At 38.9% G+C, this 57671-nt stretch carries 57 protein-coding genes and 3 other annotated features (1 of these 60 running past the window's edge); of the genes, 17 read left to right on the forward strand and 40 right to left on the reverse strand.

The genetic code is table 11. From position 1 onward, the window contains the following. Positions 1-67: 67 nt before the first annotated feature. The 11 genes from pepV to treP form a co-directional block, all read right to left on the reverse strand. Positions 68-1477, reverse strand: a complete 1410-nt coding sequence (pepV, locus tag RU93_RS01635) for a dipeptidase PepV (RefSeq protein WP_071873879.1) — start codon at positions 1475-1477, stop codon at positions 68-70. A 133-nt stretch (positions 1478-1610) separates the two neighbouring features. Then, a complete protein-coding gene (locus RU93_RS01640) occupies positions 1611-2795 on the reverse strand; it encodes an acetate/propionate family kinase (protein WP_071873880.1) in 1185 nt (394 codons plus the stop codon). Between the two features lie 71 nt (positions 2796-2866). Then, positions 2867-3874: a class I SAM-dependent methyltransferase gene (locus RU93_RS01645; protein ID WP_071873881.1), complete on the reverse strand. Its 1008-nt coding sequence runs from the start codon at positions 3872-3874 to the stop codon at positions 2867-2869. A gap of 173 nt (positions 3875-4047) precedes the next feature. Next, positions 4048-4518, reverse strand: a complete 471-nt coding sequence (comGG, locus tag RU93_RS01650) for a competence type IV pilus minor pilin ComGG (RefSeq protein WP_071873882.1) — start codon at positions 4516-4518, stop codon at positions 4048-4050. Then, the gene (gene comGF, locus RU93_RS01655) at positions 4484-4975 is read right to left on the reverse strand and encodes a competence type IV pilus minor pilin ComGF (protein WP_071873883.1); all 492 of its coding nucleotides are present in this window, start codon (positions 4973-4975) and stop codon (positions 4484-4486) included. The genes comGG and comGF overlap by 35 nt, the downstream gene beginning before the upstream one ends. Continuing rightward, the gene (locus RU93_RS01660) at positions 4923-5255 is read right to left on the reverse strand and encodes a hypothetical protein (protein WP_071873884.1); all 333 of its coding nucleotides are present in this window, start codon (positions 5253-5255) and stop codon (positions 4923-4925) included. Before RU93_RS01660 ends, comGF begins: the two co-directional genes overlap by 53 nt. Beyond that, positions 5227-5697, reverse strand: a complete 471-nt coding sequence (comGD, locus tag RU93_RS01665; RefSeq protein WP_169818075.1) for a competence type IV pilus minor pilin ComGD — start codon at positions 5695-5697, stop codon at positions 5227-5229. The genes RU93_RS01660 and comGD overlap by 29 nt, the downstream gene beginning before the upstream one ends. Next, positions 5675-5956, reverse strand: coding sequence for a competence type IV pilus major pilin ComGC (gene comGC / locus RU93_RS01670; RefSeq protein WP_071873886.1), 282 nt, complete (start codon positions 5954-5956; stop codon positions 5675-5677). Before comGC ends, comGD begins: the two co-directional genes overlap by 23 nt. Then, the gene (gene comGB, locus RU93_RS01675; RefSeq protein WP_071873887.1) at positions 5953-6960 is read right to left on the reverse strand and encodes a competence type IV pilus assembly protein ComGB; all 1008 of its coding nucleotides are present in this window, start codon (positions 6958-6960) and stop codon (positions 5953-5955) included. Before comGB ends, comGC begins: the two co-directional genes overlap by 4 nt. Then, entirely contained in the window at positions 6957-7829 is an 873-nt protein-coding gene (gene comGA, locus RU93_RS01680; RefSeq protein ID WP_071874119.1) for a competence type IV pilus ATPase ComGA, read from the reverse strand. Before comGA ends, comGB begins: the two co-directional genes overlap by 4 nt. A 282-nt stretch (positions 7830-8111) precedes the next feature. Beyond that, a complete protein-coding gene (gene treP, locus RU93_RS01685; RefSeq protein WP_071873888.1) occupies positions 8112-10085 on the reverse strand; it encodes a PTS system trehalose-specific EIIBC component in 1974 nt (657 codons plus the stop codon). Positions 10086-10261: 176 nt separating this feature from the next. On the opposite strand from treP, the gene RU93_RS01690 reads away from it, so the two are divergent. Both RU93_RS01690 and treR read left to right on the forward strand, forming a co-directional pair. Continuing rightward, positions 10262-12892 (forward strand): glycoside hydrolase family 65 protein, encoded by a 2631-nt coding sequence (locus tag RU93_RS01690; RefSeq protein ID WP_071873889.1) that lies wholly within the window; start codon positions 10262-10264, stop codon positions 12890-12892. A 169-nt stretch (positions 12893-13061) separates the two neighbouring features. Continuing rightward, positions 13062-13778 carry a trehalose operon repressor gene (treR, locus tag RU93_RS01695; RefSeq protein ID WP_071873890.1) on the forward strand — a complete coding sequence of 239 codons (717 nt, stop codon included), beginning with the start codon at positions 13062-13064 and terminating at the stop codon, positions 13776-13778. Between the two features lie 45 nt (positions 13779-13823). Here the strand turns inward: treR and RU93_RS01700 are convergent, their stop codons facing one another. The 11 genes from RU93_RS01700 to RU93_RS01750 all read right to left on the reverse strand — a co-directional run bounded on the left by RU93_RS01700 (position 13824) and on the right by RU93_RS01750 (position 26979). After that, positions 13824-14891 (reverse strand): LacI family DNA-binding transcriptional regulator, encoded by a 1068-nt coding sequence (locus tag RU93_RS01700; RefSeq protein ID WP_071873891.1) that lies wholly within the window; start codon positions 14889-14891, stop codon positions 13824-13826. A 152-nt stretch (positions 14892-15043) separates the two neighbouring features. Next, positions 15044-15367 (reverse strand): PTS sugar transporter subunit IIA, encoded by a 324-nt coding sequence (locus RU93_RS01705; RefSeq protein ID WP_071873892.1) that lies wholly within the window; start codon positions 15365-15367, stop codon positions 15044-15046. A 39-nt stretch (positions 15368-15406) separates the two neighbouring features. Next, the gene (locus tag RU93_RS01710) at positions 15407-16732 is read right to left on the reverse strand and encodes a PTS sugar transporter subunit IIC (protein WP_071873893.1); all 1326 of its coding nucleotides are present in this window, start codon (positions 16730-16732) and stop codon (positions 15407-15409) included. 16 nt (positions 16733-16748) lie between these two features. Further along, entirely contained in the window at positions 16749-17051 is a 303-nt protein-coding gene (locus tag RU93_RS01715) for a PTS sugar transporter subunit IIB (protein WP_071873894.1), read from the reverse strand. Positions 17052-17092: 41 nt separating this feature from the next. Next, positions 17093-18532 (reverse strand): glycoside hydrolase family 1 protein, encoded by a 1440-nt coding sequence (locus RU93_RS01720; RefSeq protein ID WP_071873895.1) that lies wholly within the window; start codon positions 18530-18532, stop codon positions 17093-17095. 60 nt (positions 18533-18592) lie between these two features. After that, the gene (locus tag RU93_RS01725; protein ID WP_071873896.1) at positions 18593-19489 is read right to left on the reverse strand and encodes an ROK family protein; all 897 of its coding nucleotides are present in this window, start codon (positions 19487-19489) and stop codon (positions 18593-18595) included. 335 nt (positions 19490-19824) lie between these two features. After that, positions 19825-21702 carry an acyltransferase family protein gene (locus RU93_RS01730; protein WP_071873897.1) on the reverse strand — a complete coding sequence of 626 codons (1878 nt, stop codon included), beginning with the start codon at positions 21700-21702 and terminating at the stop codon, positions 19825-19827. Positions 21703-21829: 127 nt separating this feature from the next. Further along, positions 21830-22705, reverse strand: a complete 876-nt coding sequence (locus tag RU93_RS01735) for a YitT family protein (protein WP_071873898.1) — start codon at positions 22703-22705, stop codon at positions 21830-21832. Between the two features lie 130 nt (positions 22706-22835). Continuing rightward, positions 22836-24608 carry an aspartate--tRNA ligase gene (gene aspS / locus RU93_RS01740; protein ID WP_071873899.1) on the reverse strand — a complete coding sequence of 591 codons (1773 nt, stop codon included), beginning with the start codon at positions 24606-24608 and terminating at the stop codon, positions 22836-22838. A gap of 1 nt (position 24609) precedes the next feature. Continuing rightward, positions 24610-25908, reverse strand: a complete 1299-nt coding sequence (hisS, locus tag RU93_RS01745) for a histidine--tRNA ligase (protein ID WP_071873900.1) — start codon at positions 25906-25908, stop codon at positions 24610-24612. A gap of 48 nt (positions 25909-25956) precedes the next feature. Further along, positions 25957-26180: a binding site (T-box leader), on the reverse strand. 382 nt (positions 26181-26562) lie between these two features. Continuing rightward, on the reverse strand, positions 26563-26979 hold the full coding sequence (locus tag RU93_RS01750) for a cupin domain-containing protein (RefSeq protein WP_245785355.1): 417 nt from the start codon (positions 26977-26979) through the stop codon (positions 26563-26565). A gap of 405 nt (positions 26980-27384) precedes the next feature. On the opposite strand from RU93_RS01750, the gene RU93_RS01755 reads away from it, so the two are divergent. From RU93_RS01755 to RU93_RS01765, 3 genes are read left to right on the forward strand one after another with little or no spacing between them, the layout of a single operon-like run. After that, entirely contained in the window at positions 27385-27828 is a 444-nt protein-coding gene (locus RU93_RS01755; protein ID WP_071873901.1) for an acyl-CoA thioesterase, read from the forward strand. Continuing rightward, entirely contained in the window at positions 27821-28258 is a 438-nt protein-coding gene (gene aac(6') / locus RU93_RS01760; protein ID WP_071873902.1) for an aminoglycoside 6'-N-acetyltransferase, read from the forward strand. The genes RU93_RS01755 and aac(6') overlap by 8 nt, the downstream gene beginning before the upstream one ends. 44 nt (positions 28259-28302) lie before the next feature. Further along, on the forward strand, positions 28303-29046 hold the full coding sequence (locus RU93_RS01765) for an alpha/beta fold hydrolase (RefSeq protein WP_071873903.1): 744 nt from the start codon (positions 28303-28305) through the stop codon (positions 29044-29046). Between the two features lie 76 nt (positions 29047-29122). Here the strand turns inward: RU93_RS01765 and RU93_RS01770 are convergent, their stop codons facing one another. The 3 genes from RU93_RS01770 to RU93_RS01780 all read right to left on the reverse strand — a co-directional run bounded on the left by RU93_RS01770 (position 29123) and on the right by RU93_RS01780 (position 30659). Further along, positions 29123-29320 (reverse strand): hypothetical protein, encoded by a 198-nt coding sequence (locus RU93_RS01770; protein WP_071873904.1) that lies wholly within the window; start codon positions 29318-29320, stop codon positions 29123-29125. Between the two features lie 79 nt (positions 29321-29399). Further along, positions 29400-30044: a FusB/FusC family EF-G-binding protein gene (locus tag RU93_RS01775; RefSeq protein WP_071873905.1), complete on the reverse strand. Its 645-nt coding sequence runs from the start codon at positions 30042-30044 to the stop codon at positions 29400-29402. A 273-nt stretch (positions 30045-30317) separates the two neighbouring features. Continuing rightward, a complete protein-coding gene (locus RU93_RS01780; RefSeq protein WP_342741496.1) occupies positions 30318-30659 on the reverse strand; it encodes a GNAT family N-acetyltransferase in 342 nt (113 codons plus the stop codon). A 405-nt stretch (positions 30660-31064) separates the two neighbouring features. On the opposite strand from RU93_RS01780, the gene RU93_RS01785 reads away from it, so the two are divergent. Then, entirely contained in the window at positions 31065-32243 is a 1179-nt protein-coding gene (locus tag RU93_RS01785; protein ID WP_071873906.1) for an MFS transporter, read from the forward strand. A gap of 34 nt (positions 32244-32277) precedes the next feature. On the opposite strand, the gene RU93_RS01790 is transcribed toward RU93_RS01785, so the two are convergent. The 8 genes from RU93_RS01790 to infC all read right to left on the reverse strand — a co-directional run bounded on the left by RU93_RS01790 (position 32278) and on the right by infC (position 37377). Continuing rightward, positions 32278-32748, reverse strand: coding sequence for a MepB family protein (locus tag RU93_RS01790; protein ID WP_071873907.1), 471 nt, complete (start codon positions 32746-32748; stop codon positions 32278-32280). A gap of 35 nt (positions 32749-32783) precedes the next feature. Continuing rightward, positions 32784-33326 (reverse strand): serine O-acetyltransferase EpsC, encoded by a 543-nt coding sequence (epsC, locus tag RU93_RS01795; protein WP_071873908.1) that lies wholly within the window; start codon positions 33324-33326, stop codon positions 32784-32786. 10 nt (positions 33327-33336) lie between these two features. Next, the gene (cysK, locus tag RU93_RS01800; RefSeq protein ID WP_071873909.1) at positions 33337-34251 is read right to left on the reverse strand and encodes a cysteine synthase A; all 915 of its coding nucleotides are present in this window, start codon (positions 34249-34251) and stop codon (positions 33337-33339) included. 140 nt (positions 34252-34391) lie between these two features. Then, positions 34392-34623: a binding site (T-box leader), on the reverse strand. A 260-nt stretch (positions 34624-34883) separates the two neighbouring features. After that, positions 34884-35888: a VanZ family protein gene (locus RU93_RS01805; RefSeq protein WP_379952715.1), complete on the reverse strand. Its 1005-nt coding sequence runs from the start codon at positions 35886-35888 to the stop codon at positions 34884-34886. 6 nt (positions 35889-35894) lie between these two features. Further along, positions 35895-36032 carry a hypothetical protein gene (locus RU93_RS12395; RefSeq protein WP_379952708.1) on the reverse strand — a complete coding sequence of 46 codons (138 nt, stop codon included), beginning with the start codon at positions 36030-36032 and terminating at the stop codon, positions 35895-35897. Between the two features lie 124 nt (positions 36033-36156). Next, a complete protein-coding gene (gene rplT / locus RU93_RS01810; protein ID WP_071873910.1) occupies positions 36157-36516 on the reverse strand; it encodes a 50S ribosomal protein L20 in 360 nt (119 codons plus the stop codon). A gap of 71 nt (positions 36517-36587) precedes the next feature. Next, complete coding sequence (rpmI, locus tag RU93_RS01815; RefSeq protein ID WP_071873911.1) at positions 36588-36788, reverse strand: 50S ribosomal protein L35; 201 nt, start codon at positions 36786-36788, stop codon at positions 36588-36590. Positions 36789-36855: 67 nt separating this feature from the next. Next, a complete protein-coding gene (gene infC, locus RU93_RS01820; RefSeq protein ID WP_071873912.1) occupies positions 36856-37377 on the reverse strand; it encodes a translation initiation factor IF-3 in 522 nt (173 codons plus the stop codon). 40 nt (positions 37378-37417) lie between these two features. After that, positions 37418-37543: a sequence feature (ribosomal protein L20 leader region), on the reverse strand. Positions 37544-37682: 139 nt separating this feature from the next. Between infC and RU93_RS01825 the strand changes: the two genes are divergently transcribed. After that, a complete protein-coding gene (locus RU93_RS01825) occupies positions 37683-38102 on the forward strand; it encodes a DUF1801 domain-containing protein (protein WP_071873913.1) in 420 nt (139 codons plus the stop codon). Between the two features lie 26 nt (positions 38103-38128). On the opposite strand, the gene nox is transcribed toward RU93_RS01825, so the two are convergent. Together nox and RU93_RS01835 are read right to left on the reverse strand one after the other, a co-directional pair. After that, on the reverse strand, positions 38129-39463 hold the full coding sequence (gene nox, locus RU93_RS01830; RefSeq protein WP_071873914.1) for a H2O-forming NADH oxidase: 1335 nt from the start codon (positions 39461-39463) through the stop codon (positions 38129-38131). A 202-nt stretch (positions 39464-39665) separates the two neighbouring features. Beyond that, the gene (locus RU93_RS01835) at positions 39666-40616 is read right to left on the reverse strand and encodes a glycosyltransferase family 2 protein (RefSeq protein ID WP_071873915.1); all 951 of its coding nucleotides are present in this window, start codon (positions 40614-40616) and stop codon (positions 39666-39668) included. Positions 40617-41170: 554 nt separating this feature from the next. Here RU93_RS01835 and mvk point away from each other — a divergent pair. From mvk to fni, 4 genes are read left to right on the forward strand one after another with little or no spacing between them, the layout of a single operon-like run. Beyond that, on the forward strand, positions 41171-42106 hold the full coding sequence (gene mvk / locus RU93_RS01840) for a mevalonate kinase (protein WP_071873916.1): 936 nt from the start codon (positions 41171-41173) through the stop codon (positions 42104-42106). Continuing rightward, positions 42099-43091: a diphosphomevalonate decarboxylase gene (gene mvaD, locus RU93_RS01845; protein WP_071873917.1), complete on the forward strand. Its 993-nt coding sequence runs from the start codon at positions 42099-42101 to the stop codon at positions 43089-43091. Before mvk ends, mvaD begins: the two co-directional genes overlap by 8 nt. Continuing rightward, positions 43088-44170: a phosphomevalonate kinase gene (locus RU93_RS01850; protein ID WP_071873918.1), complete on the forward strand. Its 1083-nt coding sequence runs from the start codon at positions 43088-43090 to the stop codon at positions 44168-44170. The genes mvaD and RU93_RS01850 overlap by 4 nt, the downstream gene beginning before the upstream one ends. 2 nt (positions 44171-44172) lie before the next feature. Continuing rightward, positions 44173-45213, forward strand: a complete 1041-nt coding sequence (gene fni / locus RU93_RS01855) for a type 2 isopentenyl-diphosphate Delta-isomerase (protein WP_071873919.1) — start codon at positions 44173-44175, stop codon at positions 45211-45213. Positions 45214-45254: 41 nt separating this feature from the next. Here fni and RU93_RS01860 read toward each other — a convergent pair whose 3' ends face one another. From RU93_RS01860 to tgt, 4 genes are all read right to left on the reverse strand, one after another. Next, positions 45255-45758 (reverse strand): hypothetical protein, encoded by a 504-nt coding sequence (locus RU93_RS01860; protein WP_071873920.1) that lies wholly within the window; start codon positions 45756-45758, stop codon positions 45255-45257. A gap of 175 nt (positions 45759-45933) precedes the next feature. Next, positions 45934-48537, reverse strand: coding sequence for a bifunctional acetaldehyde-CoA/alcohol dehydrogenase (gene adhE, locus RU93_RS01865; RefSeq protein ID WP_071873921.1), 2604 nt, complete (start codon positions 48535-48537; stop codon positions 45934-45936). Positions 48538-49064: 527 nt separating this feature from the next. Further along, complete coding sequence (gene yajC / locus RU93_RS01870; protein ID WP_071873922.1) at positions 49065-49388, reverse strand: preprotein translocase subunit YajC; 324 nt, start codon at positions 49386-49388, stop codon at positions 49065-49067. Positions 49389-49464: 76 nt separating this feature from the next. Next, positions 49465-50610, reverse strand: coding sequence for a tRNA guanosine(34) transglycosylase Tgt (tgt, locus tag RU93_RS01875; RefSeq protein WP_071873923.1), 1146 nt, complete (start codon positions 50608-50610; stop codon positions 49465-49467). A gap of 188 nt (positions 50611-50798) precedes the next feature. Between tgt and RU93_RS01880 the strand changes: the two genes are divergently transcribed. Beyond that, positions 50799-51524: a DUF975 family protein gene (locus tag RU93_RS01880; protein WP_071873924.1), complete on the forward strand. Its 726-nt coding sequence runs from the start codon at positions 50799-50801 to the stop codon at positions 51522-51524. A 792-nt stretch (positions 51525-52316) separates the two neighbouring features. Here RU93_RS01880 and queA read toward each other — a convergent pair. Then, on the reverse strand, positions 52317-53348 hold the full coding sequence (gene queA, locus RU93_RS01885) for a tRNA preQ1(34) S-adenosylmethionine ribosyltransferase-isomerase QueA (RefSeq protein ID WP_071874121.1): 1032 nt from the start codon (positions 53346-53348) through the stop codon (positions 52317-52319). A gap of 349 nt (positions 53349-53697) precedes the next feature. On the opposite strand from queA, the gene RU93_RS01890 reads away from it, so the two are divergent. From RU93_RS01890 to RU93_RS01910, 5 genes are all read left to right on the forward strand, one after another. Next, entirely contained in the window at positions 53698-54873 is a 1176-nt protein-coding gene (locus RU93_RS01890) for a betaine/proline/choline family ABC transporter ATP-binding protein (RefSeq protein WP_071873925.1), read from the forward strand. A gap of 3 nt (positions 54874-54876) precedes the next feature. Next, positions 54877-55515: an ABC transporter permease gene (locus tag RU93_RS01895; protein ID WP_071873926.1), complete on the forward strand. Its 639-nt coding sequence runs from the start codon at positions 54877-54879 to the stop codon at positions 55513-55515. Beyond that, positions 55512-56441 carry an osmoprotectant ABC transporter substrate-binding protein gene (locus RU93_RS01900; protein ID WP_071873927.1) on the forward strand — a complete coding sequence of 310 codons (930 nt, stop codon included), beginning with the start codon at positions 55512-55514 and terminating at the stop codon, positions 56439-56441. Before RU93_RS01895 ends, RU93_RS01900 begins: the two co-directional genes overlap by 4 nt. Further along, complete coding sequence (locus RU93_RS01905; RefSeq protein WP_071873928.1) at positions 56434-57093, forward strand: ABC transporter permease; 660 nt, start codon at positions 56434-56436, stop codon at positions 57091-57093. The genes RU93_RS01900 and RU93_RS01905 overlap by 8 nt, the downstream gene beginning before the upstream one ends. Positions 57094-57205: 112 nt before the next feature. Next, positions 57206-57671, forward strand: the 5' portion of a protein-coding gene (locus tag RU93_RS01910) for an ABC transporter ATP-binding protein (RefSeq protein ID WP_071873929.1). The gene runs 317 nt beyond the window's last position; the window shows 466 of its 783 coding nt (coding positions 1-466); the start codon lies at positions 57206-57208; its stop codon lies off the right edge, out of view.

A 57671-nucleotide genomic window follows, 5' to 3' on the forward strand; every position in this document is an offset into this window, starting at 1 on the left:
ATTTTTGGTCTAACTTTTGGGGGTCGCTTCAAAGTGAAGGGCAGTCTTTTTTACGTTTAAGGAAATCTTACTTTGCTAAACGATAAATCGCGTCAGCGTAGATAACTGCTGCACGGAATAAATCATCAAGACTCATAAACTCATTGGCTTGATGCATGGTATCTGTAAAACCTGGGAACATTGCGCCAAAAGCGACACCGCGTTTTAATAAACGGCCATATGTTCCACCACCGATAATTTGTTCGTATCCTTTTTCGCCGGTATGCTCTTCATAAACAGCTAATAACGTTGCAACGAGGGGATCTTCTACTGGCACATAGTGGGGACCTGAATGTTTTTCATCCACTTTTAGGGTTGTCACATATTGACCAATTGAATCCGTGATTCCAGCAGCTAATTGTTCTTTCCCGGTTCCTTGCGGGTAACGGAAGTTAAAGTTGATATAGGCCCCTTCTTCTCCTGCTACAAATTCAAATAATCCCGCATTCATTGTCAGTTTGCCCATTTTTTCATCTTCATAAGCAACCCCTAATTTTTCGCCATAAACATCTAAGTGAATATGAGCAGCTACTGTCAGGTAATTTTTTGCGCCGCCACCAAAATCAAATTCATTTAAGAAAGTAGCTAAATACGTTGCAGCATTGACGCCAGCTTGTGGACTCGCACCATGGGCACTTTTTCCGATTAATTTAAATGAAACGACTGTATCATTTAGTTCCGCTGTACCAGAAACACCTGATTTTTCTAAATAAGCATGATAAGCTTCTTTTAAGGATTCTGCTTTTTCAACAGAAGGAGCCGTTACAACAGCTGTTACATCTTGGGGAACCATATTTGGTCTTAAGCCCGCTTTAAACGTTTTTAACTCGTAAGATCCACCATTTGTACTAGCAAATTGAGGTGCGACAGAGATATTACCTTTTTCGCCATTAATAATTGGGAATTCTGCATCCGGTGCAAAACCAAAGTCTGGCATTTCTTCATGTTCAAAATAATAATCCATGTCTTTCCAAGTGCTCTCTTCATCGGAACCCACGACAAAACGAATTTTTTTCGACACTGGTAAGCCAAGTTCTTTAATAATTTTTAGCCCGTAATAGGCAGCCATACTAGGTCCTTTATCATCTGAAGAACCTCGAGCATAAATTTTATTATCTTTAATCACTGGAACATAGGGATCAGTATCCCAACCATCACCTGCTGGCACAACATCCATGTGACCAAAAATCCCTAAAATCTCTTCGCCTTCACCGTATTCAATATGACCAGCATAATTATCTACGTTTTTTACGACAAACCCATCGCGCTCGCCATAACTTAACATGTGTAATAAAGCATCACGAGGACCCGGACCAAATGGCGCATCTGCCGTTATTTTATCGTCTTCACGTTCGCTTTTCACTTTTAAAAGTTCTACTAAATCATCTAATAACGCTTCTTTGCGTTGATCGACTTCTTGTTGCCAATTCACTGTCATCTTTTTCCCTCCAAATGATCGTTTCTATTATTATCATACCACTTCTGTTTTCAAAAGTGGGTATTTTCCATCGAAAAAAATCGTAGGACAGTCACTTTTACAAGCTTGTCCTACGATTAACTAATCTGTTTAATTAACGACGTAAAGCTTCCACGTCACGTGCAATCACTAATTCTTCATCTGTTGGAATTAAGAAGACTTTGACTGTTGACTCTGGTGTAGAGATTTCTAATTCTTCTCCACGCTCTTTATTTTTCTCTGCGTCTAATTCACAACCAAGCCATGTTAATTTACTCATGATGTTAGCACGTGTTGCAGAATCATTTTCTCCGATACCTGCTGTGAAGACAATCGCATCGACACCGTTCATCACTGTCACGTAGCTACCGATGTATTTGCGAATGCGATCCGCAAAAATATCTAACGCTACACGAACTTCTTCTTTATCCATGTTGTTTTCTAAATCACGCATATCACTTGAAATACCTGATAATCCTAGTAAACCAGATTTTTTATTTAAAATATTAATCATTTCATTAATATCGATATCTAATTTCTCCATTAAATATGGTAAAACAGATGGATCGATATCGCCAGAACGAGTCCCCATTGTGACACCAGCAAGTGGCGTGAAGCCCATTGAAGTATCAATTGATTTTCCACCTTCAACAGCGGTAATAGAAGCACCATTTCCTAAATGACACGTAATAATTTTTGTTTCTGCAAGTGGTTTGCCTAACATTTCAGCTGCACGTTCTGAAACATAACGATGACTCGTTCCGTGTGCACCATATTTACGGACACGTAGCGTTTCATAGTACTCTCTTGGCAAGCTGTATAAGTAGTTTTCTTCTGGCATTGTCGCATGGAAAGCTGTGTCAAACACGGCTACGCTGATGATGTTTGGTAGTAAATGTTTAAATGCACGAATTCCCATTGCGTTCGCTGGATTATGTAATGGCGCAAAATCTGCCAAAGCTTCGATATTTTTTAGCACTTCGTCATCAATTACGACTGAGCGATCGTAGAATTCTCCACCATGAACCACGCGGTGACCAACACCTGTGATTTCGTCATATGTTGCTAAGATTCCTAAATCAATTAATTGATCTAATAACATTTTAACCGCAACATCATGGTCTGGAATATCAATAATTTGTTCGAATTTTTGACCTTCTCCATACTTAATGGTAAAGATTGAATCGTTTAATCCGATACGCTCAACGATTCCTTTCGCGATAACTGTTTCTTCTGGCATCCCATAAAGTTGCCATTTTAAACTTGAACTTCCAGCATTAATTGCAATAGTTTTAGACATGTTTTGTTCTCCTCAATATTCATTTTATATTTTTAAATCCGCAAAAATAATTTTACGCTTTTTAAACGAGACTAAATATTTTCTTTTTTCCATTTCGCTACTTGTTGGAAAAATTGATTAATCTTTTGTGGATCTTTCAACGTCGTCAGTTGAGCCACCAGAATTTCTTTTGCTTGCTGTGCTTTAGGACCTTTATTTTGTAAGATTACAATACTTTTTCGTGATGCTTTGTGTTTAAACAACTCATCTGGCAATTGAATAATCCCTTGTAAATAAGCCGTCTTACCGAGCCATTCTTTAAATCGATCACTTTGATCACTTTCTAAGAAATTACTTGGCAGTAAAAATAACCCAATACCATCTTCTTTTGTCTTTTTCATTCCTTGTTCTAAAAGGAGATGATGGGCATACGTATGACCCGTTTTGGCTACCATTTCAAAGGATCCCGCAATTGAATCAATCGGATAATACCCCACTGGTAAGTCACCGACCACCACATCAACTTGCGTATCAAATGATTGCTGTAACGCATCTTGATGATAAAATTTCGCGTCTGTTTGAATCCATTGACTTGTTGCCGCCGCGATGGCAATTAACACTTCATCATTATCAATCCCAATACCGGTAACATCATAACCAGAGAGCGCTAAATTCGTTAATAAGGTTTGTAACAAATTGCCAGTCCCTACGCTCGGATCAAAAATCGTTAGGGGTTCTTTCTTATTTGAATAGAATTGCTCAATTAAATAGACAAATAAAAAACCGATACTATCTGGCGTCAGTTGATGGTTGGCTTGTACGGGTTCTTTTTGCGTCCCTTTTAAGAGCAACAACTGCGCAAGTTTACGGATTTCTTCTGCTTCTAGCTTTTGTTCTTTTAATACTTGATATATTTCTTGGAGTCTTTGAACGGTTGGTTCATCTGGCGTTCCTTCAAGCACTTGAATCTGATAGTCATCTAACAGGTTTTCAACTTGCTCGAGATAGGCATCAAAAAAAGAAGTTTGTAAGGCCTTCTGTAACAATTCAATGGCTTCAAAATTCAGATGAAAGCTTGTTTCAACCTTTTCCACTGACATAAGACACCTCATTTCAATTAATCACTATAACAACTTATATTCCTGTTTAATTTTAGCTGATTTTTCACAAATAATCAACCGCTTGTACCTATCAATTTTATTTTCTCTTTTTTATCAGCAAAAAAAGAGAAAATAGAGTCTTTATAAAGTAAGATGACTCTTCTTTCTCTTTCTCATTTACGATTTGTCGTATGATTTTCGTCTAACGAAGGGGCTTGCATCTTTTGAATTAAACGAGGGTCTTCTGTATCATTCTTGCTTGTAATCTGTTTACTTTCGACAGTCTCTTCTGTCTCGTCTTGTCCGTCAACTTCTTCAATCACTACCTCAAACTTTTTCTGATAGTCTGACGTGGAGGCAGTCATGAGTAAATAGGGTGCTTGATAGACATAACTGACGCTGCCTGTACTATAAAAGATTTCTCCTGAAGACGCACGTTGTGCTGGTGGAGTTGCGACATACTCTGCTAAAAAAAGTTCTTTCATGATGGCCATTTCATAGTACCGCTTGCTTCTTCCGGTAAACAGCGTTGTAATTCGTGCGTTTTGGGCCATTGATAAAAACAAGAGACTTAGCAAGCTAATCGTTAAAATGGCTAAGATAAATACACTACCTTGATACTTGCGGGATTGTCCATTGACCACTTTTTATCTCTCCATTTGTAAAAGTAATTGTAAATAAAATCGTTTCCCCTTGTCGTTCAAAGATAAGATTTGTAACTTGCGTCAGTAAAGGCTCCACTCCGCCATTATCACTTAAATAAACCGCTTGTTTGTCTTGGCTTCGTTTAATCGCAAACGTCACTTGCTTGCCTTCATGTAACTTTGTTCGATTGAAAATCAGTTCGCTTTTTCCAACACTTTTGAATGTTCCTAAAGTAAACTGATTTTCTAATTGGACTAAAAAAACATGCCACTCCAATTCTTGCCGCCCCTGAATCCGTCGATTGATTTCCTGGCTTTGCGTAAATACACCTGATAACATTAAAAAGATCAAACTAAGCATACTTAAAGTGGCCAAACACTCTAATAAGGTGAAGCCAGCATATTTAGGGGAAGTGTTCAATTCGGATGTGCTGGTTTTCTTCGGTACTTTCGACATAAAATAACGTCTCCAATTGATAATTTATTTGATACTTTCCTCCACGTGTTAATGAATACGCACCTGATTTTTGCTGTGTGTTGCGCGCCTTTGAGATTTCTTCATACAAGACACGGTATTGTTGCAGCTCTCGTTGTTGCTGTTCACTCATCATTAGAAACTGAAGACTCCCTTGATAAAAGTAAATCACGGCAAATGAGATCACGGCAAAGGCAAGCAAACTTTCAAGAAAGACCACACCATCGTGTCGATTACTTCGTCGGTGAAATTTGTTTTTCATAATGTCCTTTCCCAAACAAAAAGGAATAGAGCACTTCTATTTGCTCATTTTTCCAAGTAAAGAGAATTTTCCGCGAAATCCCCATATTCCCTGTGTCTTTACTAAATCGAATGAGTGGAAAGTCACTGACTTTTAATACAGGGGGAATCGGTAAGATGATTCGGTATTCGTGATCTAAGTCAAATACCAAGCGGCGTTCTCCTTCTGCTTCTCGATAAAATTCGGTAAATTCATCTGAAAAAAGGGAAGATTGCTGCGTTAATAAGATATTTTTTTCAAATTGATTCAGAAATTGATACACGGTTACTCTTTCTTGCACTCGTGGCACAAACACAATCGAGACACTGGCAAAAAGACTAACGAGTAACAAGACGAGTAGCATCTCAATTACGGTATAACCGTCGTATTTCTTATGCATGTTATTTCCCTTTGATGTATTCATTATAGAGGTCTTGCTTTTTGGTATCCCCTTTAATGAGGTTATCCTTGATGTATTCTTCTGTGACTGGCTTTCCGGTAGAGAACTCTTGTAATTCAATTTGGGTTTTCATTGACTCTACAATTGCGTGATTGCCTTTATCCAACACAGTATCTTTTTCTTGCGCTAAATTTGGAATAAATAACAACACAAGGACACTAATGATCAATAAAACAATCATCATTTCCACTAAAGTGAACCCAGCATGTAATTTCTTTTTCATTCTAACATCCCTCCGATATTTCCATAAATTGGTAAGAACATTGCCACATAAATGGCCACAATCACTACAGCAATCAACACAAAAACGATTGGTTGAATTAAACGAATGGTTTGTTCCATTTTTGCAACGATTTTTTTCATCAATAATTGTTGATAGATTAACAATTCGTCCCCTAATCTTCCTTTGATTTCTCCTTGAAAGACAATCAGTGAAAACTCCGGGGTTAAAAAAGAATAATGGGATAACTGATCCGTGAGTAAAATCCCTTCTTGTAAGCCTTGATTGATTTCTTGGGCTAGTGCGACCATTAAGGTTTGATTGGGTAATAACACTAAGATGCTGAGTATTTGCTTCATTTCAAATCCTTCTTTGAATAATTTGCCCCACTCTAAAGAAAAATAACTTGTTTGATATAGCGTATAGAAGGAGCCTACAAAAGGCAGTCGACTGATGAATCGCGCTTTTGCTAAAATCGATTTTCTTTTAAAATACCATTGAATGATGAGTGCGACTAGAATCATCCCTAGAAGCCCTATCCCTAGAATAATGGGACTATAACGCATCACCCAAATTCCCCAATGATCGGCTTGTACCATATCTGATGCTAAGAGTTGCGGTAATAAAATATAACGCATGCTTAAAAGCATCCCGGAAGAAAACACGAGTAAAACGATCGGGTAACTAATGATTTTTTTTAATTCTGCGGTTTGTTGATTCATGATCGTTAACTGTTGCGAGATATTTTGTAATGCTTCGACTAAGTTGCCATGGACTTCTGCTAGTTGAATTTGCATCACTTCTTGGGTCGTAAAGCCCATTAAATCAAAACATTCCGCTAAAGATTTACCGGTACTCAGGGCTTCCGTCATGATCGTCAATAACTCTTGTGAGAACGATTGACTGCGAATCATCACGTGCAGACTTTCTTGAATACTAAAACCATTTTCGAGGAGTAAAACAAACATTTCTAAAAATTGGTACCTTACTCTCAACCCTTTTTTCATATGATTTCGCACTCGCTTTTAATCCGTTGATAGCGAACTTCCCAAGGCTCACTCACGCATTCTGTCATAAAAAATTCATACGCCAACAACGCTTTACTTTGAGCGTCGCGCGTAAAAAAGAGTTGCTGGTAGATGACACCCATTAAACAATTTTCTAACTCTGTACTACTTCCAACTAAGTCGATGATCCGGCTTTTTGTTTCCTCGACTCCTTTTGCATGAATGGTCGCAAAGACTTTATGTCCCGTTAATGCCGCCCGAATAGCCGCTTTAGCCGTTAATTCATCGCGTATTTCCCCTATGATTAAGACGTCCGGGCGATGACGTAACGATAACTTAATTAATTGATCATAGGTTTGATGAATTTTGTCATTCGTTTGAAGTTGCAAAAAATGAGGTGCTTCAATTTCAACTGGATCTTCAATGGTAATCACTTGGCCTTTCATTTGTTGCGCTAAATAGTACATAAAAGTTGTTTTCCCTGAACCAGTTGGACCACTAAATAAATAGAGTCCCATTTTTTGCTTCATATTTTCATAGATGACTTCGACGTCTGTGGGATAAAAATAGCCTAATTGTTGCTCTTCAATCTGATGTAAAAAACGGACAACTAAACTTTCTTTTCCTCGATAATCGCCTACCGTTGATAACCTGAGACGTTGCTCGCCTTGATTCAAGGGATACGTGATTGCACCAAGTTGGGCTTTTCTCTTCTCTCCGACATCCATTTCACCTAAATATTTAAAGCGTGCAATCAATTTTTGGGCGGTCTCGACACTCAACTCATTATTAAAAGGAATCATTTGATGGTCTTTCCGATAATAAACCGCGACACTTTCATTTAAAAAATAAATGTATAAGTCTTGCATGCGTTGTTCAACACCATAAGTAATTAGTTCATCTGAGATCGTTTCAATTCGTACCACATCTTTATCCTCCCTTCATCGATAAATTTACGCAAACGAAGCGTCTTATTTTTTGAAGAAATAAAAAAAGAGGCAAATTACTTTTCCTCTTCGTTCGATGATGGCTCGCAAATATCCCTTCCCTATGAACGACAAAAAGCCAAAAATCGGATGACAATCCTTTTCTGGCTTTTTAATAGTCGTTTATTCAGTTTTTAATAGCTAACGCCTAGCACGTTGGTAGCTTTACTGATAAATAAAGAATTCCCCAATTGGCGTTTTGGTTTTCAGGTCTCCTTGTTTCGTTAAGATAAAATGATCCATTTTTTCACTATTTGTCATGACGACAACGACATCGGTTTTCTTTCCTGCCGCTTTGACCTTCGCCAAATCCATTTCGGCTAAAAGTGTTTCTGGTGTTACTTGGTCGCCCACTTGAACTTTTACCGTAAACGGCGTCCCTTTTAACTCAACGGTATCCAACCCCATATGAATTAAGATTTCGGCTCCAAGTGGTGTTAAAATACCTATCGCATGTTGCGTTTCAAAAATACTAATCACTTCACCTGTCACCGGCGCATAAATCTTGCCGTCCGTTGGTTGTAATGCAAAACCTTCGCCCATTATTTTTTTGGAGAAGACAGGATCTGGTACCTCGTCTAAGGCAATGATGTTTCCATTTCCGGGAGAAAATAATAATTCTTTTCGAATATTTTTTTCAGCATTCGTGGTTAACTCTGCCACTGATTGTTCAACTGGAACCGAAGCTTCCGTAGACGCACCACTCGTTGCGACTTGCGCTTCTTTATTAAAAATGCCTTGTTTTTCAAAGAAAATCGTTAAGAAGATTGGCACAACGACTGCAATCGCCATGGCAATTGCGAAGGATAACCAACCGCCACCTTCTGTTCCATTAATGGCCAAAATCCCTGGCAAGCCACCAACACCGATCGCATTTGCTCGAACACCCATAATATTGTTGAACATCGCCGCTGTACCTGAACCAATCATTGCGGCTACAAAAGGATACACATATTTTAAATTAATCCCAAACATCGCGGGTTCCGTTACACCTAAATAGGCTGAAATCATCGACGGAACCGATACTTGTTCTTCTTTTTTGTTGCCACGGTGTAAGAAAATAATAGCCAACACCGCTGAGCCTTGAGCGATATTCGATAAAGCAATCATCGGCCATAAGTTTGTCGTATCATACGTGGCAATCAACTGCATATCAATCGCATTCGTCATATGATGTAACCCCGTAATCACTAGTGGAGAATAGAGCATGCCGAAGACGAAACTAAATAGCCAACTAAAGGAAGAAGTTAACCCCGCATTTACCACTTTAGAAATCAAATCTCCTAACCACCAACCAACTGGTCCTAAAACAGCATGCGCGACTAAAATCGTCGGTAGCAAGGCAAATAATGGTACAAAAATCATTGAGATTGCTTCTGGAATACGCTTTCTAAAAAATATTTCTAAATAGGCAAGTAAGAAACCTGCTAACATCGCTGGAATCACTTGCGCTTGATAACCAATTTTATCCATTTGAAAGAAGCCGAAATCCCAAAACGGAATATCTGCTGCAGCGGTTGTTCCGACAGAATAAGCATTTAATAATTGAGGAGAGACGAGTGTAATTCCGAGAATAATACCTAAAATTTGGGTTGTCCCCATTTTACGAGTGATACTCCAAGTAATTCCAACGGGTAAAAAGTGAAAAATCGCTTCACCTGGTAACCATAAGAAGTCATTGACCCCATTCCAAAAAACCGAACGCGATGCCAACGTGGCTCCATCAAAATTAATTTCACCTAAGACATTTCGAAAACCTAAAATAAGTCCACCCACAATAATTGCTGGAATAATTGGCGTAAAAATTTCAGCTAAGACAGCGATTGCTCTTTGAAACGCATTTTGATTTTGTTTCGCTAAATTCTTCGTTTGTTCTTTAGAGACACCTTCAATACCAGAAACGGCCGTGAATTCATTGTAAAAAGTCGAGACATCATTCCCAATAATAACTTGAAATTGCCCCGCGTTCGTAAACATTCCTTTGACACTTTGGAGCTCTTCAATCGCTTTTTCATTTGCTTTTGAAGGATCATTTAACACAAACCGCATTCTTGTCGCACAATGAGTGACTGCTGCAATATTTTCTTTTCCACCAACAAATTCCAAGAGCTTTTCGACATCTGCTTGATATTTCCCCATATCCTCTCTCCTCCTAAATTGTATATACATGTTTAGTACAGTTTTATCATAGCGGTATTTGATTTTTTTTGCAAGCGTTTTTATTTATTTTTTATCGAACTACCCCTTCTACTTGTATTCCCTTACATTTTCATTTATCATACTTGTATAGACAAGATGAAAGGAGCCGTTAACGCATGGTGTATTTAAGACTCTCAAGAATTAAAACGCAATGGGAAGCTGCTTTAAGTAGTGGTGAAAGTAAACTGTTTGAGACATTCGATTTCTTACAGGTTACGCGTTTACAAAGCTGGTTAGAAAAAAAACAAGTAATGGGTGGGTATTTTTTAGAGAAGGTATTCTTTGAACATCAACACAAGAAAGTTGCACTGGATGCTTATTTGACTGAAACCTTAAACCGGCCTTTCGTCGTCAGTACGAAAGAAGGATGGCAACAACAATGTCAAGAACTCCCTTGGAAACTGACTTATGAAGGCTATTATCCAGGGATAGATGAATATTCCATCGAATCATTGTTAACTGTTGGCAATGGCTATCTGGCAATCCGAGGCACCACTCCTGAAATGAACATCAGTGACGATTGTTATCCAGGAACGTATCTGGCTGGACTTTATAATACGGTCGAGTCTCTCGTAGAATCAGAAGTGATCACGAATGAAGACTTTGTCAATATTCCTAACGCACAAAAAATGACCCTTTTGATTGACGGACAAGCCGTCGATTTTGCTCCTCATCAGTTGCTTTCAATGACGAGAGAACTCGATTTGAAAACAGGTCTCTTCCAAAGCTGGGCCACTTTCTCTTTTCCGGATGGCAAACAAATCGCCGTTCACACACAGCGTTTTGTCAGTATGGCTGCTGTTCAGCAAGTTCACCTTCGCTATACGTTTAAACCCCTAAACTTTTCAGGCGACATTTCGTTTGTTTCGGAAATAGACGGCGATGTATACAATTACAACGTCGCGCGCTACCGTAAATTAACCAAGCACCACCTGCAAATATTAGCGCTAGAAGCCAATCATGCTGCTTTTAGAATCAGTGCTCAAACCACGCAATCAAAACGTACGATTGTCCAACAAGGAATCTTACGAAGCCACGATGTTGCACTTGAGCAACTCGTAATTGAACAATCAGCGGACCAATTGCACCAAATCCTGCCCGTTTCGGCGATTAAAGGACAGTCATACACCTTTGAGAAAGTCATCGATATTTCTCAGTATCGCAAAGAAGATGAGGTGCCTTCTTTCCAATGGAAAGAGCATTTCCCAACGTTCGATGAGGCTTTTAGCGAATCCGTCAAAGCTTGGCAATTACTCTGGGATAAAGCCCAAATCGTCGTTCAAGGCGATTTAATGTCGCAAAAACTCCTAAATTTGCATACTTATCACTTGCTAACTTCGGCTTCACCCAACGGTAATCAAGGATTGGATGCCAGTGTCACGGCTCGCGGCTTACATGGTGAAGCTTATCGCGGACATATTTTTTGGGATGAATTATTTATTCTGCCCTTTTATTTCCTTCATTTCCCTGAAACTGCCAAAGAATTACTTCTCTATCGTTACCGTCGTTTAGCTCAAGCCAAACGCAATGCCCAAGAAGCGGGTTATGCGGGTGCTATGTATCCTTGGCAATCCGGATTGGATGGGTCTGAGCAATCCCAAAAAATTCATTTGAATCCTGTTAGCGGCCAATGGAAAGAAGATAACAGTCGCTTACAACGCCACGTCTCACTAGCGGTTGCTTACAATATTTGGCAATACTGGAATCAAACACATGATGCTCCCTTCATGCACGAATATGGGCTTGAAATGCTGTTAGAAATTGCCCATTTTTGGCAAAGCATCGCACGATTTGATCCCAACCATCAGCGCTATTCAATCGAAAATGTCATGGGACCGGATGAATTCCACGAAAAATATCCCTCTGCGCAAAAAGGCGGGCTCAAAAATAATGCGTATACCAATATGATGGTTGTCTGGCTCTTTGAAACTATCGAAACCTTAACCAATACTTTCGATGCTAAGATCCTCGACGAACAATTAAGCAAAATCAATGCTCCTAAAAACTTTCTTCAAAAAATGAAAGAAATCAAGCATCAGCTCTACCTGGAAATCAATGAGGATGGCATTATTGCGCAGTTTGAAGGGTATTTTAAGTTAAAAGAATTAGATTGGGCAGCCTATCAAGCAAAATATTCGAATATTTATCGTATGGATCGCCTTTTAAATGCAGAAGGGTTATCTGCCGATGATTACCAAGTGGCCAAACAGGCGGATACGTTAATGATTTTTTATAATCTTTCCAAGAAGCAAGTCGATCATATTTTAACAGATTTAAATTACACACTTCCGGAAGATTACGTTGAGCAAAATTTAGCGTATTATCTCGCGCGTACGACACATGGTTCGACGCTTTCTCGGATCGTGCATGCCCAACTCGCCGCCATTGTGAAAGATGATGTACTCACTTGGCGCTTATTCCAAGAAGCATTATCCTCTGATTATCATGACATTCAAGGAGGAACCACGGCAGAAGGCATTCACGCCGGCGTAATGGCTGCTACTTTATGGATTCCCTTAAGCACCTTTGCGGGTTTAGATTTGCGTCAAGGAACCGTTACGTTCCGTCCTCGCTTACCCGAGCATTGGGAAATGTTACGTTTCAATTTCACTTGGCGAAAAATTGATTTTCATGTCTGTCTGACGAGCAATTACCTCGAGATTACCAGCAGTCATGATTGTGAAATCGCCCTTTTTGAACAAACAGTCTTTCTACAAAAACAGCTGACCAAAATAGTACACTATTGAAGCACGTTCTCATTTCCTGTTTTATAAAATCATTCAGGAGGCTTCAGTAAGAAGAAATCACTGTGAGTTTGCTCGTTATTCACTGGTTTTTAGATTGTTATTTTGATTCAGCCGCCAATTGCAATCTCTGTTATTCCTCGCTATAATAGGTTCAAAGAAGGGGTTGCATATGAATAAATTCAAAGAAATTTTTTTAGACTTAGAACAAAAAATTTTGACAAAAGTCTATCCTCCTCATACGTTATTACCAAGTGAAAAACAATTAATTGATATTTACGGAGCTTCACGCGAAACGATTCGCAAAGCGCTCAATTTATTACGCAATGCTGGTTACATCCAAAAAAAACAAGGAAAAGGATCGATTGTCTTAGACTTTAGTCGCTTCGATTTTCCAATTTCAGGCTTAACGAGTTTTAAAGAATTACAAGATACGCAAAACATTCTCAATGAAACAACCGTTGTCACCTTAAAAAAAATTCCTGTGTCACTAGAAATCCACGAAGCTACCCAGTGGTCTTTAGAGGAAGAAGTGTGGCATTTGGTTCGCCAACGAAAGATTGATGGTGAGGTCGTTATTTTAGACACCGATTTCTTATTGACAAGCATTGTACCCGAACTGCCGAAAGAAGAAGCCGAACAATCAATCTATCATTATTTTGAAGAAGTATTGCACCTCGACATCGCTTACGCCCAAAAAGAAATTGTGGTTGAACCGATTACACAGCAAACGCGAGAATTGATGGATTTACTCCCCAATGACACACATGTCGTGGTTGTGAGAAGTCTTGTTTATTTAGAAGATACTCGCTGTTTTGAATACACCGAATCCATTCATCGCCTCGATAAATTTCGTTTCGTTGACTTTGCCCGTCGGAAAAAAATATAAAGCGTAGCAAGGACACATAAACTATGTGTTCTTTGCTACGCTTTATTATGATTCGGAATGGCTCAAAAATGATGTTAACGGGGCACAACTTTTTCTTTCGATTAATGTTACGGGCACGACATTAATCGAAGGCGTAAGGTCTTCTTCAATGGCTTCGATAATTAATTTCGTAGCTAAATCAGCCATATTGACCAATTCCATTTTTACAGAAGTAAGAGGTGGATGAAAATATTTAGCCGACTCAATATCATCAAATCCTACTACCGAAATATCTTCTGGAACCTTTAGTCCCTCTTCATTAATCGCTTTGATCGCTCCAAAAGCAATCTTATCATTACTTGCAAAAATAGCTGAAAAAGGCTGTTCTCCCCCTAGCAGTCTTTTTGCAGCTTCATACCCAGCTTTTTCGACAAATTCACTTTGGATAATTAGCTCACTATTGACTGCTATCCCTGCATTTTCGAGTGCTTTTTTATAACCTTCCATTCTAGCCTTCGCAGAAAACTTCACCGATCCACCAGTAATATGGGCAATTTGGCGATGATTTTGTTCTACTAAATAGTTAGTTGCTTCGTATGCACCATTGTAATTATCCGCATTGACAATAATACACTGATTGTAGGCTTGAACATCAGGCCGTATCGATTGATCGACCAATACGACTTTATAACCTTTATGAATGATTCTTTTGATCGTTTCATCATTATCATTTTGTCCAATAAAAATACCACCAGAAATCGTCTTATTATAAAAACACTCTTCAATTTTTTCATATCCTTCAATTGAGTGGATAATTTGAACCAAAACCAAATAATCTAATTCACTTGACCGTTCAATAACTGAACTGGTGAATTCTAAATAATAAGGGCTCTTCGTTATTCTATTTTTTAAGCTATCTTCCTCGCTATTAAAATCAATAATGAATAAACCAATCACTTTATTTTGACTTCCTGCTAGCATTCTTGCCGATGCATGTGGGACGTAATCATATTCTTTAATAACTTTTAGGACTTTTTCTCTTGTTTCTGCTGGAACATTTGAATAATTATTAATCACACGTGACACGGTACTTCTTGAAACACCTGCCAATTTGGCAATTTCTGTGCTATTCATCTTGTCTTCTCCCCCCAATCATAAACTCGCGTTCTCATTGTAACCATATCTGATTCTTTCGGTTTTTTCAATCATTATCCAAAATAAAACACCCATAGATTTTATGATCTTGGGTGTTTTACGTCAATTAACAAACATGCTTTATTACCAGCTTATACCAATGATGGCTTATTTAGTTGTTTAAACATTGCAATCATTTCCTCAATCAAAATTTTGATTGTTTCGGTTGCCATCATTTGATCTTCGGCGTGCATCAATAATAATGAGAATTCTACTTTATCCCCTGAAGCCTCTAACTGAATTAAATTTTTATGTTCATGGTGTCCGTTCACGAGATATGTATTTGCCTCTTCAAGCTTTTTTTCAGCTTCAGCATAGTTTCCTTCTCTTGCATCTCTTAATGATTCAATCGCCAAAGATTTTGCCATCCCTACATTACTAATGATATTAAACGAAATTAATTCCATTCCATCCATTATTTTTAACCCCTATTCTATTCTTTTTACTTTACTAAATTAAGCTTCATTTTCTAATCTAGCTGCTTTATTCGCTGCTATCACAAATGGTGAGTAAATGATGACACTGACTGCTAAACAAAGAAACCCAACAAATAAGGCAGTGATATTACCACCTGTACCTAAGAAAGGCATTAACGGTCCTGGTGTTGTCCATGGAATACCGATTGTAACCGGTGGCATTATTTTAAGTATCATCACTGCCGTATAACCAATCAAGGTTGTGACTAATGGCGTGATAATAAATGGAATGATATAAATTGGATTCAATACAATCGGTAAACCAAAGATAATCATTTCATTAATGTTAAATAAACCAGGTGCTAAAGAAAGTTTCGCAATACTCTTTGATTCTTTGTTTTTCGAGAAAATCAACATCGCAATAATTAATCCTAGGGTAGCGCCTGAACCACCATACTCTGAAAAAGCTGTTACGAGACCACTATAAGTGATCGGATATGGCGCTCCCCACGTACTTCCAGTTTCAGCAAAGTGTAAAAGATTGGCATTCCCTGCTTCAGAGAACATGGTATCTCTAATCGCAGCAATTGTATTTGGTCCGTGAATCCCCATTGCCCAAAGTGATTGAGATAATAAGGATAAGATTAAAACTGAGAACAAGCTTTGACTCATTTTTGTCAGTGGTGTTTGGATAATACTATAAATTAATTCGTGTAATCCACCCGGTGCAACCATTTTTACAAAGTAGTTAAGAACTGAGAAGAAGACTGTTGTAATAATAATTGGAATTAATACTTTAAATGAGCGTGCAACTGCCGGAGGAACTTGTTCTGGCATTTTGATTTCTAACTTGTCAGACTGTGACAGACGTGACATTAATTCGCCGACTAACAGTCCCACTAAAATAGCAACGAAAAGACCTTGAGCACCTGTATATTGTGTAGTGATGTAGTTGATTCCTTCGTTGTTGAAATAATCAGGATAAATAATGAAATAGACGGAAACCGCCGTTAAGCCTGTCAGTAAATCATCACCATCTAATAATTTCGCTAAGTTTCGCGCAATTAAGAAGACAATTAAAATCGAGAAAATATCTGCAGAACCCTTTACAACCGGTGCAAAAACAGCTTGAAATTGAACAATCCCAGGAAACAGCTTATCAAATTGCAATAATTTAAACATAAAACCATCAGCTGATAAGAAAACATTATTTAACAAGACCATTAATGATCCCGCCATTGTTAGGGGGAAAGATAAAATAAAGGCATCTCTTACCGCACATACATGTCGTTGTGCATTCAATTTCGAAGCAATCGGTACTAATAAACGTTCAATAATATTTTGAAATTTGTCCATAAAACTCATGTTCCATCCTCTTTTCTTAATTTATTTTTTGTAAAGCTTCTTCTAAAATGGCTTTTCCATTCATCATCCCGTATAAGCGCATATCCATTACTTCTACTGGGATTCTACCTTTGACAAGTTTTTCTACAGTTGGTTTTTGAAAACGAACTTGAGGACCTAATAGCACAATGTCAACATGATCCACAGCTGTACTGGCTTCAGAGACAGAAAGCGCATCGATTTGCACTTCCACTCCTTTTTCTTTCGCAGCTTCTCGCATTTTGGTGACCAATAAGCTCGTTGACATTCCTGCTGAACACACTAGTAAAATTTTCTTCATGATTATTCTCTCCTTTTTCTCTTTGTTCGACCATTACTTTTTTATAAATCTTCACCATTACTCTCGATTACATTTTGATACCAATAAAAGCTATTCTTTTTGATTCTTCTAAGCTCTTTTTCATCATTTTCTTCTCGATCTACGTATACAAATCCATAACGCTTTTGATAGCCATTTAACCAACTAAGTAAATCTGTAAATGACCATGTACAATAACCTAAAAGATCGACACCATCTGTCACTGCTTCTTTACAAGCTAATACATGAGCGCTCAGATAATCAATTCGATGAGAATCATTTACCACGTCGTTTTCTTCCAATTGATCAAATTCACCAAGTCCATTTTCTGTAATCAGAATGGGTAAGTTATAGCGACTTGTTAATCTTCTTAAACCTACTCTTAGACCTGTAGGATCAATGGCCCAATCCCAATTCGTCGTTTCCAAGTTCGGGTTCTTCACGTTCTTAAAGACACCAGGTAAACCATTTTCTTTCGCCGTCCCTTTTTTACCGGTATTATTCATCACTTCACTCGGGCCAACCCCATCAATTGGATTAGATGCAACCGTTCCTGTTTGATAATAATTGATTCCAATAAAATCTGGTTTCGCTCTTGCTAACAACTCAAGATCGCCTTCTTCAATAACCGGAGCAATTCCTAGTCTTTCATAATACTTGAATGCAAATGTCGGATATTCCCCTTTGCAATACACATCTAACCACCAGTAGTTGTTCAAGTCTTCCGCATTTTCAGCAGATAAGATATCTTGTGGATCACAACTATAAGGATAGACAGGTCCATAGGCAAAACTTGGTCCAATCATCCCGTCAGGAACATATTGCTTAAATGATTCAATGACCGTCGCATTGGCTACATTTGCAATATGATTGGCTTGTAGCATTCGTTTGTGACTTTTTACTGCAGGTGGATGCATCGCGGTTACATACCCCAATGTCATAAAAATATTTTGTTCATTCAAAGATACCCAATGCTTGACTTTATCACCAAAACGTTTGAATAAAGTAACACAATAGCGATTAAAGTCTTCAATAATCTCTCTTGATTCCCATCCACCATAAAGATCTTGTAAATGTTGCGGTAAATCCCAATGATAAAGCGTGACAACAGGTGTAATATTATGAGCAATTAGTTCATCAATTAATTGCTCGTAAAATTGTAGCCCTGCTTCATTTAGTTCTGTTTTTCCGTCTGGATAAATACGAGTCCAAGCAATTGAGAAACGATACGCTTTTAATCCCATTTCAGCCATCAACGCGACATCCTCTTTGTATCGATGGTAATGATCGACTGCCACTTTACCATCTGTTTCTTTAAACGTTGTTCCAGGAATTCTTGTGTAAACGTCCCACACGCTTTCTCCTTTTCCATCTTTATCCCAAGCACCTTCTACTTGGTAGGCTGCTGATGCCGATCCCCATAGAAAATCATCACGGAATTTGGCTGTTTTTTCGTAAATCACTGCAATCTCTCCTTCAAATGATATGATTTTTACTTATGAACTTTAGTCTTTCACTTTTCTTTAACTTCTAGCTTTAATCACTGCTCCTAGAATATTAGCGTCATTATTGTATTTGCATCTTTTAATCGCGGTCGTAATAAAATCCAATTCAAAGTACTCTTGACACATTTTCTTGTACTGCACCTGTAACATGTTAATAAACCAGTCTTCTTCTGAAATGCCACCACCGATACAGATGACCTCAGGATTATAAAATACCGTCATCGCGATTAATTGAGTCGTGATATTTTGAATCCATTGTTGGACTGATTTTTGGGCAATTGCATTTCCACCAAGATACTTTTTACAGACGTCAGAACCTAAATCAAGTTGATCACTGACAGGACTATTCTCATTATATAAATTTAAAAGACCCGTAATTGACGTATAATCGCCCATTTTTTTAAGGGATTGATTAGAATCTTGATTAAAAAATGGAATATTATGAAATTCAGCTGCGTAGCCATCTTTCCCATAAATCACCCCATTTTCATCACAGATACATCCGCCAGTCCCCGTTCCGATGATTAAAAATGCTGACGATTGACAGCCTTTTGCATTGCCTAAAGTAAATTCACAAAGTCCTGCCGCTTTCGCATCATTAATGGATTGTACTTTTCTATTAATCCTTTTACCGATTTCGTCATTAATATTTGTTCCATACATGATGGACACATTCGGAGCAGCATATGACTTTACAGTCGAAATTTGATCAATCAATCCAGGAGCACTTACCCCGACCTTCTCTATCTGCTCAATATGTTTAATATTTGAACAAATATAATCATAGAATTGTTCGGAAGATTCCATGTTTACCGCTTTCACTTTCCATTTTTGAAAGATGCGATAATGATCATCAATCAGTGCGTATTTAATAAAAGTTCCTCCGATATCTATTCCTAAATGATACTTTTGCATATTCTTCTCCTTAATAACGAAAATCTACTGCTATAACTATTTACGTTATTTATTTTTACATATCCATAAACGCGTGTTTATAGAGATGTAAAAAAATATAGCTCTTTATTTTCTATTGACATTTTTCGTGAACGCGCGTTTACGGACATATCATACCTTGAAAACAATTACATTTCAATAGTTTTTTTCATTTTCCTCTATTTTTTTTATTATCTCCAAAAAAATATTAAAGAATGCTGTAAATATCAGTCTCCCACACTAAAAGTAATCCAACCAAAAAAAAAACAGCAAAAGGAAAATCTTCCTTTTACTGTTTTTTAAGTGACTCTACACTCTTACGGCAGCAATACATTTCTAGCGATAAGGCCTGTATATTCAATGAGTCCCTGTTCGCTCGGATGCACTTGGTCTTCACGGAACCAATCTGGTTGTCCGTCACTCGCTTGATACCAATTAATTAAAGTAATATTCTCATATTTCGTCGCCATTTGGTCAAAGAGGGCATTGACTTCATTTTGCCATCGTTGTGTTGGGACACGGGTATTAATGAGATAAACCTGACGATCACCAATCTCTGTCATTAAATCATCAAATTGTGCTTCGGTTGCTAATCCATTTGAGCCTAATCCTAGAAGAACATTCTTTTTTAATAAGCCTTCTTTTTTTAGTTGTTTGATTTCCTCAAGACTATTATATAACTGGCGTCCGATGACCGCATCGACCACGACGCTCGGAAAGACTTCTTGTAAGTTTGAAGTGGCACCTAACATCACCGAATCACCAAAAGCCGTTAACTCTAACTGTTGTCCTTGTCTGACTTGTTCTTCTGTCAATTGATAGCGCGTCATTAAGGTCGCAATATTTTCAGGTATTTCTCCAGAAGTTTCGGTTGTGTCGATTGCTTCGTTTGGTTGATTTGTTTGACTTTTCGTTTCTTCCGCTATCTTTTGATTTTCTTCGATTTTTTGTTGAAAGGCTTCTTGTTCCGCAGTCAGTGTATTCGTCGGCGCGATGATTAAGCCCATCAAACTAATCAGCACGACTAATAAAATCCCCCACTGTTTGACTGCTTGAGCCGTGAATCCTCTCATCTTTACAGTCTCTTTTAACTTGCGTAGCATCCCTTTGAATGTCCACTCACGCCCTGGTTTTTCAACAAAGCGATAAGACCATTCACTGAGTAAAAAGATGATGACTAATTCAATCACGGTATGCAACCAGCGATGATCGGCGATATTTTTTACTTTCGCTTCATAAAAAATCATGACCGGAAATTGATAGAGGTACAGACTATAGCTACGTTTCCCAATATAAGTAAAAAGAGGGTTGGTTAGCCAGCGGTTCCAGTTCGCTCCAGGGTGGGCAGTCACCGCAACCATCACACAAGCGAGTAAACTAATCAGATAGAAACCACCATAATAAATAAAGGAATAGCGCGCATCAAGGAAGAAAAAACCAAGTGCCAGGAGGACTAAACTTACGCCACCTGACAGATTCAATACTTTCTTTGCTTCTTTTGGAATTTGACTTCGTAATTGGGCGGTCGGCCATACGAAGGCTAATAATGAACCTAGCCAAAGCGAAAAAAGACGCGTATCTGTTCCGTAATAGACACGGGTTGGATCACTACCTGGTTGAAAGAGCAGGACCATCATAAGTGCTGAAATAAGTGTTCCACCAAAAATAATTTTTATGATAGTGGACTTGTTTTTGACAAATTTCAATAAAAGGAAGCAGATAATGGGCCAAATCAGATAATTTTGTCCCTCAACGGCTAGTGACCACAGATGCGTAAAGGGGGATTCATTCCCAAAACGATCAAAGTAGGAATAGCCTTGCCGAATTTGCCACCAATTGTTTACATAAAATAAACTACTGAACACAATCCCTTTTAAATTATTTAATAAGTTGCGTTGAAAAAGCGTAATATATGCGGCCGAAACAATGAGTAACGTGACTAAAGCAGGATACAACCGCCGTATGCGCCGTAAGTAAAATTGTTTAAACTGAATTTTTTCATTTATTTGCCACTCTTGGCGTAAGCCATCTGTAATCAAGTAACCCGATATCACAAAAAAAACAGGTACACCCAAATACCCGCCACGCATATTTTCTGGCATCAGATGATAAAAAATCACGCCAATCACTGCTAATGATCGTAAACCATCTAGGCCACTAATGTACCGCCGTTTATGCTGTTGTTTGTTTTCCATCTACTTTCCCTCATATTCATAAAATCTACTCTTATCATGCCATAGAAATGGTGAAAATACAGCTTCCTTTTCGTATCTTTTGTAAAAAGTTAAGACAGCTTTCTTAGCCGTTTTTTTCTTCAAAAATCTATAAATCTTCTTCATAAAAACGCCCTAGAATCTGTACATTATCCGCAATACTGACAAAGGCATGCGGATCTGTTTCTTTCATAATTTGTTTTAATAATGGTAATTCGTAACGCGTCACCACGGTAATCAATACTTTTTGACGATCGTAGCGAAACGCCCCTTCTGCGCCATTAATGATGGTGATCCCGCGACGCATTTTGCCGTGAATGCCGTGAATGACTTCGTCGGCACAAGACGTCACAATCGTTACTTGCATTTTCTTTTGCTTTGTAAAGACGGCATCCATGACTTTTCCACTCACAAAAATCGCTAAGGCACTATAAAAAGCATATTGCCAACCAAAAAGCAGTCCGGCTGCGAGTAGAATGAATGAGTTAAAAATAATCGATAACGAACCAATCGTTTTTCCGGTTTTTTTCCGTATCGCAATCGTGATAAAATCTAAGCCTCCCGAAGAAAGACCATTACGTAATGCGTAGCCTCCGCCGGCACCCATGACGACACCACCAAAAATCGCATTAATAATGGGATCGGTAGATAAGACTTGAACTGGGATGATTTGCATAAAAACAGAGGTTAAGAGTACGGTAATCCCAGTGAAAATCGTAAACTTAGGGCTAATTTTAAACCAACCCAAAATAAATAACGGAAGATTTAATAACAATAACGCAAGCGCAACTGGAATTTTTATTCCAAAGGCACTCTGCGTTAACGTGCTAATAATTTGCGCAATCCCTGTGACCCCACTGGAATAGATATTTCCAGGTTCATAAAAGAAATTGACTGCGGCCGATGCCGTAATCGCGTAAACAATTGATGTCGAAATTTTTGTTGCATAGTTTGAATGGGGTAAATATTTCCAGAACTTATCCATGGACTTAGGGAGCCTCGCTTTTTTTATGTATTCCTTTACGTTTCTCATTATACGCAGTTTTATAAAAAAAGAAATAAACAATTGGCTAGACGTGAGATTCTACTCTTGTCTTAACCAATTGTTTATCTTTTTAGTCTTCGTTTACGACTGTAACATCAATGCCTAATTCAAATAATTGTAATGGGGCAACCGTGCTTGGTGCCGCAGACATTGGATCGACTGCACGACCATTCTTCGGAAAGGCAATGACTTCACGAATATTATCTTCTCCGGCTAACAACATCACAAGACGGTCTAATCCAAGTGCAATACCACCGTGTGGAGGGAAGCCAAAGTCCAACGCTTCTAATAAGAAACCAAATTGATTTTGCATTTCGCGGTGTGAGAACCCGAGTGTTTCAAACATTTGCTCTTGGAGTTCACGTGTATGAATCCGTAATGAGCCGCCGCCTAATTCGTACCCGTTTAAGACAACATCGTACGCTTGGGCATGAACTTTACTTGGGTCCGTTGCGAGTAATGCAACATCATCTGCTTGTGGCAAGGTAAATGGATGATGCGCAGAAACATAGCGATTCGCTTCTGCATCATATTCAAATTGTGGCCAATCCACTACCCAAACAAAGTTAAATTGACTGTCATCGATTAAGCCTAATTCTTTTCCTAAACGTGAACGCAATGCGCCCAGTGCTGCTGAGACAACCTCAAAACTATCCGCCCCAAACATCAGTAAGTCACCGACTTCAGCGTTAGTCGCTGCGATAATATCTTCCGTTGCTTCAACTAAGAATTTCGCAATTGGACCTTTTAAGCCATCTTCTTCGACTTTTAACCATGCTAACCCTTTTGCGCCATATTGACTAACAAAAGTCCCAAAATTATCCATGTCTTTACGTGAGTAGTTCGCAGCTGCTCCTTTAGCATTTAAAGCTTTCACAACACCACCATTGGCTAATGCCATTTGGAAGACTTTAAAGTCAACGTCTTTGACTGTTTCTGATAAATCAATCAGTTCTAAGTCGAAACGAGTGTCTGGTTTATCGCTACCATAACGATTCATCGCATCTTGCCAAGAAAGACGAGGGAACGGCGCTTGAATATCTAAGCCTTTGACGTCTTTCATGACTTTGACTAACAACTCTTCTGTCATGGTTTGAATTTCTTCGGCAGATAAGAACGTCGTTTCAATATCGATTTGGGTAAATTCTGGCTGACGATCGCCCCGTAAATCTTCATCACGGAAGCAACGAACGATTTGATAATAACGATCAAATCCAGCATTCATTAATAATTGTTTAAAAATTTGTGGTGATTGCGGTAACGCGTAAAAATGTCCTGGATGCACACGCGATGGCACTAAATAGTCACGCGCGCCTTCTGGTGTTGATTTTGCTAAATAAGGCGTCTCAATATCTAAGTAATCTTGACTGTCTAAATATTCACGAATCGCACGCGTTGTTTTCGTCCGCATCATAATGTTTTGGGTCATTTTTGGACGACGTAAATCAAGGTAACGATATTTCATTCTAGATTCATCGCCAACGTTCGCCTCATCTTCGATTGGGAAAGCAGGCGTTTTCGCTTTACTTAAAATCGTAATTTGATCAGCCATCACTTCAAATTCACCGGTTTTCATTTTCGGGTTGACCGCTTCTGGTGCGCGCGCAATCACTTTTCCGTGAATTTCAATCACGTATTCACTACGACACGTATCCGCAATTTCCCAGGCTTCTTTTGAAAGTTCTGGATTAAATACCACTTGGACGATGCCTTCGCGGTCACGTAAATCGATAAAAATGACGCCTCCTAAATCCCGACGCTTTTGAACCCATCCTTTTAACGTGACTTCTTGTTCTAAATACTCTTTGTTTACTAGACCATTATAGACTGTTCTTTTTGCCATCTTATTTATCCTCTTCTTTCGTTAATTCATCATAGACTGCTGAGAAATTCGTATAAATTTCTGTTAATGGAACTTGAATTTCTTTACGAGTTGCCATCGCTTTAACGTTGACCATACCCGCTTCTAATTCACTTTCGCCGATGGTTAAGACCAGCGTTGCGTTTAATTTATCGGCTGTTTTAAATTGCCCTTTGGCTTTTCGATTTAACACGTCACGATCTGCTGAAAATCCCGCGTGACGGATACTTTGAACGAGTTTTAATGCTTCAATATTAACGGCTTCCCCTAGGTTCACAACATAGGCGTCCAGCGGATTTCCTGTTGGAATCAAAACGGCTTCTGCTTCTAAGACAAGTAATACTCGCTCAATTCCTAACGCAAAACCAAAACCTGGCGTTTCCGGTCCACCAAGTTCTGCGACTAACTGATTGTAACGACCGCCAGCACAGATGGTGTTTTGTGCACCCATTCCTTGGGCGTCACTCATAATTTCAAAAATCGTATGCGTGTAATAATCCAACCCACGAACCATGTTGTGATCAATTTGATAAGGTACCTCAAGTGCATCCAACATCGCAACCACTTCATCAAAGTGCTTTTTAGCAGGCTCGCTTAAGTAATCTAAAATCGAGGGTGCATTTGCCACCACTGCTTTATCGCCTTTGTCTTTACTATCTAGAACTCGTAAAGGATTTTCATTCAAGCGACGTTGTGAATCTTCGCTTAATTTTTCTTGATGCGGTGTTAAATAATCAATTAATGCTTGACGATAGTTTTGACGCGTTTCCAAATCTCCTAATGAGTTGATCACTAAATGGAATTGCTTCATACCTAGTTGTTCAAAAAAGTCCATCGCCATCATCATTGTTTCAACGTCTGTCGCTGGATTTTCTGATCCAAACGCTTCTACCCCAATTTGATGAAACTGTCTTAAACGGCCTTTTTGCGGACGCTCATAGCGAAACATCGGACCGGTGTAGTAGACTTTATACGGTTTCGTATATTCTGGGCCAAATAATTTATTTTCAACAAATGAACGCACAACTGGAGCCGTACCTTCTGGGCGTAAGGTAATATGACGTTCTCCTTTATCATAAAAGTCATACATTTCTTTTGTTACGATATCACTCGTACCGCCCACACTGCGCGTAATCACTTCAATGTGCTCAAACATTGGCGTACGGATTTCTTGGTACTGATAATCGTTAAATAATAAACGTGCCGTTTCCTCAATAAATTGCCATTTCTCAACTTCTCCTGGCAAAATATCATTTGTCCCTTTTGGTCGTTGATAACTCATCTTTTTTTCCTCCTTCAATAAAAAAACAACAAAAAACGCCCTTGTCTACACAAGGACGTTAACATTTCACGTGGTACCACCTAAATTTGAAAGTTTGTCTTAAACACTAAACCAAACTTTCCTCAAACGATTAACGCTCGTGCACGTAGAGGCTTTTCTTCCTCTCATCTCCAGATTGTCTTTCCCGTATTTTTTCCTTAAATGACTCTCAGCCTCGGTCATTCTCTCTAAAAAGTGAAAAAATTACTTACTCGATCCTTCACAGACTTTTCTTTAATAGTAGTTATACATTACAAGAAATTTCCATGAAAGTCAAGCGCCTGTCTAGCAGTTGTCAAAGTTCCCATTCAAGCTATCGATTCCCTCTCCAGCTAGCGTAGTCAACGAGCGAGACTGTTCGTGATCCGATTGATTCGACAATCTATTGCAGGTGAAATAATTGTTTTTCCGATATTTTTCTTAATCAAACACACAGCTCGCTGTCTTCCTCTTCAAAAAGAGGCTGATGACAAAATTTCAACCGCTAACGAGTCTTAACGAATTTGTGATCACAACGCATAAAAGCGATGACAAGGGCCATCGCTTTTACGTGAAATGTTTGTTTGCGTACACGCCATCCAAAAATCGGATGACCACCTTGCCTTTACACATTCTCTATTCTTTTTCTAATTCCATTGCTGCTTCTTTTGTCTCTTCATGAGTATCAAAGGGATGATTTGCTGGTGAATAAATCGAATAGAGTTTCATTGGTTCATCGCCAATATTTGTGACATTGTGCCAAGTATTAGCCGGAATAATAATCGCATCGTCTGCTTCGACAATTTGACTTACGGTAATGACATCCTTGTCTTTGCCCATTTCTACTTTTCCTCGGCCTGCTTCTAAACGTAAAAACTGATCCACATGAGGATGGATTTCCATCCCAATATCACCACCACCAGCTGGAATACTCATGAGCGTAATTTGAAAATAATCGCCCGTCCAAAGCGTTGTCCGATAATCCTTGTTTTGTAAGGTCGCTTCTTCAATATTGAAAGCGAGTGGTTCTTTCCCATAATCTTTTAGTTCCATAACGTTTCCCTCCATTTTGTTCGCATTTAGCAACAGGAGCATTTGTCAGTGATTCTTTCACACACACTCACGATCATATTCCCTTTGATTTTTCAGAGTGTTTCTTACTCAAGATGATACAACGTAAATTTAAATCGATTTTACGTTGAAAGAAAAAAATACAATATCATTCTCCTTGATTTTAACACAATACCGATAAAAAGTAAGCGTTTTCTATTTGTCTTTAGTACTCCTAGATTACTAGTCTTATGATTATGAAAAAATCGGAATAAGCCATTGTGACGAATGAATGAAAAAAAGATCTCATCGATTCGCCATTCGATTCTTTTTTCATTCGAAGGATTTTCCCTTGCCTCTCTGATCACAAAAACGTACACTAAAAGAAAACAACAACGGAGTGATTGTATGAATTACACTGGTTATTTACGCCAACCACACTACTATGAAACCGATCAGATGGGAATTATTCATCATTCGAATTATATTCGGTGGTTTGAAGAAGCCCGAGTCGATTGGCTGACTTTTTTAGATGTTCCTTATTATAAAATTGAAGAAGCAGGGATTATTATTCCTGTTTTAGCGGTCACTTGTGACTATAAAGAAATGATTCGTTACGAAGATCAAGTGCGGATTGAGGTCACCATCGATCACTATACGGGGACTCGTCTTGAATTTTCTTATCACATTTACAACCAAACAACCGAAAATTTATTGACGACTGGAACGAGCAAACATTGCTTCTTAGATAAAGAAACCAACCGTTTACTCCAACTCAGAAGAAGCCATCCTGAGATTCATCGCATTTTTAGCGAAACATTTGAACGACAAAAAGAGACAACCAATGATTAGACACGGACAACTGGCTGACGTTTCCTCCTTAGCAATCTTGGCTCAAGAACTTTGGCCTAACCACACCGTCGATACGTTGGAAAAAGAAATAAAAGAAGCGATCACAAAGCCAAACGTCGCGTTCTTCCTAGCTTTTACAGAAAATCAACCGATTGCTTTTGCCCAATGCCAACTGCGCCATGATTATGTAGAGGGAACGAGTTCCTCACCTGTTGGTTATTTAGAAGGAATTTACGTGAGAGAAGGTTATCGTAAGCAAGGAATTGCAAGTGAATTATTAACGGCTTGTCAAACTTGGGCCAAAAATAACCATTGCACTGAATTTGCGAGTGATTGCGAAATTGAGAATACGGAAAGTTTGAAGTTTCATTTATCCCACGGTTTTATCGAAGCCAATCGTCTTATTTGTTTCGCAAAACAACTCACTTAACGAAAGATTTCCTATTCGTTAGACTACTTTTGGAGGGAATATCCATGAAATTAGCGATCAGAAAACGAAAAATCGGCAACATTCCCATTCTTGAAGTTGTTGACGAAACGATGATTTATGAACCAATGCCTTTAATTATTTACTATCATGGGTGGCAAACAGCCAAAGAACTCGTCTTAACTCAAGGTCGAAAACTAGCTCAAAAAGGTTTTCGGGTAGTATTACCCGATGCTGCGAACCATGGGGAACGAAAAACAGAACGCTCTCCCATTCCGTCACTTACTTTTTGGAATAGCATTCAAAGTAACCTCTTTGAATTTTCTTATATTGTTGATTTCTTTGAAAACCTCGGTGTTACAAATGGACAAATTGGAGTTGGTGGGGTTTCGATGGGTGGTATGACGACCTGTGGATTACTCACAAAACATCCCGAAATCACTGCAGCCGCTTGTATTATGGGTTCACCTGCAATGATAAAATATCGTGAACGAATTCAATACCATGCTAGCGCTGCGGGTTTCTTTTTACCAAATGATTATGAGGCCCTTGTTAGTTGGATAGATCACTATGATTTACAATCACAAATCGAGACTTTAGCCGCACGTCCCTTATTATTTTGGCATGGGACCGAAGATGAAAAAATTCCATACGAACATGTTAAAGCCTTCGTTGATCAATTCCCACAAAAAAATATCGAATTGATTTCTGAAGCCCAAAGGCACTTGGTCAAAGGCGAGACGATGAATCTCGTTACGGATTTCTTTGAAAAACATTTATCTGTAGAATGAAAAAAGGAAGAAAAAACGAGGCACAACACGAATAACATCTCGTTATTCGATTGTGCCTCGTTTATTATATTTCATTTCAATCTTTTTTTGGATTTCCCTCTTGCTCTTTGACTTTTACCTCATCAGGTAAAATGATTGCAAAACTTCCACTGCTTCTATTTTTAATGAAGTCATCATTAAATTTTTCTTTCAGGATGATCGTCTTATCAACCTCTGAATTGTCATCATTTATAGGAATAGGATTAATCGCGATAATACCGTTAGGATCAGACATCTCAATTCCTCTTTTCCATTGATTTTAGTTCCTCTATGTCTATCACGGAAAGAGGATTTTCGCCTTTTCTCTAACAGAACTACTTCTCTTTAACAATCGTCACAAAATCCATAAAATGCTCAAAAGTTTGCATCTTTTGATTACATTCATCACTATTGTAACAAATATAATTGCCTTTTGTTTTATAGTGCCCATCTTTATTCGCTTTCCCTTTTACAGTAAATAAAGCCACACTACTTTCCCCATGACAAATCGTACAAATCCCTTTTTTGATTTCTGTACTTAACTGTCCTTGGATTCCTTGGAGTTTGTTGTTGACGGTATACAAGATGAATTTACTTTGTTGCCCTGGATCATTCCACGCAAAAAATGAATAATCAGCTAGGTCTAGCCTCTCCCAGTCGGGAATCGTCAATTTTTTCGTCTTTGGAAAAGCTTTCTTGATCCCCGTATCACTTGGTCGTTTAAAGGGGATCACTCGTTCCTTCATGCGCTGCAAGTAACGATCGAGAATTCGTTGTTCATCATTTATTTCGGTAATGCCCATTACAAGCGTCATTTCTTCTTCACTAAGTTCAGATAAGGTCGCTTTGACCTTGTCAAAAATTTGTGCTTGAACGGCTTGAATCGTTGATTTTGCATTGACTGTTCGATGCGTTTGAGCTAAGATAGCTGCTTGTTTTTTTAAAAAATAATAATTGTAGGGTTTTAAAAATGGTTCCACTGCCATGGCCTCCTAGATAATCACTTGTCCTTTTATGCAGTATTGAAACAAGTGAATGTTCTGCGATTTTATTTCAATACTGACTCTTTCAAGTCATGTAGGATGCAGTGCATTTTAGTTTGCATCTTCTGATCACCACCTAAAAAAATTATAATTGAAAAGCAAGTAATGGTCAATTTTGCGAGAGTAGTTATCACAATCCACAAACCCATAGCATTCATCGATTGTCTTGCCAGTTTGATGTGACTTTTTTTGGGCTGTTTTTTATCGCATTTATAACTCAAACTTCATTTCAATAAAACAATACGTTGACCCATTTGTCTCTTGTAGCAGCTCTCTCGTTTTTTTGAAGCCTATTTTCTCATAGATTTTTTGTGCCCGTATGTTAAAATCGATAACACTCAAAAAAATCGTTGAGACTTGATAATTGTTTTTGATGTAAGACATGATTAATCGAATAAAGGCTTCTCCCTCGCCTTTTCCAGTATATTCTGGTTTTATTCCTAGACCCAACTCTAACGTGTCATCGACAGGATATAACGCAAAAAAACCGTAAAGGCCTTCGTCATTCACCACTTGGAAATAATGATCTTTTCTTAAATCCGCACAGATAATCTCTTCTTAATCTTCGGGATCAGCCGTCATATTATAAAAAGAATAGGGATCAGGATATTTCCAATGATTCGCAATTTCGATGGCATAATCATCATTGAGTTGCTCAATTTTCATCATTTTTCTCCTCCTATGTTCTTTTGATCATTCTACCACAACTTTTAATCCCATATTCCTTACGAGTCTCCTTCATCTTTTCTGATACGTTTCTCATTTAGCGTCCCTTAGCTCCGCACGATCTGTTTGAAAAAGAGTGATGGGAATAAGCTTTTTGCGCTTCATTTTTTTATGAGAAATTTTTAATCTAAAAGATAAGCATTTTTACTGATTAATCGCGTCAATTGTACTAGAATACTCTTATTGTGATTTTTTACTGACACTTTAAACAACTATATTTAGGAGAAATAAATGAAAAATAATAAATCTATGATGTACTTAGCCATCAGCAACCTTTTCCTTGTATTCTTAGGCGTTGGACTCGTCGTTCCCGTCCTTCCACAATTAAAAGAAGAAATGAATTTTTCGGGAACCACGATGGGCATGATGATTTCCATTTTTGCCATTGCACAACTGATTGCTTCCCCGATTGCCGGTATCCTTTCAGATAAATTTGGCAGAAAGCGACTCATTGTTTTAGGAATGCTGATTTTTTCCATCTCTGAGTTACTCTTTGGTCTAGCTCAATCGACCAATGCCTTCTTCTTTTCGCGCGCGTTAGGTGGGATTGCGGCGGCATTAGTCATGCCTTCTGTCACGGCCTTCGTCGCAGACATGACGACGATTGATAAACGTCCTCGAGCAATGGGACTTGTTTCAGCAGCAATTAGTGGCGGCTTTATTATCGGCCCCGGTGTGGGAGGCTTTATTGCCCACTTCGGAACACGAGTGCCTTTCTTTGTCGCTTCAGGTTTAGCGCTCTTTGGCTTTTTCCTTTCGCTCATCGTCTTAAAAGAGCCGAAAAAACACGAAATCAATCAAATGGATTTCCCAAAGGAGTCTATTTTAGGAATTTTAAAAAATCCCGTGTTCTCTTCGTTATTTATCATTATCCTGGTTTCTTCTTTTGGTTTACAAGCGTTTGAATCGATTTATTCCATCATGGCCACGATAAACTTTGGTTTTACCACAAACGATATCGCCTTAGTGATCACAATCAGTGGGTCTTTAGCGCTAATTTGCCAAGTCTTTTTGTTCGATTGGATTGTCTCAAAACTTGGCGAGATGCGCTTAATCCAACTTACCTTTTTTGTGAGTGCCACTTTTATTGCGGTCATCGCTTTTACCACGAGTCATCTCGTCGTTGTCTTATCAACGTTTGTGGTCTTCCTATCCTTTGATTTGTTCCGTCCAGCAGTAACAACCTATTTATCCAAAAATGGCGGAAATCAACAAGGCGCAATCAATGGTTTGAACTCAACCTTTACAAGTTTCGGAAACATCTTAGGTCCGTTGGCAGCAGGTTCACTCTTTGATTTGAATCATTTTTATCCATACTATGTCTCAGCTATGATTTTATTGGGGACAGGATTTTTATCCCTTTTCTTAACCAATATGACGAGCAAAAAACTCCTTCTAAAAAAGTCCTAAGACTCTTTTAAAAGGAGTTTTTCTTTTCCTTATGTTACCCAAAATAAAATGGACGGAGTGCTTCTTGCTTGAGCCCTTGAGTGAGCGAAATAAAATAAGGTGATTGCCATTTTTGCGTTTTAAGAGCAGCATCAGACAAATCCTTTTCCCAGTTTGGGTAGACTCGTAAGGCCATTTTCCCCTTTGATTCCTCCGTGCGTAAAACGCTCTGTTTTCGTAACACTTCTTTTGGAAAAAGAAATTGTCCACATTTATCATCGTCAATCACCGTCACAATTACCCTATCCGGTGATTCTTCAAAAGAATATGCTTGATTGTGCTGTTGTGAATCTTTTTCCCAAAATACTACAAAATATCCTTTTTTCTTCGGTGTTTTCTTGGCTAATCGACTGCGAAAAAGATGCTGATCAATTGAAAACAGACACCCTTCATAAGCTTGGTTATGTCGTTCTTCTTGTACCTCTTCAATCTCAAAGTATTCTTTGATTCGTTCAACAGACTTCAAACAACCGCTCCTTTATGTTCGTAACCAGTTCTTTCTTAAATCACATACAAATACGCGTTGGTTTTTTCTTTTACAACTCTTGCAGGTACCCCAACGGCTGTCTGATAAGGCGGAATATCGTCTAAGACCACGGCATTCGCCCCAATCTTAGCTCCACGACCAATGGTAATATTGCCTAAAATTTTTGCGCCTGCACCAATAATGACCCCGTCTTCAACAGTTGGATGGCGTTTATTCGTCTGAGAACGTCCAATCCCTCCTAAAGTAACACCATGAAAAAGCGTGACATGATTACCAATAATGGCTGTCTCACCAATTACCACACCCATTCCATGATCAATGAATAGTCCTTCTCCAATGGTTGCTCCTGGGTGAATTTCAATGCCTGTGATTTTACGACCACGATGCGTCAAGAAACGCGCGAAAAAGAATCGCTGCCGTTGGTAATAGTAATGCGCCAATCGATAGTAAAAAAGTGCTTTGACACCCGGAGAAAAAAATAATGCTTCCCACAATGTTTTTGTTGCCGGATCTTTTTTCAATACGAGCTGCGCATCTTTCAAAATCAGCTTAAACATGTTCTCTCTCCTATTCTTCGGCAAATAAAATGGTCGACAAGTAGCGTTCGCCTGTGTCCGGTAAGACTGTGACAACTTTTTTTCCTTTACCAAGTTTTTTCGCAATGATTTTCGCTGCGGCAAAATTCCCACCAGACGACATGCCTACTAATAGACCGGCTTTCTTACCCAGTTCTCGCGCTGCCGCATAAGCCGTCTCTTCATCCATATCTAGTACCTCATCCACAACATCCTTATCATAAATGCCAGGAATAAAGTTTGCACCAATTCCTTGAATTCCATGTCCTGCAGGGGTACCACCCGTTAAAACAGGTGATTTCGCTGGTTGAACGGCCACATTTAAAACGTTTGAATGATGCGCTTTTAACACTTTTCCTACGCCACTAATGGTTCCTCCCGTTCCAACGCCTGCGACAAAAGCGTCCACTTCACCGGATAAATCATGAAGAATCTCAACAGCTGTCGTTTCTTCATGCGATAAGAGATTCGCTGCATTTTCAAATTGGCGAATTAAAAAATAATCATGCGCCTTGGCTAATTCTTCTGATTTTGCCACTGCACCCGCCATTCCAAGTTTACCTTCTGTTAAAATAAGCTCTGCACCATAGGCTTTGACAATTCTACGACGCTCTTCGCTCATCGTATCAGGCATGACAATCACGATTTTGTACCCCAAAGCTGCTCCAATCATGGATAGCGCAATCCCCATATTGCCACTAGTCGCTTCAATCAAGGTGTCGCCTTTTTTGATGAGACCCGCTTTTTCTGCGGCTTGAATCATATAGAGTGCCGGACGATCTTTTGTACTACCTCCAGGATTAAAACTTTCAAGCTTTACATAAATTCCTGCTGATTCTGGGTCTAGATGATTTATTTTCACTAACGGTGTACTTCCAATGGTTTCGATAATATTTTGATATAACATGTTATGCTTCCTCCATTTTCTATAATAACAACGTATCCAAACGGTTGCGACAGACAATCCAATCAGCCGAAGGGGGCCCACCTTTACTGATTTAGGTAATCAAAAAAACCTTTTGCCATCTGTATACGTAAATAAACATATACAGAGGCAAAAGGTCAATTTCGCGGTTCCACTCTGTTTGAGATTGCTCCCAACTTTAGTTCGAGTACTTCCATACTCTAGTTCAATAACGGGAACACCCGTGTTCATCTACTTGATTCGATGGACATACTCCTTGGCGCACTTCTATTACTTCTGTATAGATCTCTTCCACCAGTGAGATCCTCTCTTTGTTACATCCGATAATATACTTTACCAATTCAACGTGAAATATTTTTTTGATTGAAGTGATTATACATGTAGTTCAACCACTTTGTCAAGGATTTCTATTTTCCAATCATTTTTTTGTTCATTCGTTTAAAATGATCTTTTACGTAGTTATTTTGAAAAAACGACTCAAAACAACCACTCTAGAAGCCATAAAGAGAACTGATAACAATCGTTTTGCGCTAAGAAACAAAAGGTACATTTGGACAATTGGCTCTATTAATTATTAATTGCTCGACTAAAGTTTTTTTCGAAAATGTAAACTGTTATGATATTTCTACATGCATTCGACTTTCAACGTGAGTATGACTTGCCTTTTCATAAAAGAAAACTTTTTTTCTTAAGATAATGGTTGTCAGTAAACTTAAAAAGAAGACTAAAAAATAGCCAGAAATCAAGAAAAAGAGTAATAGAGCCATTTGTTGAATGTGATGGTTCGAACTGTTTAGCCCCGTTGCGAGTTGCCCCATTCCCCGGCCGAAAATATTTGGGAGTAAATAGAATAGTCCATAGCGAATCCCTAATGCCACAAGCGAAACATTCTTTTTACCGGTTTGTACGATTTGTATTTTTACTGCTCGTTTCCCAAAGGTTTGCCCTTTCATGAAATAGTTTAAAATGACCCAATAGCCCACGACTTGGGTGAAATAACCTACGAATGTTTCACTATTTATTTCATAGGGGATAGACACTAAACGAGTGGTTACATTCATGGCAAACGTCACTAGCCCGATGATAAGCCAATCGATCAGGAACGCTACTAGACGACGAACCAATGTTACTTCCGACCCCTTCTCATAAGAAAGCTCATCTAATTCTTCTCTCGTTGGTAAGAAAAGCGTTAATAAGGGAGCACTCCAATAACCAATCATGCCACCTAATGTATTATGGAACAAATCATTTACGTCAAATAAGCGATATGGACGTGGATAGATAAAATACAATCCAGTTAATTGTGTTAATTCAAAGAAAAGAGAACCTAAAAAAGCGGAAATTAGTGTTTTCTTCCAATCGAATTTAAAATAATAGCGTAAATAAATACCTAAGGGAAAAAATAGTAAGAGATTAAACGCAGGTTCTAAAAAAACCGACTGCTTCATTGCAGGAATAAACGTACTCGGATCATTCCAGCAAAAAACCGTTTCTGAAAGAAAATCGTTTAGGGAGGTTCCTAAAACCAAATGATATTTCGGTCCTGTCCTTTGAGCCACAGATTCTCTCGTTGGTAATGGTAAAATAATTAAAAAGTAAACGCAGAGTAAATAGAAAATAAAGGTTTAAATAATGATTCCACGACTCAAAATAAAACGACCATATTGCCGATATTGCTTCACAAAAATGGGTAACGATAGCAATAACGCTAAAAACGGAAACATAAAGACCGCAACTTCAATCGGTTCAATAAAAGCACTCATCCAAAAAAACTCCCTCATTCATTTATTTTACTATAAACGAAAGAAAATTAAATCTCTAGTTTTTGAAACAAAAAAACCCACTAGCAATAGTGGGTTAAACGTTGTTCTATCAATGTTTTGAAGCTTATTTAGCTAAAGCATCTTTCGCTTGGTCCGCTAATGCTGTAAATGCTGCTGCATCATGTACTGCTAAGTCAGCTAACATTTTACGGTTGATGTCGATTTCAGCTAATTTCAAACCGTGCATTAATTTTGAATAGCTTAGGCCATTCATACGAGCTGCTGCGTTGATACGAGCAATCCATAATTTACGGAAATCACGTTTCTTTTGACGACGATCGCGGTATGCGTAGTAATAAGAATTCATTACTTGTTCTTTTGCTGTTTTGAATAAAGTATGTTTCGAGCCGTAATAACCTTTTGCTAATTTAAGCACTTTTTTACGACGTTTACGAGTTACTGTTCCACCTTTAACACGTGCCATGTTTAATTCCTCCTAAAATAGATAAATCTTCTCTTGAATTTTTTTAATTGTCTAAAGCTTTATTGGAATGATTATTTCATGTAAGCTAATAGTTGACGGATACGTTTGTAATCGCCTTTTGAAACCATGCCTGCTTTACGCAATTGACGACGTTGTTTTTTTGTTTTACCGTGGAAACGGTGACTCGTGAATGCACGGAATCTTTTTAATCCGCCTGAACCAGTACGTTTAACGCGCTTTGCTAGTCCGCGGTGTGTTTTTTGTTTTGGCATAACTAATTTCCTCCTCAAAATCTTTCGTTAATCTTACTATTTCACTAATTTTTTAGTGAGTCGCTACTTACTTGTCGCCTTTTGGAGCAAGCACTAAGAACATGCTGCGTCCATCCATTTTCGCTTTTTGTTCAACTGTCGCGATATCCGCAGTTTCTTCCGCTAAACGATCTAAGACTTTCTGACCAATTTCTTTATGGGTAATCGCACGTCCTTTGAAACGGATAGAAGCTTTCACTTTATCACCTTTTTCAAGGAACTTACGTGCATTGCGAAGTTTTGTGTCGAAATCATGAACATCAATCGTTGGACTTAAGCGAACTTCTTTAACGTTGATCACTTTTTGTTTTTTACGGGCATCTCGTTCTCTTTTTTGTAAATCGAAGCGATGCTTACCGTAGTCCATAATACGTGCAACTGGCGGATTGGCGTTAGGGGCAACGAGTACAACATCTAAGTTTGCTTTTTCAGCAAGGCTTAAAGCTTCTGCCTTCGTTTTCACTCCAAGTTGTTCTCCGTCTTGATCAATCAATCGTAACTCGCGGGCACGGATGCCGTCGTTTACCATCATATCTTTTGCTATGGTCATTCACCTCCAAGTTTTTTGCGAGAAAGAAAGCTCTATGGCTTAAAATACAAAAAAACGAGTTCTTTATCAGAACCCGCGCGTACTTCAGCCTAAATTTAGTCTGAAATCCTATTCTGCCCAGCGATATGATCCCTCAGGCGAGAAGCGGGTGCTTCTACTTTCATTTCTCAACTACAATAGTATACCAAATTGAACAAACCGAGTCAAGGTTTATCTAATTATTTTTTATAACTCTTTTTAATCGATCAAAAACTAACCTTATGCTAAAATCAAGACACCATCACGAACTTGAACGGAGAATGCTTATGCACGTCCCAGCTCATTCAATTGAAGAATTAATTCAGGCGAGTCCTCATCAAGCGCTATTTGAGACTTTAGATCATTGGATACAACTCACTTTCCCTGCGTTAGACCGCCGACTCATCCAAAGTGGCACCATGACTTTTATTGGCTACGGCGAGTTAGCGACAGCAACAGAAGGCGATGTGTATGATTCCCTCATCGCCCTTGCCCCACAAAAAAATTATCTCTCCTGCTATATTGTAGGAGAAAAAGCAGGCGCGCCGATTTTGCGCTCTTATCAAGCACATTTTGCAGCATCAACCGTTGGAAAAGTCTGTTTACGCTTAAAAAATAGCCATACGATTGATTTTGCCATTTTAGAAGCGATTATCAAAGACAGCATCGCTTGGAATGAAAGCAAAAAAACAAACGCCAAATCCTAAAGTGGAATTGGCGTTTGTTTTTCTGCTTATTCTGCAGCAGCTGCTGCTTTATTAATGTAGTTATATGGTTGGTTATAGTGTGGTAAGAAGAACAAGTCTAATAATGCTAACTCATCAATCGTTACTTGTTTGGCAATCGCTAATGAGAACATATGGATAGCCATCCCAATTTCAGAGGTTGTTGAAGACATTTGTGCCCCAACGATACGACGTGTTTTAGCATCGTAAACGATACGTGTTTTAACGTTGTCGTTATCTTTCATAAACGCTGGTTTTTGTGTATCTTCAATATCTGTGTATTTCACATCAAGACCAAAACGTGGTGCAGATTGAACAGAATAACCTGTTGACACCATGTGTAAATCAAAGATTGTGATACCATTTGATCCTTGAACACCTGGTGATTCAATTTTATTTCCACCAATATTTTCACCAGCAACTAAACCAGTACGAACGGCATTACTTGCTAAAGCGATATAAGCTGTGTCTTGTAGCGCATTCGAGTAAACTGTTGCACAATCACCGACAGCATAAACGTCTGCATCGCTTGTTTGTTGATGACGGTCAACTAAGTACGCACCGTTCACAAATTTTTCTAAATGATCTTTTCCAAGTTCACTATTTGGACGGAAGCCAATCGCGTTGATAACGACATCGACTTCGTAAACACCTTTTGCCGTTACGACTGCTTCAACTTTTTCAGTTCCACGGTATTCTTCGACTAATTCACCTAAGTGTAATTCAATTCCGTTATCCGCTAAGTTTTTGTCCATATCGTCTGTAAACCATTTATCGTAGTAGTTTGGTAATGAACGTTCTGCTGCATCAAAGAGCAACACATTTTTGCCACGACGTTTGGCAGCTTCCGCGATTTCCACGCCAATATAACCAGCACCAATTACGGCTACGGTTTTCACTTCATCTTGATCAAGTAAATGATCAATTTGTTGGCCTTCATAGAATTTTTTCATGAATTGAATATTTTTTAAATCATGTCCAGGGACTTTCGGTGCAATTGGTAATGAACCCGTTGCTAAGACTAACTTATCGTAACTTTCATCCCACTCTGTACCATCGGCTGATACACAATGAACCGTTTTATTGGCATAGTCGACATCCGTTACGTCGGTAGACATATGAATCGTTGCGCCTTTTGCTTTAAATTCTTCGCTATCTGTATAAAATAATCCATCAAACTCTTCGATTTGACGTCCTACCCATAGAGCCGTCCCACAACTTAAGTAGCTGATATGATCTGTTTTTTCAATTAAAACCACTTCTTGATTCTCAAATTTATCTAATAGTGTGTTCGCTGCCGCAATTCCTGCATGGTTTGAACCGATGATTACTGTTTTTGTCATCATAATTTCCTCCTCTTACATTTACAAACGTAGTATACCTAGCATGTGAATTTAAAAACTATCAATTATTTTTGCACATGATAAAAAATTGAGAATTAGACAATAAATTCAGATACAGCAAGCTTTTCACACGATAAATTATCAAAAATAAATTTGATTGTGAAAAACAACTCATTAAGATTTCGTTAAAAAAGAGTGCTTCTTACTTGTTTTCAGCTGTTTTTGAAAGCAATGGGCTGGCTTCTTTAATGAGATAGATTGGACGCTTTTTCGTTTCTAAAAAGATTTTACCAATGTACTTACCGATGATTCCCAGACATAACAATTGCAAACCGCCTACAAACAACATAATGGAAACGAGTGATGGCCACCCACTTGTAGGATCACCGTACAGTAACGCACGAATCACAATAAAAACCAACGCGATCCCAGCACCAATACAAGATAACGCACCGACAAGAGAAGCGAGCATTAAGGGCGCTTCTGAAAAATTCACGACACCATCAATAGAATAACGTAACAAGCTCAAAAACGACCACGACGTCTCACCGGCAACACGTTCACGGTTTTCATAAGATAAATACTCGGTCTCAAAACCGACCCAACTAAAAATTCCTTTTGAAAAACGATTGTATTCGGTAATTTCCAAAATAGCGTCGACCATTTGGCGGGTCATTAAACGAAAATCACGTGCGCCGTCGACCATCTTAGTATCACTAAATTGATTAATCAAGCGGTAAAACAAGCGCGAAAACGCGCTTCGGATGATCGGCTCTCCTTTACGGTTCTCGCGTCTGGTCCCAACACAATCTATTTTTTTCGTTTTAATGAGCGCCAGCATTTCAGGTAATAATTCCGGTGGATCTTGTAAATCAGCATCCATTACCGTCACGAAATCCCCTTTGGCATGTTGTAATCCTGCGTATAACGCAGCTTCTTTGCCGAAATTCCGAGAAAAAGAAAGGTAATGAATCTCGGTAGGACGCGCCTGGTGATATTTTTTTAAGAGGTCTAATGTTCCATCCTTCGAACCATCATTGACAAAAATATATTCAATTTTTTGTGGGTGTTGAAACATCACCCGATCGACCGCTTCAATAAATAAAGCAATCATTGCCTCTTCATTGTAGCAAGGGACGACGATTGATAACATAAACGATTCCCTCATTTCTCATGATTTTCCTGTATAGTTAGTATAACGTTTTTAGTGAGAATATTCACCTTTTTTCCTACGCTACCAAAAGACGCAGGATGAACTTTAACAAAATGATAAGAACCTGAATCCCTTATCTGTTAAGCCATGACAACAGACCGTCCTAGGGTCCTATTTTGCGTCCATTCGATTAGGACGCTTGAAATCGAATTTCTGATTCAGTTCCTAACCTCATCATAAAGCCTTTCTTTCAAACAGCACCTTTTTGTCGATGAATGACTCATTCAAAAAGAAAGATACCAACGATGAAAACAGCGACTTCCTTCGTTTATTTGTCGTGTGCCTTTCATCATATATCTCTTTTGATTCTTTGTTTCTTTCGATTTTTTGAAGCATTCAGCTAAAACGACCTTTTTTTCGATTGATTTGTGATAATTATGTTAATTTTTGTTAGCATTCTACTTAAAAACAAGGACAAGGGCTTAACGAATACAAGATTTTCTAGTAATATGGATAGGTATATTATAAACAAGTGATTTAGGAAGAGGACGAACATGAAAAAACAAGGGGTCGGTCATGCGACTGGGAAAATAATATTAATGGGTGAACACGCAGTCGTTTACGGAGAGCCGGCCATTGCCTTTCCTTTTAAAGGAACAGGCGTGACATGCACTTTCGCCCCCGCAACGACTTCTTCGCTGACTTCTAGCCATTATGAAGGAAAATTGAGTGATGCGCCTTCCGAATTACGACTTATCCAACAATTGACGCAAACGCTACAACAAGATTTTGGGCAAAAGAATTTTCATTTAACCATCGAAAGCACGATTCCTTCCGCGAGAGGCATGGGCTCGAGTGCCGCCGTGGCGGTTGCTGTCACCCGAGCATTCTTTGATTGGATAGACGAAGTATTGCCTAAAGAACGCTTACTCCATTATGTGAATTATGCCGAAAATATTGCCCATGGAAATCCAAGTGGGATCGATGCTGCGACGACGAGTGGCGACCAACCGATATATTTTGAAAAAGGAAAGGCCTTTAACTCTTTTCCTTTAAATATTGATGCCTACCTCATTGTGGCCGATACCGGAATTAAAGGCCGAACACGAGAAGCTGTCGACGCCGTTAAGGAGCTCTGCCGAACGCAACCGCAAAAAACCAACGAGTTAATCAGGCACTTAGGCTCACTGACGAGACAAGCAAAAGAGGCGATTACAACCAACCAACCTCACTTATTAGGGCGTGTGATGACCGCCGCTCACCATGATTTGTCTGAGTTAACCGTCAGCAATCAATCGCTTGATGCGTTTGTCGAACTTGCTTGTCGACATGGCGCTTTAGGCGCAAAACTAACAGGTGGTGGCCGTGGCGGTTGTTTTCTTGTGCTATGCCAAGATGCTGCCGCTGCCGCATTGATTCAGTCAAAACTAAAAAATGCTGGGGTTCGAGAGACCTGGATGCAAGGATTAGGAGTTTACGAACATGTATAAAGGAAAAGCACGCGCTTATACGAATATTGCGTTGATCAAATATTGGGGAAAGGAAAATAAAGAACTTATCATCCCCATGAATAATAGTCTTTCATTAACACTCGATGCTTTTTATACCGAAACAATGGTGACTTTTTCAAAAGACTATTTAGCCGATTCTTTTTATCTTGACGGCCAACAACAAGATGAAAAAGCGACAAAAAAAGTGAGTCGCTTTTTAGACTTAGTGCGGCAAAAAGCCAACTGTTCGCTCTTTGCTAGCGTAGAAAGTCATAATTTCGTTCCTACAGCAGCCGGTCTGGCTTCTTCTGCGAGCGGTTTAGCTGCACTCGCAGGAGCGTGTAACGAAGCCTTGACACTTGATTTGTCTCCTTCTGCCCTTTCACGCCTCGCTCGTCGAGGATCAGGATCAGCTTGTCGCAGTATTTTTGGTGGCTTTGTCGAGTGGGAAAAAGGCTCTGACGATGCCTCTTCACAAGCTGTGCCAATTCTTTCGGATCATTGGGAAGAAGAACTTGCGATGATATTTATCTTAATTGACGATCAACAAAAAGAGGTTTCCAGTCGTGACGGCATGGAACGTACCGTTGAAACTTCCGCTTTTTATGACGGATGGTTGTCTAGCGTGAATGACGATTTGAAAGAGGCAAAAGCCGCCATTGCCGACAAAAATTTCCAGGCATTAGGTGCCGTAGCAGAAGCCAATGCCTTAAAAATGCATGGCACGACGTTAGCTGCTAACCCACCTTTTACTTACTGGTCGCCCGATAGCTTAAAAGCGATGAATCTCGTGCGTCATATCCGCCAAACAGGTGTGCCGTGTTATTTCACCATGGATGCAGGTCCTAACGTGAAAGTCCTCTGCCAAAAAAGCGAGGTCCCAGCAATCATGGCTACTTTAGAAACACAATTTTCCAAAGACCGCTTGACGTGTGCTTATAGTGGTCCTGGACTGACGATTTTAGAAACGGAAGTGAACAAATGATTGAGGTTAGTGCACCAGGTAAATTGTATATTGCAGGCGAATATGCTGTCGTCGAACCTGGACATCCTGCTATTATCGTGGCCGTTGATCAATTTATTACCGTTACGATTGAAGCAGCAGTGAAAAATGGAAGTATTCAATCCCAACAATATAGCGATTTACCCATTCGATGGACACGCAAAAAAGGCGTGCTTGTCTTGGATCATCGTGAAAATCCTTTTCATTATATTTTAGAAGCGATTCGTCTAACGGAACAATATGCCAAAGAACGAGGACAACTCCTTTCTTTTTACCATTTAAAAGTGAAAAGCGAACTCGATAACTCGAATGGTCGCAAATATGGCTTAGGTTCAAGTGGTGCCGTGACGGTCGCTACAGTTAAAGCATTAAATGTCTTTTATGATTTAGAAATGGATACCTTGACGCAATTCAAAATTGCGGCGCTCGCCCATTTAGCCGTTCAAGGAAATGGCTCTTGTGGCGATATTGCAGCGAGTTGTTATGGCGGTTGGATTGCCTTTTCAACGTTTGATAGCCAATGGGTGAAGGAAAAACAAGCACAATGGTCGCTTTCGACTTTATTAGAAACCGATTGGCCGATGCTCTCCATCCAACCATTAGAAGTACCCAAAAATTTACGGCTCGTGATTGGTTGGACCGGGAGTCCGGCATCCACTTCTGACTTAGTCGATCAAGTGCACCAATCAAAAGAAGTCGCTGAAAGTGCCTATCAAACCTTTTTAAAGGATAGTCGCGAGTGTGTAGAGGAAATGATTGCCGGTTTTACCAATAAAAATATTCCAGTCATTAAACAAATGATTACCAAAAATCGCGCCTTGTTAAACACCCTTTCAAGCATTACGGGCGTCACAATTGAAACGCCTGCACTAAAAGAGTTATGCGACCTTGCCGAGACCTGTGGCGGCGCTGCGAAGTCTTCTGGCGCAGGTGGCGGGGATTGCGGCATTGTGATTGCCGATAAGAAAACAGGCATTTTACCTTTAATGACACTTTGGGAGAAAGCTGAAATCACACCGTTACCGCTCCATATTTATCACTACCAAGGAGGTCAAAAATAATCATGGATCGTAAAGATGAACATGTTTCTCTTGCTAAAGGATTTCATAAAATTAAAGAAAATTCGTTTGATCACGTACGTGTTATTCACGATTCGTTACCTCAAAGTGCCTATCACCAAACGTCGATTGCAACTGAACTCTTTGGTCAACGGTTAACTTCGCCATTTTTCATCAATGCTATGACTGGCGGAAGTGAAAAAACGGCAGGAATCAACCAAAAACTTGCTATTTTAGCTCGAGAAACCAAGTTGATGCTTGCAACAGGATCGATTTCAGCCGCATTAAGAGATCCAAGCGTGGCCCATTCTTATCAAATCGTGCGCGAGGTTTTTCCAGAGGGCATTTTATTAGCGAATATCGGTGCGGGGAGTACCTTAGAAGATGCTAAACGCGGCGTCGACTTATTCAACGCTAATGCGCTACAAATCCATCTAAATGCCCCACAAGAGCTTGTCATGCCTGAAGGAGACCGCGACTTTACCCAGTGGTTACGCTTAATCGAAGAAATCACAACCAATCTTGATGTCCCTGTGATTGTCAAAGAAGTTGGCTTTGGTATGTCACGCCAAACAATGCAACGACTACTTGACGTCGGTGTAAAAACGATTGACGTTGCGGGTTCAGGCGGCACAAGCTTCACCCAAATCGAAAATGCGCGTCGCAGAAAACGTGAATTTTCTTATTTAAGTGACTTTGGCATCACAACGGTCGCCTCTTTACTCGAAGCGAACGAAATTCCAATGAATTTTGAATTGATTGCCTCTGGTGGGATTCGTCATACTTATGATATTTTTAAAGCGTTGTGCTTAGGCGCAAACGCCGTCGGAATTTCAGCGAGTATTTTAAATCATCTTCTCGTGAATGAACTCGAAGATACCATCGCATTAGTTCAACAATGGCAACAAGAACTCATTTCCTTGTATACACTTGTCGGCGCAAAAACGACCGCCGATTTAAAACAAGTTCCGTTACTACTCTCAGGAGAAAACAAAACCTGGTGTGAAGCAAGAGGCATCGACTTTACAAAATATAGCCAAAGATAAAAACGAAAAAGGTGTGACGAAAGTCACACCTTTTTCTTATCTTATTGTGTTTTACCAAATAATCGCTTTAAAAAGCTCGGTTTTGCGTCTTGCGATTGAGGCGCCACCGTCTTTGATAATTGATAGCCTTTATCTTTAAACACTCGCTGAAACGTTAAATTATCTTGGAGATTTAACGTGTTTAATTCTACAACGCCTTGCAGACTGCCTTTCAAACGACGAATTTCTCCTTCACTCAATCCAAAAAAGGCTTCGGGCGTATGATTGTCTTCCAATGTTTCCAAAGTGTCAATCAATTCTCTTAACCACTTATTTTGCTTTGATAAAACCGCAGAAATCTCTTCCACTTCTAGGGTCGGAATCTCTGTTGGTTCCATCAAATCCGTGACTACGCGTAAACTATCCGCATAATCCCTTAAATCAAAAATAAACGTTTGCAGTGATTCTTCTTTCATGACCTCACCTTGATTTACGAGGCGATCTTGTAACTGAAGTAAACTATTTTGTGAATTGACTAATGCTTGTACGGTTTCCGTTATGGCCATTCATAATCCATCCTTTATCAATTACTCTTTCTTTCTAGTCTACCTGACTCAAGCTGTGAGTCAAGATAAAAACGTGGATCGACCCGCATTTCTCATTACTGATAATATGAAGCGACCGAAGTCAAAAAAGGTCTGCGACTTCTGTCACAGACCTTTTTTTGATTTAATTCTTTGCTTATGCGTTATAAGAATCGATAATGATTTGTTTTAATTCAGAAATAAGTGGTTGTTTCGGATTTGCTGTTGTACATTGGTCTTCGTAAGCAAGTTCAGCCATACGATCCACTGTTGCATCAAGCACTTCTTGCGTAAGGCCTTGTGCTTTTAAGTTCATTTCAATTCCAACTTTTTCACCTAACTCAGTGATTGCCGTTGCTAACGCTTCAACTAATTCTTCAGTTGTTTGACCTTTTAATCCTAAGAATCTTGCAATATCTGCATAGTCAGTATCTGCACGGAAGAAGTCATATTTAGGGAACATTGCATGTTTTTGTGGATCTTTTGCATTGTAGCGAACGATGTGCGGTAAAATAATCGCATTCGTACGACCATGTGGAATATTGTATTCTCCACCAATTTTATGCGCGATTGAGTGAGATATTCCTAGGAAAGCATTCGCAAAAGCCATCCCTGCCATCGTTGAAGCATTATGCATTTTTTCACGTGCTTCTTTATCTGCACGGTTCGTTGATGCTTCTAAGTATTCGAAGACAATCTTAATCGCTTGTAAACTTAAGCCACGAGTATAGTCAGAAGCCATTACTGAAACATAAGATTCAATCGCATGTGTTAAAACGTCCATTCCAGTATCTGCTGTTACAGATGCAGGAACTGATAAAACGAATTGCGGATCAATAATCGCGACATCTGGCGTTAACGCATAGTCAGCTAATGGGTATTTCACATGTGTTTCGCTATCTGTAATAACTGCAAATGGTGTTACTTCAGCACCCGTACCTGAAGTCGTTGGGATACATACAAATTGTGTTTTTTCTGGTTTGTCAATTTTGTACGTACGTTTGCGAATATCTAAGAATTTTTGTTTTGCACCAAAGAATGATGTATCTGGGTGCTCATAGAACATCCACATGCCTTTCGCTGCATCCATCGCTGAACCCCCACCGATTGCAATAACTGTATCTGGTTTGAAGTTCATCATCACTTCTGTTCCTTTGTAAACAGTGTTCGTTGATGGGTTTGGTTCAACATCAGAGAAGACTTCAATTTGAACCATGTTTTTGCGACGAGCTAATACGTCACGTACGCGGTCAACATAACCGAATTGAACCATTCCTGGGTCACAGACAATCATTACGCGCTCAAGATTTTCCATTTTTTCTAAGTACATTAATGAGTTTTGCTCAAAATAAATTTTAGAAGGTAATTTGAACCATTGCATATTATTTCTCCGTTTCGCTAAGGTTTTCACGTTAATTAAGTTGACTGCTGATACGTTACGTGACACAGAGTTTTTACCATATGAACCACAACCTAATGTTAATGAAGGGATCATTTCGTTATAAATATTTCCAATTCCACCTTCAGCTGATGGTGTATTGACTAATACGCGACATGCTTTCATGCGTAGACCGAAACGGATTTGTAAATCTTCATCTTCACTATGAATCACCGCTGTATGACCTAAGCCACCTAAGTTTAACATTGCTTCACATAGCTCTAATCCGTGCTCTGTATTTTCTGATTTAATCATTGCTAATACTGGTGATAATTTTTCACGTGAAAGTGGATAATCTGCGCCCACACCTTCTAATTCAGCAATTAACATTTTAGTGCCTTCTGGTACAGTAATTCCTGCTAATTCGGCAATTTTTGTTGCTGGCATTCCAACGATTGCTGGATTAACTGCATATTTTCCTTCATTCATAACGGCATCTTCAAGTTTTTGTAATTCATTTGGTTTTACAAAGTATACTTGGTGCGCTTGGAATTCTGCTTTAACTGCTGCATAAACTTCTTTATCCACAATGATTGCTTGCTCAGAAGCACAGATCATACCGTTATCAAATGTTTTTGAAACGATTAAGTCATTCACTGCACGTTTGATTTTTGCTGTTTTTTCGATGTATGCTGGTACGTTACCTGGTCCAACACCTAATGCTGGTTTACCAGTTGAGTAAGCTGATTTCACCATTGCCGCGCCACCTGTTGCTAAAACAATCGCGATTCCTGGGTGATTCATTAAGCCTTGAGTCGCTTCAATCGATGGGTGTTCAATCCATTGTACACAGTTTTCAGGAGCACCTGCTGCGATTGCTGCATCGCGAACGATACGAGCTGCTGCTGCAGAACATTTTTGAGCACTTGGATGGAAAGCAAAAATGATTGGGTTACGTGTTTTGATGGCAATCATCGCTTTAAAGATTGTTGTTGAAGTTGGGTTCGTTGTTGGTGTTACCCCACAAACAACACCGACTGGTTCTGCGATTTCGATTAAGCCTTTTTGTTTATCTTCACTGATAACGCCCACTGTTTTGTTGTCTTTAATTGAGTGCCAAATATATTCTGAAGCGTACATATTTTTAATCGCTTTATCTTCATAAATACCACGACCTGTTTCTTCAACAGCTAATTTTGCGAGTGACATATGTTCGTTTAAAGCAGCCATTGCCATTTCATGCACAATATGGTCAACTTTTTCTTGATCAAAGTTTTCCATTTCTTTTAATGCAACATTTCCTTTAGCCGCTAAATCATCAATCATGACTGAAACATCAATTGTCGCTACTTCTTTTTCTTTTTTTTCTACTTTTTTACTCATATTAATCCTCCTATATAATGGGGTCTTTTTTTCGTTTTGTTTGTTAACTACTTCACACATAGAATGATACATCATTTCTTTTTGTTTGTAAATAGTTTCCTGTGATTTTCTTCACAATTTTTCAACTTTTATTAAAAAAACGGATAAAACCTTGTTAATTAAGCTTTTTCCGTTAATATAAAATTAATAAATCAATTTAAAAACCGACTTTCATACGTCAAACATTTTCATCATTATGAAAATGACACCTAAAATAAATGTGAATGATTGAACTTTATTATCATAAAAATAACTTACTTTCGTTTTATAATCCTAAGATCGATGGGACTTCTTGATACTCACCATAACATTGTAACGAGATAACATGTATTAAGTTCTATCAGATTAGACACGTGTCAAAACACAAAAAAAGCCAGATGGGCAAGAGAGCCTAACTGACTTTTTTCACTATTGTTTGATTTCATCCACACGTTCCGATTACTTTGCAGTCAAAGAAAACGTTGAACGAATCGAACAATTGATGATCATTATTCTGCTGCTTTTTCTTCTGTTTCTTCTTCAACGATAATTTCAGTAACGGAATCATCATTTTCAATAATCGTTGCGGGTTTAACTGTACGAATCGATGTGCGTTCAAATTCTAAGTAAATTCCTTCGCAATCTAATACGACGGTGTTTTTATCTGAATTGACTTCTGAAATTACCCCGTGTAATCCACCGATGGTAATCACGCGGCTTCCGACAGTGATACTATCCATTAATTTTTGACGTTCTTGTTGTTGTTTCTTTTGCGTACGTTGCATAAAAAATAACATTGCTCCGATTGGTAGAATCATGATTAATGCTGACATTTATTTCACCTCTATTTTTTCTCTACGTTTACTTTACCAAAAAAGCGGTTGCTTCACTAGCTTTTTTCCAAAAAAACTAAAAGTTTCTTGCATTCTCCTTATTAAAGCCATATTCTTCGATGAAATGGGCACGAAACTCTAATAAATTATCGTCCATAATGGCTTGACGAACTTGTTTCATTAAATTTAATAAGAAGTGTAAATTATGATAAGACGTTAAACGCAACCCAAATGTTTCATCCGCTTTAATTAAATGACGAATATAGGCACGACTATAATTTTTACAAGTATAGCAATCACATTTTTCATCAAGCGGTCGAAAATCGCGGGCATATTGAGCATTTTTCACGACTAAACGTCCTGTAGAAGTCATACAAGTCCCATTTCTGGCAATCCGAGTGGGTAACACGCAATCAAACATATCAACGCCACGAATCACACCATCGATTAACGAGTCTGGTGCACCCACGCCCATTAAGTAACGAGGTTTATTATCTGGAATCAGTGGTGTTGTAAAGTCCAAGACACGATTCATCTCTTCTTTGCTTTCACCCACAGATAACCCTCCGATTGAATAACCAGGGAAATCCATACTGATTAAATCTTTGGCACTTTGACGACGTAGTTCTTCAAAACCAGCGCCTTGGATGATGCCGAATAAGCCTTGGCGATCAGGATTGGCATGGGCTTCTAAGCCGCGGGCAGCCCAACGAGATGTCCGTTCAACTGATTTTTTGACATAGTCATAACTTTCATTAAAGGGTGGACATTCATCAAAACTCATCATAATATCTGAACCCAATTTATTTTGGATTTGAATCGCTTTTTCAGGTGATAAGAATAATTTTGATCCATTTAAATGGTTTCTAAAATGAACACCTTCTTCTTCGATATTCCGCATATCGGCTAAAGAAAAGACTTGGAAACCACCGGAGTCTGTCAGAATCGGTTGATCCCAGTTCATAAATTTATGCAGACCACCTGCTTCTTCAATTAAATCCTCACCAGGACGTAACCATAAATGATAGGTATTACTCAAAATAATGCCTGAGCCCATCGCTTTTAGTTCTTCTGGGGACATTGTCTTCACTGTTGCTAATGTACCAACAGGCATGAACATTGGGGTCGGGAAGGTTCCGTGCGGGGTAATAATTTCTCCTAAGCGCGCACCGGTATGTTTTTCTTTTTTTATTAATCGATAACGAATGGCTGGTTCCGTCATTCATTTCCCTACTTTCTAATCATTGATTGAATTAAATATTGCACCCTTCATCATAAATCTTCCACACGCTTTTTGCAACTTAAAGACGAATAAAACCCAAAACACAAACTTTTTTTAACTTTCCTTTCATTTATCACGGGGAGTTTGATATACTGAAGCTACAAATTAACGTATTGGAGTGATGTGAAATGAAATCAAACGCTGAATTGAAACAAGAAGCTAAAGAGATGCTTGCTGGAAGATGGAAAGAAGCAATTTTACTGAATCTAGTTCCAACGATTGTCACGGTTGTAGCTGTCTTAGTTGTACTACTCATAGTAGCGCTTCCCGCTTTTTTATTATGGAACACCAACATTATCCAAAATTCTTTTAACGACGGGACTTTGAACAGTTCTTTAGATCTGGATTTCGGACAATCAGGCGGTTCTAGCTTTTTTAGTGGGATTATCGGAACCTTCTTTTATGTCGGAATTTCTTGGACGTTTTTAGACTTACTTCGTCATAAAAAAACAACGATCGTACCTTTCAAGGATGTCTTTAGAGGTTTCCAAGCGCCTTACGGTATTGGTATTTTAGTTATTTATTTATTTAGTTCTATTTTCATTTTCTTCTGGTCATTACTCTTTATTATTCCCGGAATCATTAAAGGCTATTCGTATTCTCAAGCCTATCTGATTTATTATGATGAATACAGCCGGACAGGTGTCCCACCAAAATACTTAGATAGTATTACGAAGAGTCGTCAAATCATGGATGGTTACAAAGCGCAATTATTTATTCTTGATTTAAGTTTCATTGGTTGGCATATTTTAAGTATCTTCACTTTAGGAATCGGTTATCTATGGCTTACCCCTTATATTAGCGCTACAAAAGCAGCCTTTTACAACAATCTGATTCAACCATTACAAGACTAAGCATTTTTCCTTATCTATTTAAATGAAAAAACCAAGATGTCGATTTCTTTGGCACCTTGGTTTTTTATCTGAATTCAAAAGCATATGTTTTGCAATCGCTTCCAATCCATGCTATTCTATGAGTGTAAGGAAGGATAAAACATTTGTTGGTTGGATTTTCTAGTAGCAAAGAGTAACAAAGAAAATAGAAAATAGTAACAAAAAAGTTGTTAGAGCTTCAAGTTTCACCTAATATTCACACTGCAAGGTAATCAAAGCAATAAAAAGGCCACATGTAACAAGTAGCATCATTACAACTACACAGTACCTAATTATCGCAGCATGATTTGCAAAAAAGAAGTTAGTTTCGAATCTTTTAATTAAGACAAGATTTTTGTTAAACCGTGAGTGAAAACGTATTACTTTGCATCACACATACAACAAAACCAACAAATGCCTTCCGAAAAAGCAGCTATTCAATCTTGAATAGCTGTTTTTGTGTTCCCTTTTTTTATCGAATGTAAGAATCAGCTGTATCACGTTTAGTGTTGCTGCTGGCTATTCGTATCTTTCTTCAACACTTTTTTCCTTCATTCATTCAAAAAAATCATCGAAAATCCTATGACTATTTTTTAATTGAATGGATTTTGGTATACAACCGTCAAAATATTCCTTTCAAAATGCAGGACCGTAATGATCATTTAACAGGATTCTTTATATGTTCCTATTTTTTTGTAAAAAAATAGATGTGAATGCATTTCTTCATCCACATCTAAAAGAATTCAACCTGAAAGCAAATTCTTTGAAATTTTTTTATTTCACGAACATGGCATCACCGAAACTAAAGAAGCGATATCTTTCTTCAATCGCATGATGATAGGCGGCTAACGTGAAGTCTCTTGTTGCAAAGGCGCTCACTAACATGACTAAGGTTGATTTTGGCAAGTGAAAGTTTGTCGAAAAAGCATCGACAACTTTAAATTGATAGCCAGGTGTAATAAAAATACTTGTCCAGCCACTATCCGCTTGAATCGCCCCATTAAATTTTGTTCCAATCGTTTCTAAGGTCCGAATAGATGTGGTTCCGACTGCGACAATTTTACCCCCAGCTGCTTTGACTTCATTCAAAATAGCGGCCGATTCTTCACTAAGTCGATAAAATTCACTATGCATTTCGTGTTCTGCGATGTTATCCACACTCACTGGACGGAATGTTCCTAATCCCACATGAAGCGTAAGATACACGAGGCGAACGCCTTTAGCTTGAATTTTTGCCAATAAGTCTTCCGTGAAATGCAGTCCTGCGGTTGGCGCTGCGGCTGATCCATTTTCTTTGGCATACACCGTTTGATACCGTTCAGGGTCTTCGAGTCGTTCTTTGATATAAGGCGGTAAAGGCATTTCGCCTAAGCTTTCCAGATTTTCTAAAAAAATTCCTTCATACGTAAAACGAATCACACGACCACCATGAGGTAATTCTTTTTCCACAATGGCTTTTAAGCGACCATCGCCAAAAGAAATTTCTGTGCCTACTTTTGCTCGTTTGGCAGGTTTGATCAACGTTTCCCAGGTATCACCTTCCAGATTCGTTAATAAAAGAACTTCTAGATGACCTCCTGTACTTGGTTTTTCACCATACAATCGTGCCGGTAGCACACGCGTATCATTCATTACAAGGGCATCGCCGGCTTCAAGCTCATCGATAATATCATAGAAATGATGATCCGCCATTGCACCCGTTTTTGAATCCAACACCAATAAGCGCGAACTGGTTCGATCCTTTAACGGCGTTTGCGCTATCAATTCTTCTGGTAAATCAAAATTAAAATCTTCCGTTGTTAACATTTTTCCACTCTTTTCTTTATCCAAATCAGTCCTTCTCATTCTAACATTCTTTGCTGATTTAGAAAACTCTTGTCCCTTTTGTTTGCGAGCGAAAAAGGCTTTTTCACCTCAATTTTCATTAGTTGCTGAAAATTCTCATTAAATTTTAATTTTAAGAAATAGTTAAATTTCGCTATCGTATGTCACATAAGGGATTGAATCCATTTTTTATTTTTCATTAATCGACGAAAAAGGTTGATTTAGCACTCTTTTTCGTACTGTTTTCAGACACATTATTTGTCAATCCCTCTTTTTTTTGGCACACTTATAACAACGAGTACAAAAAAGAAGAAAGATAGAGGTGGATAACTTGATCGAATTCCAACACGTATCAAAAATTTATAAAGGTGGCAAAGTGGCTGTCGAAGATGTGAACTTGTCATTTGAAAAAGGAGAATTTATTTGTTTTATCGGTACAAGTGGTAGTGGTAAGACGACGTCCATGCGCATGATTAATCGCATGACGGAGCCGACGAAAGGAAAAATTCTCATCGATGGACAAGACATCCAAAAGTTAAACGCGGTTGAACTCCGTCGTAAAATTGGTTATGTGATTCAAAGTATCGGGTTAATGCCGCATATGACCATTCGTGAAAATATTACGCTTGTTCAAAAATTATTAAAAGTTGATCAACAAAAGCAACAAACAACGGCTGAAAAAATGATTGACCTTGTCGAATTACCGCGCGAAATGCTGGATCGCTACCCTAGCGAACTTTCAGGCGGTCAACAACAACGAATTGGTGTGGTACGAGCACTAGCAGCGGATCAAGATATTATTTTAATGGATGAGCCTTTCGGAGCGCTCGATCCAATCACCCGCGACTCACTCCAAGATTTAGTCAAAGATTTACAAGAACGCTTAGGCAAAACCATTGTCTTTGTCACGCATGATATGGATGAGGCCTTAAAATTGGCCAATCGAATCGCGATTATGAGTGAGGGGAAAGTGGTGCAATTTGATACCCCTGAAAATATTTTACGCAATCCTGCGAATAAATTCGTGGAAGAACTTATCGGAGAAGATCGTCTTTTACAAGCGAAACCTGATAAAACACAAGTCAAAGACGTCATGCTAAATACTGCGATTACCATCACGACTGAAAAATCATTGCAAGAAGCACTACGTCTCATGCGTGAAAAACGGGTCGATACGTTATTAGTCACGGATAATCAAGGAATCTTAAAAGGCTTTATTGATATTGAATCCATTAATAAAAACCGTGGATTATTGAGTAGCGTCGGTGATGTCTTACAAACAGAAGTGTTTTATGTAAAAGAAAATGCTCTCTTGCGTAATACCCTTCAACGAATCTTAAAACAAGGATTGAAATATGTTCCTGTTGTCGATGACCAAAAGCGTGTAGTCGGGATTCTGACACGCGCATCCTTAGTTGATATTGTGTATGATGTCGTATTCGGGGAAGAAGAAACGATTACAGATGCCGTAGAATCCTTTAATCCCGATGAAATTAAGGGGGTTTAGTCTATGACTTTCTTTCAACTGTATGGTGACCAACTCGTCACCGCCATCTTTCAACATCTTTATATTTCATTTGTTTCGCTGGCGTTAGGAGCAATCGTTGCGGTTCCACTCGGGGTGTTACTGACACGTACGCCTAAACTCGCGAACATCGTCCTGGGAATCACGAGTGCCTTGCAGACGATTCCTTCGTTAGCCCTATTAACATTAATGATTCCTTTTCTAGGAATTGGTCGTTTCCCTGCGATTGTCGCCCTCTTTATTTATTCGTTATTACCGATTTTACGTAATACGTATATTGGCTTAAAAAATGTGGACGCTCATTATCTAGATGTGGCGAAAGGAATGGGAATGACGCCTGTTCAGTCCATCATTCAAGTCGAATTACCCTTAGCTTTGCCTACCATCATGGCGGGTATTCGTTTAGGAGCCGTTTATGTCATTGCTTGGGCCAGTCTTGCCTCTTACATTGGCGCTGGTGGATTAGGAGTTCTGATTTTTAGTGGACTTGATAACTATCAACCGAGTCTTATTTTTGCGGGAACCATCCCCGTGACGATTTTAGCCTTACTGGCAGACTTTTTATTAGGGAAATTAGAATACAAATTAACTCCTTCTGCATTAAGAAAGGCGGAGAATGAATGAAACGAGTAATGAAATACAGTTTACTTCTTAGTGTAATGCTTTTCCTAGCCGCTTGTTCCCTACCCGGTTTAAAAACAAGCTCGGATAAAAATACGATTTCGATTACAGGCGGTATTACAACTGAGAGTCAAATTTTAGGAAGTTTAGTTGCTGAAATGATTGAACATTATACCGATAAAGATACGACCATTATTAATAATTTAGGAACCACGACGATTAACCATCAAGCCATGTTAAATGGCGATGCCCAAATCTCGGCTGCGCGCTATACGGGGACCGATATTGCCACGACTTTACAGCTAGAACCTGTGACCGATCCACAAGAAGCGTTCTCGATTGTTCAAGAAGAATTCAAAACGCGGTTCAATCAAGTCTGGTTTCCTTCTTATGGTTTTGCCAACACGTATGTCTTTTTAGTGCGACAAGATACTGCTGAAGAATTCGGCTTGAAAACGGTAAGTGATCTCGCTGCGGTAGCCGATCAACTCGTCGTTGGCGCTGACCGTGCGTGGATGTCTCGTCAAGGAGACGGTTATGCTGGTTTTACGGAGGCTTACGGCTTTAGTTTTTCTTCCATTTTACCGATGCAAATTAGTTTGGTCTACAACGCTGTAGCGGCTGGTCAAATGGATGTCGTCCTTGGATACTCAACAGATGGCCGGATTGCGAGTTATGATTTAGTCATGTTAGAAGATGATCGTCAATTCTTCCCACCTTATGACGCGGCTCCTGTCGTCGACCAAGCGCTGTTAGATGAGGTGCCTGAATTAACGGACATCTTACTAAAACTAGAGGGTGTCATTGATACCCAAACGATGCAACGACTGAATTATTTATCCGATAACGATTTAATCGAACCATCACGAGTAGCCAAACAATTTTTAGAAGAACATGATTATTTCGAAGGAGGAACCGTGAATGAATGATTTAAACTTATTTCAACAATTCATCCTTTATTTTAATGAAAATGGCGGTTACGTCTTTTCTCAATTCCTTCGTCACTTCCTAATTTCATTTTATGGTGTTCTCTTTGCAGCAATCGTTGCGATACCGCTAGGGATTTTTATTTCTCGTCGTGTCACACTTGCCGAATGGATTATCCGAATTGCGAATTTAATCCAAACGATTCCAGCCTTGGCCATGGTTTCGGTCTTAATGTTGGGCCTAGGTCTGGGGGTCAATGTGGTGATTGTGACTGTCTTTCTCTACTCCCTTTTACCAATTGTCAAAAATACTTATACGGGAATGCGTCAAGTAGATGCAGGAATCTTGGATGTCGGAAAAGGCATGGGGATGACTCAGTGGCAACGCTTATACCTCGTGGAACTCCCATTGTCGATTTCCGTGATTATGGCTGGTATTCGCAATGCTTTAGTTTTAGCGATTGGTATTACCGCAATTGGTACTTTTGTGGGCGCGGGTGGTTTAGGTGATATTATCGTCCGTGGTACAAATGCAACAGATGGCGCAGCGATAATCTTAGCCGGTGCTTTACCGACCGCTGCGATGTCTATTTTCGCCGATTGGTTTTTAGGTCTGATTGAGAAAAAATTAGATCCAACAAGTAAAAAGAAATAAACAAACGCAGATTCCTCCGCAAGAGAAGAATCTGCGTTTTTTCGTCCTTTTTTTTCAAATAGTTGTCAAATCTACCCTTTTTCGCTAGGATAGACAAAAAGGAGGCGATGACATGCCGATTATTGAATTAGAAGACGTGAGTTATATCCGCGAAAAAAATCCTTTGCTTCAACAAATTAATTGGACAATTAATCCAGGAGAACATTGGGCCATTTTAGGTCTAAACGGTGCAGGAAAAACCTTACTATTACAAATTATCACAGGGAATCTATGGCCATCTAAAGGAAAAGTGACCGTTTTAGGAGAAGTCTTTGGTCAAACGTCCATACCTGAATTAAGTAAACGCATTGGATGGGTGAGCACGGCACTTCAAGTCCGTTTACGAATGAATGAAACAGCCGAAAACATTGTCTTATCTGGAAAGTTTGCGAGTATCGGGCTTTATCAAGATTATACGCTGGAAGAATTACAGCAAGCGAAGCAGGTTTTAATGTCACTGGGCGCAGTAACCGTCATTGGCAAAACGTATCAACAACTATCCCAAGGCGAACGGCAAATTGTGCTCATTGCCAGAGCGC

This window comes from Enterococcus aquimarinus (assembly GCF_001885765.1).
In the GTDB taxonomy this organism is placed as follows: Bacteria; Bacillota; Bacilli; order Lactobacillales; family Enterococcaceae; genus Enterococcus_I; species Enterococcus_I aquimarinus.

Excerpts from the sequence above, each read along its gene's own strand:
- RU93_RS01645 (WP_071873881.1), bottom strand. The coding sequence starts at position 3,874 with ATGTCAGTGGAAAAGGTTGAAACAAGCTTTCATCTGAATTTTGAAGCC.
- RU93_RS01715 (WP_071873894.1), bottom strand. The coding sequence starts at position 17,051 with ATGAAGAAAATTTTACTAGTGTGTTCAGCAGGAATGTCAACGAGCTTA.
- RU93_RS01700 (WP_071873891.1), bottom strand. The coding sequence starts at position 14,891 with ATGAATAGCACAGAAATTGCCAAATTGGCAGGTGTTTCAAGAAGTACC.
- queA (WP_071874121.1), bottom strand. The coding sequence starts at position 53,348 with ATGTTAACAACGGAAGATTTTAATTTTGATTTACCAGAAGAATTGATA.
- mvk (WP_071873916.1), top strand. The coding sequence starts at position 41,171 with ATGAAAAAACAAGGGGTCGGTCATGCGACTGGGAAAATAATATTAATG.
- RU93_RS01710 (WP_071873893.1), bottom strand. The coding sequence starts at position 16,732 with ATGAGTTTTATGGACAAATTTCAAAATATTATTGAACGTTTATTAGTA.
- RU93_RS01860 (WP_071873920.1), bottom strand. The coding sequence starts at position 45,758 with ATGGCCATAACGGAAACCGTACAAGCATTAGTCAATTCACAAAATAGT.
- cysK (WP_071873909.1), bottom strand. The coding sequence starts at position 34,251 with ATGTTATATCAAAATATTATCGAAACCATTGGAAGTACACCGTTAGTG.
- yajC (WP_071873922.1), bottom strand. The coding sequence starts at position 49,388 with ATGTCAGCATTAATCATGATTCTACCAATCGGAGCAATGTTATTTTTT.
- comGC (WP_071873886.1), bottom strand. The coding sequence starts at position 5,956 with ATGAAAAAGAAATTACATGCTGGGTTCACTTTAGTGGAAATGATGATT.
- treR (WP_071873890.1), top strand. The coding sequence starts at position 13,062 with ATGAATAAATTCAAAGAAATTTTTTTAGACTTAGAACAAAAAATTTTG.
- RU93_RS01765 (WP_071873903.1), top strand. The coding sequence starts at position 28,303 with ATGAAATTAGCGATCAGAAAACGAAAAATCGGCAACATTCCCATTCTT.
- RU93_RS01755 (WP_071873901.1), top strand. The coding sequence starts at position 27,385 with ATGAATTACACTGGTTATTTACGCCAACCACACTACTATGAAACCGAT.
- nox (WP_071873914.1), bottom strand. The coding sequence starts at position 39,463 with ATGACAAAAACAGTAATCATCGGTTCAAACCATGCAGGAATTGCGGCA.
- RU93_RS01640 (WP_071873880.1), bottom strand. The coding sequence starts at position 2,795 with ATGTCTAAAACTATTGCAATTAATGCTGGAAGTTCAAGTTTAAAATGG.
- tgt (WP_071873923.1), bottom strand. The coding sequence starts at position 50,610 with ATGACGGAACCAGCCATTCGTTATCGATTAATAAAAAAAGAAAAACAT.
- infC (WP_071873912.1), bottom strand. The coding sequence starts at position 37,377 with ATGACCATAGCAAAAGATATGATGGTAAACGACGGCATCCGTGCCCGC.
- RU93_RS01705 (WP_071873892.1), bottom strand. The coding sequence starts at position 15,367 with ATGGATGGAATGGAATTAATTTCGTTTAATATCATTAGTAATGTAGGG.
- RU93_RS12395 (WP_379952708.1), bottom strand. The coding sequence starts at position 36,032 with ATGAGTGCTTTTATTGAACCGATTGAAGTTGCGGTCTTTATGTTTCCG.
- RU93_RS01825 (WP_071873913.1), top strand. The coding sequence starts at position 37,683 with ATGCACGTCCCAGCTCATTCAATTGAAGAATTAATTCAGGCGAGTCCT.
- RU93_RS01730 (WP_071873897.1), bottom strand. The coding sequence starts at position 21,702 with ATGGAAAACAAACAACAGCATAAACGGCGGTACATTAGTGGCCTAGAT.
- RU93_RS01880 (WP_071873924.1), top strand. The coding sequence starts at position 50,799 with ATGAAATCAAACGCTGAATTGAAACAAGAAGCTAAAGAGATGCTTGCT.
- fni (WP_071873919.1), top strand. The coding sequence starts at position 44,173 with ATGGATCGTAAAGATGAACATGTTTCTCTTGCTAAAGGATTTCATAAA.
- pepV (WP_071873879.1), bottom strand. The coding sequence starts at position 1,477 with ATGACAGTGAATTGGCAACAAGAAGTCGATCAACGCAAAGAAGCGTTA.
- RU93_RS01900 (WP_071873927.1), top strand. The coding sequence starts at position 55,512 with ATGAAACGAGTAATGAAATACAGTTTACTTCTTAGTGTAATGCTTTTC.
- epsC (WP_071873908.1), bottom strand. The coding sequence starts at position 33,326 with ATGTTTAAGCTGATTTTGAAAGATGCGCAGCTCGTATTGAAAAAAGAT.
- RU93_RS01750 (WP_245785355.1), bottom strand. The coding sequence starts at position 26,979 with ATGGAACTAAAAGATTATGGGAAAGAACCACTCGCTTTCAATATTGAA.
- RU93_RS01725 (WP_071873896.1), bottom strand. The coding sequence starts at position 19,489 with ATGCAAAAGTATCATTTAGGAATAGATATCGGAGGAACTTTTATTAAA.
- RU93_RS01850 (WP_071873918.1), top strand. The coding sequence starts at position 43,088 with ATGATTGAGGTTAGTGCACCAGGTAAATTGTATATTGCAGGCGAATAT.
- comGF (WP_071873883.1), bottom strand. The coding sequence starts at position 4,975 with ATGTCGAAAGTACCGAAGAAAACCAGCACATCCGAATTGAACACTTCC.
- RU93_RS01660 (WP_071873884.1), bottom strand. The coding sequence starts at position 5,255 with ATGAAAAACAAATTTCACCGACGAAGTAATCGACACGATGGTGTGGTC.
- comGD (WP_169818075.1), bottom strand. The coding sequence starts at position 5,697 with ATGAATACATCAAAGGGAAATAACATGCATAAGAAATACGACGGTTAT.
- rplT (WP_071873910.1), bottom strand. The coding sequence starts at position 36,516 with ATGGCACGTGTTAAAGGTGGAACAGTAACTCGTAAACGTCGTAAAAAA.
- RU93_RS01690 (WP_071873889.1), top strand. The coding sequence starts at position 10,262 with ATGGTGTATTTAAGACTCTCAAGAATTAAAACGCAATGGGAAGCTGCT.
- RU93_RS01905 (WP_071873928.1), top strand. The coding sequence starts at position 56,434 with ATGAATGATTTAAACTTATTTCAACAATTCATCCTTTATTTTAATGAA.
- mvaD (WP_071873917.1), top strand. The coding sequence starts at position 42,099 with ATGTATAAAGGAAAAGCACGCGCTTATACGAATATTGCGTTGATCAAA.
- RU93_RS01835 (WP_071873915.1), bottom strand. The coding sequence starts at position 40,616 with ATGTTATCAATCGTCGTCCCTTGCTACAATGAAGAGGCAATGATTGCT.
- comGB (WP_071873887.1), bottom strand. The coding sequence starts at position 6,960 with ATGAAAAAAGGGTTGAGAGTAAGGTACCAATTTTTAGAAATGTTTGTT.
- rpmI (WP_071873911.1), bottom strand. The coding sequence starts at position 36,788 with ATGCCAAAACAAAAAACACACCGCGGACTAGCAAAGCGCGTTAAACGT.
- aspS (WP_071873899.1), bottom strand. The coding sequence starts at position 24,608 with ATGGCAAAAAGAACAGTCTATAATGGTCTAGTAAACAAAGAGTATTTA.
- adhE (WP_071873921.1), bottom strand. The coding sequence starts at position 48,537 with ATGAGTAAAAAAGTAGAAAAAAAAGAAAAAGAAGTAGCGACAATTGAT.
- RU93_RS01895 (WP_071873926.1), top strand. The coding sequence starts at position 54,877 with ATGACTTTCTTTCAACTGTATGGTGACCAACTCGTCACCGCCATCTTT.
- treP (WP_071873888.1), bottom strand. The coding sequence starts at position 10,085 with ATGGGGAAATATCAAGCAGATGTCGAAAAGCTCTTGGAATTTGTTGGT.
- RU93_RS01785 (WP_071873906.1), top strand. The coding sequence starts at position 31,065 with ATGAAAAATAATAAATCTATGATGTACTTAGCCATCAGCAACCTTTTC.
- RU93_RS01770 (WP_071873904.1), bottom strand. The coding sequence starts at position 29,320 with ATGTCTGATCCTAACGGTATTATCGCGATTAATCCTATTCCTATAAAT.
- hisS (WP_071873900.1), bottom strand. The coding sequence starts at position 25,908 with ATGAGTTATCAACGACCAAAAGGGACAAATGATATTTTGCCAGGAGAA.
- comGA (WP_071874119.1), bottom strand. The coding sequence starts at position 7,829 with ATGCAAGACTTATACATTTATTTTTTAAATGAAAGTGTCGCGGTTTAT.
- RU93_RS01735 (WP_071873898.1), bottom strand. The coding sequence starts at position 22,705 with ATGGATAAGTTCTGGAAATATTTACCCCATTCAAACTATGCAACAAAA.